Raw genomic sequence first — 44992 nt, forward strand, 5'->3', positions numbered from 1 at the left:
CGGTATCGTGCTGCTGGAAGAAACACGCGCGCAGAAGACCGCCCGCATCAAGCGGGAGCTGAAGCGGGTGGGCGTGGTCCGGTTCACCGATGTCCTTGCCATGCGCCTGTGGCAGAAGCTCGCCCACCGGAGCGATGCGACATGGATGGCGGCCACGGTCCAGGCCATGCGCGTGCGCTACGGTATGGCCGGCGAAGTCCCCACCATCGAGGCGCCGAACGTCAATGACGAGGCGGTGCTCGCTTTCCTTCGCCAGGCGCGGCCCGACATCGTGCTGGCGCGCGCCAAGCAGTTGCTGAAGAAGAAGACGTTATCGGTGGCCCGCAACGGCACCTTCGTGATGCACCCTGGCATCTGCCCGGAATACCGCAACGCCCACGGCTGCTTCTGGGCGCTGGCGCGCCGCGACATGGGCAAGGTGGGCATGACCTTGCTGAAGATCGATGCCGGCGTGGATACCGGCCCGGTCTATGGGCACTACGGCTATGCGTTTGACGAGCGCGTCGAGAGCCATGTACGCATCCAGTATCGCGCCGTGCATGAAAATCTCGACGCGGTGGGAGTGAAACTCAAGGAAATCGTCGCCGGTACCGCGAAGCCGGTGGATACAAACCACCGCGCGGGTGCGGACTGGGGCCAGCCATGGCTAAGCCGCTACATTGCCTGGAAACGCGCGGCGCGGCGCGACGGTCACCGCGTGGCCCTGATGTACCACGACGTGGTGGCACCAGGTGCCAGCGACAGCAGCGGCTTCCCCGGCGCGGCCGCCGGCCGGTACAAGTTCGACGCCGACGATTTCGCCCGCCATATGAATGCGCTCGAACGCACGCGGCTGGATTTCGGCACCCTTACCCCTTACGCGCTGACCTTCGACGATGGCGGGGCCTCGGCCGCCGCGATCGGCCGGGAACTGATGCGCCGCGACATGCGCGGTCACTTCTTCATCACCACCTCGCGCATCGGTACCGCGGGCTTTGTCGATGCCCACGCGCTACGCGAACTGCATGCCGCCGGCCATGTGGTGGGCAGCCACTCGCACACCCATCCGGCGGAGATTTCCCGGCTTTCACCCGGGGCGCTGGATGCTGAGTGGCGCAGCAGCGTGCGCATACTTGAGGGCATCCTGGGATCGCCGGTGACCGTTGCCTCGATACCGGGCGGGTTCTATTCCCCTGCCGTGGCGGCATCGGCGGCATCCGCCGGTATCCGCACGCTGTTTACTTCCGAACCCACGGTGCGCACGCACCGTGTGGGCGATTGCCTGGTGATCGGCCGCTATGCGCTGTGGCGTGGCATGAGCGCCTCGGTAGCGGTGGCCCTGGCCAATGGCGACGGCCTTGCCCGCTTCCGGCAGTGGCTGCTGTGGAATACCAAGAAGCCACTGAAGCGTTTCGCCGGCCCCGTTTACCGCCTTGTTCGCCATCGCTTGATGACGGCGCGGGCCTGACGCCCTCGGCGCCTTGATCAACCTGGCGTCACTTATGGCGTAGGCGGCGCGCCGTGCGATAGGCCACGCGCATCGGCCCGACCAAAGCAAAACGTAAACGCGCCATGGGACCGCGAACCAGGTAAAGCGAGGCGCACTCGGCCTGTTCGGTGGCCAGCACGCGCTTGTACTGGTTGTCGCCATAGCCGAAGTCGATGGTCTCCCCCGGGTGGCGTGCCATGAGATCCTGCACCGATTGGAACACCAGGGCCGAGCCCACTCCCAGTGCCGCGAAAGCCTCGTCGTAACCTGTGTCGTCGAGCAGGTATCGGCCACCAAGGCGATAACCATGTACATAAGCGATGGGCCGCTCGCCCAGCAGCAACATGTGCCCGACGACACGCCCGCTGGCGGCAAGCGTGGTGAAGCATGCACGCCTGGCTGCTTCATTCCAGTCGATCGCCTGGGCATCAGCGTGCCAGCTACGGGCGTACACCTGGTTCATCAAGGCACAATATTCATCCATCTCCGCAGGCGTCGTGAATACCCGCAGCCGGGCACCATCGCCAAGCTTCTTGTACACGTTGCGCAGGCGGCGGCTCAGGTCGTTGCGCTTCTTGGCGTCCATGACAGCCAGCCAGCCGGCAGCATCGGCCTGCGGCGCGATGGTCCAGTTCACTTGCTCGAGAAGATTCGCGGCAACGCTTGTAAAGCCCCGGCGGGAGCCGGTGAGCGCCTCTACGAAGGTATTGGGGAGCGTGGTCTCCTGGATACGCAACACCGATGCGCTGGGGTCGGCGCGCAGGAGCGTCGCGATCGCAGCCTCCGCCGCCGTGCGGGCAGATGGCTCGGCTACCACCCCGCTACCGAGCAGGCGCATGACGCGCCCCCGGTACACCTTCAAGCGATGGTCGCCGAAGGCGATCCGCGCATGGTGGTCTTCCACCAGGAACGGTGCGTAGCCGAGCAGCCGGCCGCGGTCGTCGCGCGCAAGCACGATATGCGCCCGCACCCGGTCACCGCGGCTTGCCAGCTCATAAGCGAGCCAGTCAGGGTGTTGCACGGGCGAGGATGCCGCGCCAGGCATCTCCGCCAGCCGTGCCAGCTCGCCCTGCATGGTGGAAAGCTCCTGCACCGAATCCAGGACAAGGCGCGGCAAGCGTGCATCGGACGTGTAGATCATGGCAATGCCCTCGCTGGCCCCTGCAGCATTTTCAGTACCGCCATCAGCCAGCGGCCCGGTGGCCCCAGCCGCCGCGTGATCGCCCCGATCATCAGCATGTCGTCGTTGTTCCAATAGCGAACCAGCACGCTGGCCGGCACATACACCAGGGTGAATACCGCGCCCCCCACCACGAAGCCGAAGCGTCCGGGAGTGGCGTTGCCGGCCACCCAGGCCATGGCCGTGGCAAGCAGCGCCACTGCCAGCAGCCGCGACATCGCCGCCAGTGGCATGCCACCGCGCGTGGCGCGGCGCAGGTAGTACACCGCAAGCGCCAGTTCCGTCACGCGTGTGCCGGCGTAGGTGAGCACCGCACCGGCAAGGCCCAGGGGAGGAATCAACAGCAGACCCAGCAAGACATTGGCCGCCAGCGCAAGCACCGTAATGCGCACGCGGTCGGCCTGGCGGTCCACCACGGTCTGGAAAGCCGAAATGCCGTTGCCGATCAGCAACAGGCCTGCCAACACCAGGGTAGCCTCGATGGCCGGAATGGCCTGCGCATACTTCTGGCCGTATAACAGTGTCACCAGCCCCGGGGTGGTGACCACGCCGATGCCGGCGATGGCCAGGCCCACCGCCCAGTAGAAGCGCGTGGCTTCGGACAGGAACCGGGCGGCGTGTTCCTGGCCGCGCTCGCCATAGGAACGCGCCATATAAGGCAGCAAGGTGGCGGTAAGACCCACCGAGAACAGCTGCACGGCGCCGCGGGTGAGCGTCTGCGCGATGGCGAAGAATCCCACTGCCGTCGACGAGGCCAGCGCATTGAGCAGGAACACCTCGATGGTGCCTGCCTTGAGAGAGCCCAGCAATACCAGCACGGCAGTCAGGCGAAGATGCACGTTGATCCGCGTGCGCAGTGCCGGCGGCACCTGGCCCATTTCGCTTGCACGGCAGTAGCGACGATAGGCCACGCGGTTGAAGAGGTTCAACATCAGGCAGGCCACCGCGAACAAGGCCACGAAGGCGAGCAGCCCAGCGTGCAGCCAGGTGGCGGCGATGATCAGCACCACGCCGATAAGGCCCGCCAACACCGTGGCGATGGCCTCCGGCTCGAACCGCTCCTGGCCCTTGGCGATGGCCACCAGCATGGCGTAGTTGGCCTTGGCCACCACCGCCACCGCTACCAGCGCCGTCACCGGCAGCCAGAGATCGGACCATTCCGTGGGCCGGGTGATCCAGGTACCGAGAAGGAACAGACCGATCACCACGGCCGAACTGATGGTCTGCACGCGACCCAGGCGCCAGGCGATGTGGGCTGCGATCGATCGCGCGCCTGCGCCATCGGACTCGGCGATGAACTTGGTGCTGGAGGTGGTCAACGCATGGTTGCTGCAGGTGATCAACCAGCCACATAACCATATGGTGAAGGCGTAACGGCCGAAGTCCGCCGGCCCCAGCGCACGGGCGATCCAGATGCTCACCACCAGGCCCAGTGCGTATTCGATGTACGTGGACACCGAAACGATGGTGACGCTACGCAACACTTCCATCCGCCGGTTCATGGCGAGGCCCGTCGCAACGTCATCGGCGAGCCGGACAACCCGGCGCCCGCCGGCTGGCTCATCAGCCACTGGGCCACGCCGCTGCCCCGGTTGTTCCAGTTGAAGCGGCGAAGCGTATCGTTCTGCGCCGCGCACGCGGACGCGTAGGAACCGGCAATGGCACGAAAACGTTTCTCGTAGGCTGCGCCGTCCTTCGCATCGGCATCGAAGTAGCGTGCCGCGGCCACCGGCAACGCCAGCTCCACCGTGTGTGCGTCGCTGTACCAGCCTTCCGATTCCTGGATCTTCATCAGCTGTGCCTGGGTGGCATGTCCCGACGACCAGTACCAGGCGATCTGGCCACCCGGGCCTGAACATGAGTTCCGCCAGTCGTGCGGACTCACCAGCATGGCGCTGTCGATCCAGCCGTAACGCTCGAGGTAGTGCCCATAGGCGGCAATCATCGGCGGGATGCGTGGATCATTGGTGGCAAGCCAGGCGTGCCACAGACCATCGATGATGTTCTCGCTCATCCACGGCGAGGTACCGCGGACATCGGTCGCCGGATTCCAGGAGTCGTTTTCGTGCAGGTTCCAGCTATTGCGCCACGAACCGTCGTCGCCCAGGCCATCAGGATTCCTCGCCTGGTGCTCGGCCAGCCAGCCCACCCGCGCGTGTATCCGTTCCAGGTAACGCGCATCGCCGGTCAGTTCATAACCGCTGACGGTCTCGAGCAGGCCCAGCCCTGCCAGGCGCTCGGTAAAATAAGTCGATGCCCGCTCGTAAGGACCCGGTCGCGTGTTCCAGCCGCCGCTATCCCAAAGCGCCATCATGTTGCCCACGGTGGCAGCGTCATGGGCACCGTCGTCGCCAAGCAGCCCCATCGCCAGAACGATGGGTTCGAGGTAAACGTACTTCACGTCACACGGCTTGCCGCCGAGCGTCCATCCGCCCGCGCACGACGGATGGACCGCCACGCCATCGCGCTTGATGTACTTCATGTAGAAGCGGTAGCTCTCCGCGGCCGCGGCAAGGTAATCGTCGCGGCCGGTGCGCACGTAAGCCTTGAACAAGGTCGTCGGCCGGTCGAACAGCCAGGCCGTCGGATCATCCACCGGAAGCGCGCGAGCCCACTGGAACTGGCGATCGACGTAGCCGGCATAGGCCTCGCCGCTGCGCGCCGGCCGCTGCGGCCCGGCAATCAGCGAATCACACAGCCATGCGGCATCGAGGGTAGCGATCACCGCCGGCACGCGGACACCGTGTCGGCCTTCGACCAGGCCCGCGTTGTAAGGAACCGGCGCCAGCTGTTTCAGGCGTGGCTTGCCAAGGCTGAAACTGAAGTGGGTTTCGCCCTTGGCCAGGGCGCTTGAGAATTGCACGCGCACCGCGCGAAGCGACCCATCGCCACCCACCCAGCGCAAGGTGGGCTGTACGGCCGCAGGGATTTCCACCCCATCGGCATCGAGTACGCGCAACAGGTTGGCATCATGCAGCGTGCCAGGGGGAAACGGAATGCCCATCGACACCACGCGCGGCGCCGTGCTCGCAGCATCACTGTGTACGATGATGGCTTGCGATCCGGCGGCGGCCAACGGCAGCAGAAGCAGCAACACGGACAGCCAGCGAATCACCGCCGCCACCTCATGCCGCGCTGGTCAGCGGCGCTTCGCGCCGTAACAGCACCTGTTCCCACCGTAGCGCGGTGGCCACGATGACATCGAGGTTGTCATACCGCGGTTCCCAGCCCAGCCGTTGCTGGAGGCGATCGGCGCACGCGATGAGTTGCGGGATGTCACCCTTCCGGCGCGGAAGCTCGGTGACGGTAAGCGTACAGCCCGCAACGCGCTGTACCGATTCGATCACCTGGCGCACGCTGTAGCCGTGGCCATAGCCGCAGTTGAGCACCAGGCTTTCGCCATCGTTGCGCAGGTGGTCCAGGGCGTTCAGGTGTGCGGCGGCGAGGTCTTCGACGTGGATGAAGTCACGTATGCCCGTGCCATCGGGCGTGTCGTAGTCGGTACCAAAGATCGACAGGCGCTCACGCTTGCCCACCGCATGCTCACAGGCCACCTTGACCAGCAACGTGGCGTTGAGGGTTGAGTGTCCGATGCGACCTGCCGGATCACAACCGGCTACATTGAAATAACGCAGAATCACATGGCGCATGGCACCGGTGGCGCAATGGTCGCGCAACATCGTCTCGGACATCAGCTTGGAGGTACCGTACGGGTTGATCGGTGCCGTGGGGGTGTCCTCGTCGGCGATGCCATCGGCAGTGATGCCGTACACCGCCGCGGTGGATGAGAAAATGAACTTGTCCACGCCAACTTCCGCGCAGGCAGCCAGGAGGTTGCGGGTGTTGCAGGTGTTGTTGCCGTAGTAGCGCAGCGGGTCGCTTACCGAATCGGGCACCACGGTGTGGGCTGCGAAATGCATCACCGCATCGACTTGCCAATCGGTGAGCACGCGCGTCACCAGGGCCATGTCGCCGACATTGCCGACAACGAGTTCAGCCCCCACCACCGCGTCACGGAACCCGGTGGAAAGATTGTCCAGCACCACCACGCGGTCGCCGCGCCGGGTAAGCTGCTGCACTACATGGCTGCCGATATAGCCGGCGCCGCCGGTAACCAAAACTGTTTTCATCGATGCACTCCCGCGTGAGCCACCGGAAAGCTGGCACCGAGCCAGTGCTCGATGCTATCGAGCAGGCGGTGGCGATCGCCGGTCAGGATGTAGGTGTGGTCTGTTTCCCTGAGGAAACGGGTATGCATGCCAGGGTGTTTCACCAGGGGGCCGAACTGTTCGCCGAATTGCCGCTGGTGGTTGAAATAATTGCTGATGCCACCGCTGTAGATCAGGCAGAGTTTCAGGCCCCGGTCGAGCATGCTGGCCAGATCCGCTTTCACTACTGCCTGTGGCAACGGTGCCACGGAAAATACCGGTTCCGCGTTCTTTTCCGCAGGCTTAGGTCCGCCGCGCGACAACAGGCGCTTCCAGCGCGCCGGATCGACCAGGCGCGGCAGGTAGTACCGCAGTTTGTAACCGAGGGTGCGGTAGGCATAGCCATCCAGGAATACCGCCCCGGCCACCCGGGCTTCGGTGCAGGCCACCGAATGCGCGTTCTGCGCACCGGAGCACAGGCCCACAAGAACGAAGCGCGAACACCCGGCCTGCCGTTCCAGCAAGCTCATCGCATCGTCGACGTCCGCACGCACCTGCTCCACGCGGGTACGTGATTCCTGGGAAGCGCCGCTGTCGCCCAGGGTGGACAGGTCGAATCGAAGCGTAGGGTACCCGCGGGCGTTGAGCCGCCGGGTCATTTCAACATGCAGGCGGAACGGGCCGATGCGGTTGACCAGGCCCGCGTTGAGCACGATCACGCCAACGCCGTCGCTTGCCGCCGCCGGCAGGCCGGCGATGCCGACCAGGTGTCGTGCGCGGCCGAATCGGAAGGCCTGCTCCTGCATCATGCGGCCTCCCTGACGTGGCCCGTCACCGTCTGGATCAACGGATGGGACAGGATGGCCATCTCCAGCCGGGCTAGGTCGTCCCAGGGCGTGGGCGGCTGCAGGCTGCGTACCACCGCCTCGCGCACGCTAAGGCCCTGGGGAATTTCCTGACCGATCGTATCCAGTACCAGCAACGGCACGGGCGATGCCTCCAGCTTCAATTCCACCAGTTGATGCCGAAGGCGGTCCGAAACGTTGAAACCCAGCCACTGCGCCGATACGTCCGAGACCATGCGCGGCTGGCTGAACCGCTGCGCGTCCATGCCCAGCGCCGCCTGCATGGCGTCCAGCCGGGTGACGTAGGCGTGGCCATCCAGGATGGGATCCCAGGCCACGATGCCCGCCAGCTGGGCAGGCGACGATGCGGCAAGACCGATGTTGCCGCCAAGCCTTGCACCGAAAGCCACCACCCGCCCCGCTCCGCTACGGGTACGAAGTTCGTGGGCAGCCAGTACCGTATCGGCTATGCACCGGGCAAGGTCGACGTCGGCGCTGGCGCCAGCGGAATCGCCCGTGCCGTAGTAGTCGAAGCGCAGCACCGCCACGCCATCGGCCACCAGCGCCTGGGCCAGTTGGCGGTAAAGCCGGTGGCAGCGTATCTGGTCCTGGCCCAATGGCGGGCACAGCAGCACGGCCTTGCGCGGATGCCCGCCGCTGGCGTGGTACATGCCGAACAGCTCGCGCCGCGGCCCGAAGAAGAATGGCAGTTCCGCGTCGTCGTCGATCATCGCCGGTACACCACGCCAAAAAAGATCTCGGTTTCGCGATAGCTCTGGCTTGCAGCGTTGCTGTCACGCTTCTCGTGCGTCAGCGATGTCCGCCAGCTCCAATGGGGGGTAAGGGTGTGCTGGAAGTCCAGGCCGTAACGCCAGGTCTTGTCGGTACGCGACAGCGTGTCGTAGTTGAGTTTCTCGCCGGTGGCGAAGAACGACAGCGTCGCGGCAGGCCGGAGCCGGTAGCTGATCACGAAACTGCCGCCGCGACCTGTCTGGTCGAACGTACTGTCGTTGATGTACTGCAGCTTCCGGTACATCGGCGTCACCGTGAGCGACAGCCGCGTACCGCTATAGGAATAACTGCCCTGCAGCAGGCGCTCCAGGTACACCTGGGAATCCACTACCACATTGCCGGTAACCGTCCCGCCACCCAGGCTGGTCTGGCCAGGCTCGAAGGTGGTGCTGATCACCGCCGGTGACACCGGCGTCGAAAGATCCTGGGCCGCGTCGGCGAACTGATAGGCACCTGAGATACCGAAGGTGCTGCGCGTGGTCGGCTCCCAACCCAGGGCAACACGCACGAGAGGTTTTGAATCGCTGCCGCCGCGGTCGAAGTCGAGTTTGGAATAACCCAGCATCACGTCGGCGTCGAAGTGCGCCAGCTTGCTGGTGTAGCGAAGAAATCCCTCGTCGCGGCTGTAGTTGGAGCCTGCGGTGTCGCTGGAGAAGGTCACCCGCTGCGTCTCCGCGTTCAGCGAAAGCTGGTCGGTGGGACTCAGGTCGCGAAACAACCGTCCGGCCAGCACCCCGCGCGAGGAATTGAAATCATCGATCTTCGAGGCGTAGCTATTGATGTAGCGAAGCTCCACCTGGCCGCTCGTGGCTTCGCCAAAACGAAGCTTCAACGTGGGGCCTACCGTGACCACGTTGGTCTGCTGCTCGTTGTCCGGCGCATCGCTGGCGAGCGAATCCACTGGCTGGATGCCGGCATAGTCGGTAACCGTGAAGTCCAGCCGGTCCGGCAGCACCGTCCAGTTACCGGTGCCCGCCAGCTGCGTCTGCGTCTGGTCGTCGAACCCGCCCGACGCGTAGTGCCGGTACTCAAGCGTACCGGCCACATTGGCCTGGAAAGTGGATCCCTGCTGCAGGTAGGTGAAGTTGGCACCCGGGATGAACACATTCGCCGACTGCGGGTTGTCGGTGGAAAGCGCAATGTTATTGCTGTGCTCGATTCCCCCGTAAAGGGAATAATCGAACGTACCTGCGCGGACGGCAGCCGGCCCGGCGGCCAGCGCCACCACTACCGCACTCGCCACGGCCCTTCGTGCCAGCATGTCCTAAGCTCCCTTTCCCCTGCCGGCACCTGTCTAAGGTGCCTGGTTGAAAACCACGCCGGCGAGCTTGCCCGGCTCAAAGTTGGCTACGGCTGTGCTGATGGCTCCCGGGGTGTCGCGGCCGTAACCGGCCACCACCACCACGAAATCGGCAAGGTCGGCCAGGATGCGTGCATCCGGCGAGCCCTTGATCGCAGGCCCGTCCAGGAACACATAGCGGTCGTGATAGCGTGAGCGCAGCGAATCAAGCACCGTGCGCATGCGCGAGGACGAGAAATACTCACTGCTGTTTTCCCGCGCCTTGCCTGCCGGGATCAACCGCAGGCGCGGGATGCCGGTGTGGTACAGGATCCGCTCGATGCCCAGCGACGGGTGCTCCAGGTAATCGATCAGGCCACCGTGCCCCGCCTCCACGCCCAGGGCGCGGTGCTGTTCGGGATAACGCAGGTTGCAATCGAGCAGCAGGCTGGTGCGCGCTTCGTCGAAGGCAAAGGCCGCGGCAAGGTTGCGAGCCACGAAACTGCCGCCCGAGCGCGGGCTCACCGGCACCACCAGGGTGACGAAGTTCCCTTCACCGGCCAGCCCGAGCAAACGCGTTCGGATGTTCCGGAAAGCATCGGACTGCAAACGCACCGATTCTTCGCGATGGATCAGCCGGCGCTCTTCCAGTTGCAGCGGCGCCAGGGTGCCGCCCGGTTCCACCATCCTTGCGATCGAATGGCCGGTACCGCGGGAGAATTCCGGCGAGGACACCACGGTCGAGTCGTTGGACGACGCGTTCATACCCACCCCTTCAGGCGAAGCCAGAAAACCACCAGGTACACGATCGCGACACCGGCAACGATGAAACCGAGCAAGGAATTACGCACCCGGTCGCGGCGCCGGTCACGCGGGGTGGGGTAATAGGGAATGGCGGCAAGCACGGTAAGCCCGGTGCCCTGCTCCAGCTGCCACACCGAGCGTACGCGCGGGTCGAAGCGGGTCACGCCGAACAGCAGCCCGAAGGGGATGGCCAGCGACAAAGCCATGCCGGCCAGGCCGAAGTGCATGAAGCGGATGCCGGTGGGCTGCAGTGGCATCACCGCCGGGTTCTGCACCAGGAAGGTCAGGCCGCGCTGCTCGGCATCGAGGTTCATCGATACGCGTGCGCTCTCGCGGCGCTTCAGAAGATCCTGGTACACATCGCGGTTCACATTGTAGTCGCGCGTCAGTTCGGACGTGACGTTCTCGGAATTGGCGATCCGGCGGCTGCGCTCCAGTTCGTTCTGCAGCATCGACTCGCTGGCACCGATACGAGCACCGGCGGCGGCGGCCTCGCTGCGGGTGGCTGCCAACTGCATTCGCAACTGCTGGTACATCGGGTTTATCTGGGTGCCGTTTTCTACAGGGACCGGTGTACCGGCCAGCCTGGCGGCGTTGCGCCGTGCCTCTTCACCCTGGGCTTGCACACGCAGGTCCTGGATCTGGTGGCGCAGGCGGATGACGTCTGGATATGAATCGGTGTAGGTCAACAGCAAGGTATCGAGCTGCTGCTGTAACGCGGCCATTTGAATTTGCGCCACGCCCTGCGCGGTCTGCACGGCATTGACCTCCGACTCGCCCGTCATCTGGGACTGGATCGCGGCGGCTTGCGAATTCTTCTCCATCAGCATCATGCGGGTGTTTTCGATCTGGTTGCGCAGCTGGCCAATGCGGGCGTTGGTGTCCGTCTCACTGCCCGGACGCGCGTCGGCGTTGGCGTCGCGATAGGCCTTGAGCTTGTCCTCGGCGTCGGTGAGCTTCGTCCGATAGGCCTCGACCTGGCTATTGATGAAGTCGTAGGCATCGCGGCTCTCGCGCTGCTTGGAGGCCAGGCTTTCCGAGATGAACAGCTGTGCGAACTGCCGCGTCACCAGGAAGGCGCGCCGTGGATCGGAATCGAAATAGCTGATGGTGATGAGGTTGTCGCGGGCTGTCTGCAGATTCGTGCGCGACTTGATGCCCTCGATCAGCTTGTCCTGCTCGATCGGCGTCGGGTTCGTTGCCATCCAGCCGCCGGCAACGAGGATCTCCGACAGCACCTTGCGGCTGAAGATCACGTCGCGGGCGATACCGGCGCGGTTCTTGTTCCCCGTGGTGGAGGCGGCGCCTTCCATCAACGGCGTGATGATGCTGCTTTCCTGGGCAAGGATGGTCGTGCTGGCCTCGTACTTGCGCGGCCACAACAGGCCCGTGGCCAGCGCCGCCAGGGCAATGGCGGCAAAGACCACGGCAATGGCCAGCCGGCGGCGCTTCGCTTCGCTCACCAGCGCCGGCAACAGGCCGCTCAGCGGCATCAGTTCACCACTCATCGACTTCCCCTCCTCAAAACGCGCGCTGCGGCACGGTGATCACGTCACCGGGCTGTACGGGATAGTTGTTGGCAAGGTCGCCCTGCTGGAGAATTTTCTCCAGGCGAATCGCATACGAGGTGGTCGCGCCTGTTTCGCCGTGGCGATAGAGCTCCGTGCGGTCGGGCGCGGCGAACTCGGTGGTGCCGCCGGCCGCGAGCACCGCATCGAGCACAGTCATGCCCTGCCGGTAGGGAATCGAAATGGGGCTGCGCACCGCGCCGGTCACGCGGACCCGCGACAGGTACTCATGGCTGCGCAGTGCGGTAAGGATCACCGCCACCTGGGGATCGCGAATAAACGAAGACAACTTGGCGCTGATCTCCGTCGATACGTCCGCGGTGGTCTTGCCACCAGCTTCGACATCACCGATCAGGGGCACGGTGATCTTGCCGTCCGGGCGCACCGGTACGCTCACGCTAAGATCCGGGTTGTGCCACACCGTTACCTGCAGCTGGTCGTCCACGCCGATTAAATACGTGTTGACCGCTTGCGTTGCCGCATCCACCTTGGGCGGTGGCTCGGTGGAACCCCCTGTGGCACACGCGGTGAGCGCGCCTGCCAGTCCTACCGTCGCCAGGAAACGGAGCATCTTCATGAGCATCACTGCCAGTGGCCGGAACTGTTGCCACGTTAACCAGATGCCCTGGGCAAAACGATTCACTACACGGCTGGAAAGGCTCGTCCATGGCGTCTAGTACTTTGGTTGGATAGACCTCCAGCGGCGCCCGGGCCGGGGAAAGCCACGTTGCTACACTAGGGGTTCCCCTCACCCATGCCGCTGCCCATGCCTTCGCTTCGCATCAAACGCTACCTCGTCACGGGCCTGCTCACTTTCATTCCGCTATGGGTGACCTGGCTGGTGCTCTCGTTCGTGGTGAACCTGCTGGCCGGCATCGGCGCGCCGCTGGTGGTGCTTGCCATGCATGCGGTGGGCTGGGTGTCGCCCGCCACGGAGGCTGCCATCCGCGACAGCTGGTTCACCTGGCTGCTTGCGCTGGTACTTACCCTGGCCGCGCTTTACCTCGTGGGCCTGCTGGCCAGCCGCGTGGTCGGCAAGCGGCTGATCGGCGCCTTCGATGCCGTACTCAACCGCATCCCGCTGGTGCAGACGATCTATGGTGGCACCAAGAAGCTGATGTCGGTGCTGCAGAACCAGCCCGGCGGCCTGCAACGCGTGGTGCTGGTGGATTTTCCCCGCAACGGGATGAAAGTGGTGGGTTTCGTCACCCGGGTGATGGTGGAAGAACACTCAGGAAGGGAGATCGCCGCGGTGTATATCCCCACCACCCCCAACCCTACCGGCGGTTATCTTGAGCTGGTGCCGGTGGATGAGCTCACGCCTACCGACTGGACCATGGACCAGGCCATGGCCTTCATCATTTCCGGCGGTGCCGTAGCGCCGGATACCCTGCCCTCCCGCCTGCCCGTGGAAAAAAACTGATGCGTCTTGTCGCCTTCGCCTCCACCCTGCTTGCCACTGCCGCCATGGTGGCCCATGCGTCGGTCCCCGCCTCCCCGAGCAAGGGAAAATGGACCACTCCCGCCGAGGCCTCGGCTTTCCGCACCACGCCTGACTACGCCACCACGGTGGATTACCTCAAACGCCTGGTCGCCGCCGCCCCCGACCGCCTGCAATTGATGCCCTTCGGCACCACGCCCCAGGGCCGGACGATGGACGTGGTGGTGGCGAGCAATATCCCGGGCATCACCCCGGCCATCGCCCGCGAACGCCACCTGCCGGTACTGCTGGTGCAGGCGGGCATCCACCCCGGCGAGATCGAGGGCAAGGATGCCGGACTGATGCTGCTGCGCGACCTTGCCCTGGGCGGCAAGCTCGCAGGCGTCCTCGATCATGTGGTGCTGGTGTATATCCCGGTGTTCAGCGTCGACGGCCACGAACAATCGAGCCCCTACAACCGCATCAACCAGAACGGCCCCGAATCGATGGGCTTTCGCGGGCAGTCGCAATACCTCAACTTGAACCGCGACTACATCAAGGCCGACGCCCCGGAGATGGTTGCCTGGCTGAAGCTATGGAACACGTGGCTGCCTGATTTCCTGGTCGACGTGCACACCACCGATGGCGCGGACTACCAGTACGACCTCACCTGGTACACCGAGGATCCCCACAAGCTCGATCCGGGTGTCGATGCCTGGCAACGCGCCACCCTGGGCCGGGTGATGCCGGCCTTCGACCGCATGGGCCATTTGAATTCCCGCTACCTCGAATTCAAGGACGGACGGGACATCACCAAGGGCATCGAGAACTTCGGTTCCGGCCCGCGGTTCTCCACCGGCTACGCGGCGTTGCAGAACCGCCCGGCGCTGCTGATCGAAACCCACATGCTGAAATCGTACGAGGTGCGCGTGCGTGCCACCTACGACCTCCTGACCCAATTGCTGCGCGACATCGCCGCGCGCCCGGGCGACCTCACCGCCGTCACGGCGAAGGCCGATGCCGCCACCATCGCCCGCGCTTCGAACGCCGGCGCCAGCGTGCCGATCACCTTCAAGCCGGATCCGGCCGTTACCACCCGGGAGTTGAAGGGCTACGCATTCAGCCAGACCAGGAGCGACGTCTCCGGCGACATCTGGGTGCAATACGACCCAACGAAGAAAAAGACCTACCAGATCGAAGACCAGGACGGCCTGCTGCCGGATGTCAGCATCGCGCCCCCGGCCGCTTACGCCATCCCGGCCCAGTGGACCGACGCCATCACAAGGCTCCACGACCATGGCATCACCTATCGCCGGCTCACCGCGCCGCTGACCGTCGATGCCGACGGCTACCAACTGGATAACCCGGTCTGGGCCTCCAGGCCCTTCGAGGGCCGCCTGATGCTGCAGTCGTTCCACCAGGGGACCGTCAAGCGCCACGTGACCCTGCCGGCAGGCTCGGTGATCGTGCCGATGGACCAGCGTGCCGCTAACGTGGCGATTGAACTGCTTGAACCCCAGGCGCCGGATTCGCTTCTTCACTGGGGCTTCTTCGACGCCACCTTCGAGCCGAAGGAATACGGCGAGCCCCGGGTACTGGAGGCCCTGGCCCGCCAGATGATGGCCAAGGATCCTGCCCTCAAAGCTGAATTTGAGAAAAAATTGAACGACGACAAGGCGTTTGCCGCAAGCGCCCGGGCCCGGCTGTTTTTCTTCTTCGAACGCTCACCGTGGTACACCGTGCAGGGCGTGGGGGCCTATCCCGTGCTGCGGTTGCAGCAGAAGCCGGCGTTACCTTCGACACTGTAGGTACCGTGACTTTTTGCCTAGTCTCGACCGCTACCCCGGCCACGGGGTCGTTTCCACACAGAGGGACATCCATGACCAACCAGTACATCAAGCCGCTGGCGCTCGCCGTCAGCCTGGCCCTGGCAGCTACCGCCTGCGGCAAGCACGACGATGCCGCCCCCGCCAGCACGCCCGCCGCGTCGCAGAGCGCCGCCAGCGCCTCGACCGCCGCGGCCCCGGCTGCCGCGGCTTCTGCGGCAGGTCCCACTTTCAATATTGCCGACCTCGACACCTCGATCCAGGCCTGCGACGACTTCAACGGCTTCGTGAACTCCAAATGGGTCGCGGCCAACCCGATCCCGAACGACCGCACCCGTTGGGGCGCGTTCGACAAGCTGGCCGAAGCCAGCCTCAACACCCAGCACGATATCGTCGATGCCGCCGCCAAGAACGCCGACAGCGCCACTGCCGGTTCGGTGGAGCAGAAAATCGGCTGGCTGTACCACTCCGGCATGGACGAAGCGTCCGTCGACAAGGCTGGCATCGACCCGGTCAAACCGCAGCTTGAGAAGATCGACGGCCTGAAGACGCCCGCCGACCTCGTCGCCTTCATCACCGACAGCTTCTCGCACGGCGACAGCAAGGTGTTCGAGTTCGGTTCCGGCGCCGATTTCAAGAACGCCAAGATGCAGATTGGCTACGTGCAGCAGGACGGCCTTGGCCTGCCCACCAAGGATTACTACACCAAACCCGAGCACGCGGAGCTTCGCAAGCAGTACGTGGCGTACATCGCCAAGACCTTGCAGCTGGGTGGCGTATCCGAAGCCGATGCGCAGAAGCAGGCCGACTCGGTGCTGAAATTCGAAACCCAGCTGGCCGCCGCCTCGCTGGCCCCGGTGGAACTGCGCAAGCCGGAAAACCAGTACCACTTCGTCTCGGTGAAAGATGCCGACAAGATCACCCCGCACTTCAACTGGGAGAAGTTCTTCGAGGCCCAGGGCGTGAAGATCGACAAGGGCTTCTCGGTGTCGCAGCCGAAGTTCTTCGCCGAGTTCGACAAGATGCTGGCCGCAACCCCGATGGACGACTGGCAGGCCTACCTGCGCTTCCATGCCATCGATGATGCCTCGCCCTACCTGTCGAAGAATTTCCAGGACAACAAGTTCGACTTCTACGGCAAGACGCTCGCCGGCCAGCCGGAACAGAAGCCGCGCTGGAAGCGCGTGCTGGCCTCGGTGAACTCCTCCATGGGCGAGGCGCTGGGCAAGCTGTACGTCGACAAGGTGTTCAAGCCCGAAGCCAAGGCCCGCGCGCAGGAACTGGTGGACAACGTTCGCAACGCGCTGAAGGCGCGCATCCAGAACCTCGACTGGATGAGCGATACCACCAAGACCAAGGCGATCGCCAAGTGGAACACCTTCCTGCCAAAGATCGGTTATCCCGACAAGTGGCGTGAGTGGTCGGGCCTGAACGTCAAGAGCGACGACTACTACGGCAACGTGCTGGCCGCCGCGGACTTCAACTACCACTACGACATCGGCAAGATCGGCCAGCCGACCGACCGCAAGGAATGGGGCATGACCCCGCAGACGGTCAACGCCTACTACAACCCCACCGACAACACGATCAACTTCCCGGCCGCGATCCTGCAGCCGCCGTTCTTCGATGCCAACGGTGACGACGCCATCAACTACGGCGGCATCGGCGCCGTGATCGGCCACGAAGCCAGCCACGGTTTCGACGACCAGGGCAGCCAGTTCGATGGCGACGGCAACAACAAGAACTGGTGGACCAAGGAAGACCGCACCAAGTTCGACGCCCGTACCGCGAAGCTGGTGAACCAGTTCAACGAGTACGCGCCGATCAAGGACAAGCCCGACGCGCACGTCAACGGCCAGCTGACCCTGGGCGAGAACATCGCGGACCTGGGCGGCCTGAACGTCGCCTACGACGCGCTGCAGGAAGCGCTGAAGAAGAACCCGAAGGAAGCGGACGAGAAGATCGACGGCTACACCGAAGACCAGCGCTTCTTCCTCAACTGGGCCCGCGTATGGCGCGGCGATGTCCGCGAGAAGCAGGCGCTGCTGTACCTCAACGTAGACCCGCATGCCCCGGCCAAACTCCGCGCCATCGGCGCCCCGTCGAACATGGAAGCCTTTGCCAAGGCCTACCAGTGCAAGCCGGGCGACAAGATGGTCCGCGCGGCCGATAAGCAGGTGAAGATCTGGTAATCAGCCTGGCTTGATGGAAGTACAAGACCCCGCCCTGGTGGCGGGGTTTTTTTATCAGCCCGGAGAGCGAGGCTATCGCTTCATAACATGCAATAGAATGCATGCTAAAGGTCGAAGGACCTTTAATCAGCAGGATGCTGCATGTTATCTGCAGGTATTGAAACGTCTATCGCCGCGCTTCTCGCCGGCCTAGGCCAATGCCCGCGCGACCAGCGCATCCGCCTGGGGCACAGCCAGGAAGACCTGCCCAAGCTAGCCAATATCTCGACACGGTCGATCCATCATGTGGAGGCTGGCGGATCATCGACCACAGCCACTGTGGTGAAGATACTCAAAGCCATGGGCATCGCCGATGACCTGAAGGCCATCGCACCGTTCCCGTCCGCTAGCCCCATGGCTGCCCTGCGCAAGAGCAAGGGTGCTCAGCGGGTCGGCGTGCCTGGAAAAAAGAAAAGGGAAGCTTGATTCACGGCAGCGTTCAGCCAGCTGAATACCATCGAGGTGCGCATTTGGATCTCTCCGGGGCTAAAGATGCTCCCACCTTGCGGACGTTAGACGGATCAGGCGAATGAACGCGCCAGGCATTGCACCCTCGCCCGCGCGCCGCTTTCTACGCGACAGTCAATCTACGCGGGCTTGCTTCCGCCAGCCGGGCACGTTCATCCGCCTCAATAGCTCGCCGGTCCCAGTTTCATTGGAGGGGTAAGGGTGGCGGGCGAACCAGGTATAGAAGGACCGCACACGGACGGCTGGGCTTGCGCCCACCTGGTTGCCCGCCGAAAGGCGGGAAACCACGAACCCTGCAGCGGCTGCTGCAGGGTTCGGCCGTATGAACAGGGCTTCTATACCCCGACTGCCGGTGCACCGGCAGCGCATACATGATCGTAGGCCCCGCAAGGCGAATCCATACGAATCTTCTCAAAATGACGTCGACCTACACATCGGACGATGCTCAATCTCACCTGCGGCCCACCGCGTTTAGCCGTCCAATCGTGATCCACGTATGTCTTTGCACCGTTCCGGCATGCTACGTTCGTCCGACAGGGGGTCGTTGGCTGTTCGCGAGGGCTCAAACACATGTCCGTTATCCGCGTTCCGCGGCGCAAGAACTTGCGCCTGGCTGCACTCATTTCCCTGGCGGCGCTGTTCGCCGGTGGCGCATCTGCCGCCACACCGCCCGGCTTCACACTCGGCTCTCCCAACGTGGCCGTCGCCGATCCACCCGTTCCGCGGCCGAACACGGCAACGTGCACGGTGCAGTTGTTCAGTGATTTCACCTTTAGCGACTTCTCCAACCATCCTTACAACTATGCGCCGCCCGCCGGATGCAAGGGACCCTGGTCGAAGGTGGTGCTGGAAGGCGACTTCTCCGTTACCGCCGGCCGCCAGTTCGACCGCACGGCATCGCTGTGGCTTGCCGGCTCCAACATCTATTTCGGTACCACGGAAGAACCTTCCGCCACCGTGGCACCAAGCTGGCATATCGAGCGCGACGTCTCTGACTTCTCAAGCCTTCTGACCAGCGCGCAGACCGGACAAGCGGTGCTGGGCAACATCGTTGATGACACCTATACCGGCGTGATCCACGGCTCGGCGAAGCTGGTGTTCTATAAATCATCCCTGCTCGTGCCGGCAGCCCAATCGCCCGATGCTGTGTATGCGCTTTCCGATGGCGGTGCCGGAAGCCCGGTCAACCTCAACACTGGCGCAGATCTTCTGTCACGCAGCATCACCCTGCCCACCAATATCGAACGTGCCTATGTCGATGTGTTCGCACAAGGCCAGCAAGGCGATGAATTCTGGTATTCGTGCGTGCCCAACGAGGTAGCCGACGAAGCGGAGAGTTGTGGCGGCGGCGCCTACCGCGAGGCACAGGTGAGCATCGATGGCCAGGCCGCAGGTGTGGCGCCCATCTACCCGTGGATCTTCTCAGGTGGCATCGATCCCTACATGTGGCGGCCGACCACGGGCGTGCAGACGTTGAACTTCCTGCCCTACCGTGTGGACCTGACGCCCTTTGCCTCGCAGTTGAACGACGGCAAGGCACATACGCTGGCCATCGGCGTCACCGGCGCCAACAGCTATTTCTCGGTCACGGGAAACCTCTTCGTGTACCTGGACCACCATCGCAAGGTAGTGACCGGCGCGCTTACAGCCAACACGCTGGCCAGCCAGCCGCCACAGGCCACGGTCGCCAATAACCTCACCGATACCGATGGCGTGATCGGCGGCAACGTGGCCACCAGCGCGTCACGTACGTTCGAGCTTGCCGGCTACATCGACACCTCGCATGGCCGGGTAAGCACCGAGGTGAAGCAGACGGTGTCCTTCGCCAACACCCAGGCGTTCACCATCAACACCACCACCTACAACCAGGCCATCGACCAGCGAACCAGCGTGGACAGCACCACCACCACGCGCGAAGGCATCTTCGGTCTACCGGTGACTACCCGGCTCCAGGCAAGTTATCCCCTGAAGGCAGAATTCACCTACAACTTCGATGATGCCGGCAATTACGTCTCGGCACCCAGCTCGGTATCACAGGGTTTCGAGCGGCAATTCAGCAAGAAGGCCGGCGGGCTCACCCTGTACCGCACCGACACCAGCAACACCATCCATACCGGTGACACCCTCACCTTCACCGACAACGCGGTAACCGGCCACAGCGGCCAGGCAAGCACCCAGGCCTTCCGCTTCAGTGACAGCCTCGGCAGCTGCTACGCCCGTGACATCGGCACCAACAGCGGCACCCTCGCCAGCGTGGTCGACGGCAGCGGCTGCCCGCGTGGAAGGATCCTGCTGCTCTGGTTCACCCACCCGGACGGCTCGCCCGATACCTCGCGGACGGAGACGCCGTACATCTTCTAACCGGGCTTGGCCCCCTGTCATATGAGTTACCCCCAGGGCTTGGACACAGTTCCAATCTCTGGGGTCTCATGAGGAATACGACCAGATAGCGCGCGTTTCGAAACATATGTCATGCTCGCAAACTTGATGATGTGCAGGAATGGAGCGCATGCCCAGGAAGGTGGATGAAGTTCGGGCACTGGACTTCCGCCAGATCGAAACATTGGTCTTCGCCGGTGGGGGTAACCGGTGCTGGTGGCAGGCAGGTGCGCTAACGCACCTGATGGAGCAAGGCCAGCCTTTGCCGCCACAACTGGTCGGCACCAGCGCGGGCGCCGCCGTCGCCGCATCGTTTCTTGTGGACGGCACTGACACCGCGCTTGAAGCGTGCTTACGACTGTATGCCGGCAATCCAAAGATTTTCGACTGGTCCGCTCTGGCGGCATTCAAGCTGAAGTTCGCCCATCAGCAGGTATACCCGGCATGGGTCGATGCTTTCTTGAATGCTCGAACATTCACTTCCCTGCGCCGATCCTCGTCCCGCCTCACCGTGGCCCTCACGCGGCCTGCTCGATTCCTCGGGCTGGGCGGATCTGTCGCTGCGGGAACGCTTGCCTATCTCGTCGACAAGTACCTGTGGAACAGCATCCACCCACGACTCCCCGGTCTAATGGGGCTTCGGCAGGACTTCATTGTGTTCAATGAATGCGCCGACATCGACACTGCCCAGACGCTTCTCATTGCGGCAGCATCTGCGCCGCCCATCATGCGTGCACGCCCTGTGGGAAGAGGACACGCCATCGATGGTGGGTATACGGATAACGCACCGATTCCTCCACAGTCCGGCAAGGAACGGTCAACGACCTTGGTCATGCTTACGCGCCACTACCCAAAGCTTCCCCCGCTATTCACCTGGTTGGGACGAACGTATTGGCAACCAAGTCAAAGGATTCCGGTTTCAACTTGGGACTGCACGCCCAAAACGACGGTGCGGGAGGCTTATGACCTGGGTCTTCGGGATTCTGTGAGGGCTTTTTCATGGTGATCGAAGTCGGCCGGTAAACAAAGTCGGGAGTTCTGGCGAAATTCCTTCGTTTGAATGGACCTTCCAGCCGATTGCGCGCCTATGGCCGGCGGTGCCAAGCTAAGCCACGCGCCGGGCGTGGAGGGAGGGAGTCCCAGGCTTTGCACTTCGTCGACCTCAATACCCTGCTCGACCAGCCATGGGTGTTCGACGAGGACACCCGCCACCGGCTGGACGCATGGGAGGAAGGCGTGATCATCGCCAGCGCCACGGGCGAGCTGGTTTACGCCAATCCGCCCGCGGTGACGATGCACGGCACGGTACGCCTGGGCGCCGTACCGGATGACTACAGCCTGCTGCATGGCCTGTTCACCACGGAAGGCCGCCCGTTCCCTTCTCCCGACCTGCCATTGGTCCGCGCGGTACGCCACGGGGAAACCGTGCTGGAATCGCGCTGGCGCATCCGCCGGCCCGATGGCTCGGTACTGGCCGCCACGGGTTCGGCTTACCCCCTACACGACGAAGACGGCAATCGTGTCGGCGGCATCCTGCTTTGCCTCCCGATGGACTCCGTCTGACCGGGTCTACCGCATCAGCCACTCATGGCTCCAGGAAGCCATGGCCAGAACCATCAGTTACAAAAGGATGGCCGCGACGGGCGGGTTGACCTCAGCCCGTCGCACCGCGGCCCATCAGAACGCCACGGACAACCATGCCACTACGGGCTCACCGTGCCCCTTCATTCGTACAACCCATTCCGCATCGCGGTTCATGGGTGGATGCTGCTGTGGCAGAAGATTCGCACGGCTCAGGGGCCATGGGCACAGGTCAAGGCGGTACTCGGGTCTCCATGAGTATTTGCGAATGCGCATGAAGTTGCGACTCATTCGTAATTAATGATATCTTGACGGTCTGCCCGGGTTTTACCCGGGCCTTCGGAAACCGGTAAGCAGCCTGCAGGCAGTGCGCAGTGGACGCGCCGGTCTTCGATTCGACATCCAGAGCCAGACCGGCCGCGCCGGTCCAGCCAGCGAACCGAACCGACCTGCAAGGATCTTCCCCCATGCGTTCCCCCGATTTCGTGACCTCGGCGGCCTCGAGCCCCCGCCGTTTGCTTGCCACTGCCCTGGGCCTGGCCTTCGCCGTGCCGGCCACGGCCGCGGAGCCAGCCGCCGCGCCGGCGCCGGACAACACCCTGGACCCACAACGCGCGACCAAGCTTGACGAGATCGCCGTCCGCGCCAATACCGTCAATGCCGCCTCTCCCAAGCTCACCGCGCCCTTGCTCGACACGCCGCGCGCGGTGTCGGTGATCCCCAGGGCGGTGATCCAGAGCACCGCGTCCACCACCCTCACCGAGGCCCTGCGCACCGTGCCGGGCATCACCTTCGCTGCCGGCGAAGGTGGCACGGCCGTGGGTGACCGCCCGCTGATCCGAGGCTTCGATGCGGTGTCGGATATCTATGTCGACGGCGTCCGCGACACTGGCACGCAGACCCGCGAAACCTTCGACGTGGAACAGATCGATGTGATCAAGGGGCCGTCGTCGGTCTATACCGGCCGCGGCTCGGCGGGTGGCAGCATCAATATCGTGACCAAGGCCCCCAAGGCCGGGAATTTCACCGATGCCAGCCTGGGCCTGGGCACCGACAACTACAAGCGCGGCACGCTGGACGCGAACTATCTTGTTAGCGACCACATCGCAGCGCGCCTGAACGTGATGGGCCACAAGAACGACGTGCCCGGCCGCGACGAAGTCTGGGGCAAGCGCTTCGGTATCGCTCCGTCGGTGACCTTCGGCATCAACACGCCCACGCGCCTCACCCTCGACTACTACCACCTCAACACCTACGATCTCCCCGATAGCGGTATTCCGCTCGATGGCCCGTACACCACTGGCCCCTTCGCCGGGACCGGCACCGGCAAACCCGCCAACGTCGATCGCAACAACTTCTACGGCTTTGCCGACCGCGACTTCCGCAAAACGAAAGCCGATATCGGCACGGTGCGTTTCGAACACGACTTCGCCGACAGCTTCACTATCCGCAACACCACGCGCTATGGCGTTACCTCCAACGATTACATCTGGACCAATCCAGATGACAGCTCCGGCAACCTGCCTCTCGGCTACGTCTACCGCTCGGCCAAGAGCCGCATCGCCGAAACCCGTACGGGCGTGAACCAGACCGACCTGACCGGTGAATTCAACACCGGCTCGATCAAGCACAACTTCGCCACGGGTGTTGAATTCGCGCTGGAGAAATCCAGCGTCGACCAATACAACGTGGTGCAGTCGCCGGCCCCCGGGATCGCCGGACGCAACTGCGCGGCCAGCGCTCTGTTCATCAGTCAGTTCGCCTGCACGTCGCTGCACAATCCCAACCCGCACGACCCTTTCCTGGGCAGCTACGCGCCGCGCAACACGCCCACGCAGAACCGCTCGTTCACCCGCTCGGCCTATGGCTTTGACACGCTCACCTTCAACGAACAGTGGCTGCTGAATGTGGGCCTGCGCTATGACGACTTCAGTACCAGGGTATTCGTGCCCACTGGCACCACGCCGGCGGCGCGCAACCTGCGCTCGGATGTGGATTTCTGGACCTATCAGGCGGGGCTGGTATTCAAGCCTGTCGCCAGCGGCAGCATCTATGTTTCCTACGGCACCTCGGCCAATCCCTCGGGTGTGGCCACTGGCGAGGGCAGCGGCGATAACGGCAATATCAGTGTGCTGACCCAGGACCTCAAACCCCAGAAGAGCAAAAACATCGAAGTGGGTACGAAGTGGGATGTGTTCGGCGAACGCCTGAACCTTACCGCCGCAGTGTTCCGCTCGGAGATCACCAACGCGCGCGTGGCAGTGGATGCCGCAACCACGGTGCTGGCCGGTACCAAGCGCGTGGAAGGCATCGAACTCGGCGCCACGGGTCGCATCACGGAGAAGTGGAGCGTGTTCGGCGGCGTAACCCACCTGAATCCGGTGCTCGTGGACAACGGTCCGGGCGCGGCGAATATCGCCAACAACGGCCACCAGTTTCCCAATACCGCACGCAACAGCGGCAGCCTCTGGACCACCTATGCCGTGGCCCGCCGCGTCACCGTGGGCGTGGGCGCCTTCGCCCTGGACAAGCAATACGGCAACGTACAGAACACCAAGTACATCCCGGGCTATACACGCTTCGACGCGATGGCCGCCTGGCAGGTGAACGACACCCTGAACCTGCAGTTGAATGTGCAGAACCTCACCGACAAGAAGTACTACGACAAGATATTCACCACGCACTACGCCACGGTGGCGCCAGGCCGATCGGCCCTGCTCACGGCCAACATGCACTTTTGATGACCCTCGACGACGCCACCGTCGCCACGCAAATGCGCGACGCCGCGCGTGGCGGCGACGCGGCGGCACAAGCAACGCTCGGCCAGTTGTACCTCGATGGCCATGGCGTGCCGCGCGACATGGCGGAAGGTTTCTACTGGTTCCAGGAGGCCGCCCACCGCGGCGTACCGATGGCGATGAACATGGTCGGCCGCTGCCATGAGAATGGCTGGGGTACGCAGGTCGACCATGACCGCGCCGCGGCCTGGTACCGGCGCGCAGCGGACCATGGCCTGGACTGGGGCTTCTATAACCTGGCCCACGCCCATGCCAATGGCCGTGGCGCCGCGCAAGACCTGGCTCGCGCGTTTGCCCTTTTTGCCCATGCGGCGTCCATGGGCCATGCGCGTGCCATGTATTTCATGGGCCACTATCACGAGCACGGCTTGAGTGTGCCGGTGGACCTGGCCCGGGCCTATGCCCTGTACGGGAAATCGGCAGAGTCGGGCGACTATCGCGGGCGTTGTGCCTGGGCATCGGTGTTGGCCGGGCGCGGTCAGGTGGACGATGCTGCCGCCTTGCTGCGTGCCGCGATACCCGATGCACCGCCGCACTTCCTCGGGCCCCTGGCTGGCGCGCTTGATGCTTCATCCCACCCGGCATTGCACGAAATTGCCGCAGATATCCGAGGCCAAGGACACTTGTAGGCATCAGGGTAGGCAGCACGGCGAAGGTAGGGGGATAATCGTCGACCCCCGCCCACGGAATTGCCTTACCGATGTATCAGCCTGGCCAACGTTGGATCTCCACTGCCGAACCCGAGCTTGGTCTCGGTACCATCCTGCGCGTGGAAGGGCGTGGCGTACAGGTGCTGTTTGCCAAGGCGGGGGTGTTGCGTCCGTACGCGTCGGACAGCGCGCCGCTGGTGCGTGCGGAGTTTCGCGCCGGCCAGCGCGTGGCCGGCAAGGGCCTGGCTTTCCTGGTCGAGCGCGTGGAAGTGCGCGAAGGGTTGTTCGTTTACCGTGGCGAGGGCCGTGAACTGGAGGAAGGCCAGCTCGACGACGAACAAAGCGTCTCGCAGGCCGACGACCGCCTGATCGGCGGCCGCACCGACCCCGTCGATCGTTTCGACCTGCGCCTGGAAGCACTGCAACGCCACGCCGCGGCGCGGCGCTCGCCCTCGTGGGGATTGCAGTCCGCACGCATTGGCCTGGTGCCGCACCAGTTGCGCGTAGCCGGTATCGCCGCAGCCCGCCGCCCGCCGCGTGTGTTGCTGGCCGATGAAGTAGGCCTGGGCAAAACCATCGAGGCCGGCATGATCGTTGCCCGCCAGTTGGCCGCCGGCCGCAGCGGCCGTGTGCTGGTACTGGTGCCCGACACCCTGGTTTACCAATGGTTCGTCGAATTGCTGCGTCGTTTCAACCTGGCCTTCGCCATCTTCGACGAAGACCGCTGCGAAGCCATAGAGCAGTCCGGCGATGGCCGCAATCCCTTTGAAGACGAACAGCTCGTCATCGCCGACTTCGCCTTCCTCGAGCAGCATCCCAAGCGAGCCGCGCAGCTACGCGATGCCGCCTGGGATCTGGTGGTGGTGGATGAAGCCCACCATCTGGAGTGGTCGCCCGAGGGCGCAAGTCCGCGCTACGAACTGGCCCAGGCGCTGGCGGCGTCCTCCCCCGGGGTGATCCTGCTCACAGCCACTCCCGAGCAATTGGGCCGCACGGGCCACTTCGCCCGCCTGCGCCTGCTCGATCCGCAGCGCTACCACTCACTGGAGGCCTACCTCGGGGAAGCGGACGGCTTCCACGAACTGTCCGAGGTCGCCAACACGCTGGTGGAAGGATCAAAGCTATCCGACGTGCAGCGCAACTTGCTCGCCAAGCGCTTCGCCAACGATTCGCAGATGCTGGCGGCGCTGGACAACAAAGACGCCTCGCGCGAAATCCTCGCCGCCCTGATCGACCGCCACGGCACCGGCCGCGTGATGTTCCGCAACCGTCGTGCCGGTATCGGCGGTTTTCCCTCACGCAAACCTGAAATCGAGGTACTCGAGGCCGACGGGCTGGACGAGACGCGAAAGCAGGCGTTGCTGGCCGAATTCCGGGCCGATGCGCAGCAACCGCCCGGCCCTCTCGAACCAGACTACGCCGACGATCCCCGCCTGGCGGCGCTGGTGCGCCTGCTCGAGACCCATCCGGACGACAAGTTCCTGCTGATCTGCCGCAGCCAGGCCAAGGTGGTTGCCCTGGAAGAAGCGCTGCGCACCCGGAGCGGCGTGGGCGTAGCACGCTTCCACGAAGGCTTGGGCATCGTGCAGCGCGATCGCAACGCAGCGTTCTTCGCCTCCGAGGGCGGGGCACGGCTGCTGCTGTGCTCGGAAATCGGCTCGGAAGGCCGGAACTTCCAGTTCGCCCACCGGTTGGTGCTATGGGACCTTCCGCTGGATCCGGACCTGCTCGAACAGCGCATTGGACGCCTGGATCGCATCGGCCAGAAGCACGACATCATCATCCACGTGCCGGTGGTGGCGGACAGCGCGCAACACGTGCTGGCCCGCTGGTATGACGAAGGGCTCGATGCCTTCCGATCCAGCCCCGCCGATGGCCGTGAATTGCTGCGCCGGTTTGGCAGCGACCTGTCCCGCCTGGCCGACGAGCATGCGCGGGGCGTGGACAACCGCGACCAGGAGCTCGATGCGCTGATCATGGAAACGCGCGGCGTCCACGCGGAGCTCTCGGCGCTGATCCAGTCCGGTCGCGATCATCTGCTGGAACTGGCTTCAAGCCGAGACCTGCACGCGGACGACCTTGCCGGCGCCTTCGCCGCGGACGATGACGATGCCGGCCGTGACGCCTTCATCCATCGGTTGTTCGAGCACTTCGGTGTGCACTCGGAGGAACTGGCCCGCGACATCACCCTGCTCGACCCGCAATACCTTTCCACTGACGGCCTGCCCGGCTTCGAGGACGGCCCGGTATCGATTACCGGCTCACGGGAGCTGGCCCTGGCCCGCGAGGAACTGCCGCTGCTACGCCTTGACCACCCGATGGTGGCCTCGGCCGTCGACCTGATGGTCGGTGGCGAGACCGGCAACGCCGCTTTCATGGTGGACGACGTATTGCCCGCGCGCACCGCGTTGCTGCAGGCGGTGTATGTGGTGGAATGCGTGGCCGACTGCAAGCTCGATGCCGAGCGATTCCTGCCCGCCACGCCGATTGTCTACACGGTGGATACCCGCCTGGCTGAGCGGACCAACTTCGCGCCGAGCGATGTCGGCATGCGCCGCGCCGCCGACCGCAACATCGAGGTGCTGCGCTACCGGAAGTTCCTTGGCAAGCTGGTGCCGCCGATGCTGGAAAAGGCCGAGGCTCTGGCAAAGGCACAGGCGGACGGCCTGATGGCAGCGGCGGTCGAGGCCGCGCGCACGGAGCTCGATGGTGAAGTCGGGCGCCTTGCCGCCCTACGCGCGGTGAACCCGTCGATCAGCGAGGCTGAGATTACCGCCGTTAGCGCCGAACGCGATGCCCTGCTCGCCGCCCTGCCCGCGGCACGCATGCGGCTGGACGCCGTGCGCTTCGTGGTGAGCGGCGATTTCCTGGCGCTTAAATAGTCGTTGCCATCCCGCCTGACTTGCGCACGATCAGCATGGCCATCTCCAGCGCCTGCTCGTAATTCAGGCGCGGATCCACCATCGACTTGTACGCGCGCTCCAGGCCGATTTCATCGAGCCCGCGCGCACCGCCGGTGCACTCGGTGACGTCCTCGCCGGTAAGCTCCAGGTGCACGCCACCCAGGCGCGTGCCGGCGGCCGCGTGGATGTCGAAGGCCTGGTCCAGCTCACCGCTGATGTTGGCGAAGCGACGCGTCTTGTAGCCGTTGCTGGTGGACTCGGTATTGCCGTGCATCGGATCGGCCACCCACAGCACGCGGCGTCCTTCGGACTTCACCGCATCGAGCAGCGGCGGTAGTCCCTCGGCAATGCCTGTGTTGCCCATGCGGTGGATCAGGGTGAGGCGGCCGGGCTCGTCGGTCGGATTGAGTACATCTACCAGGCGCATGAGTTGGTCGGGCTTCACTGACGGACCGATCTTTACCGCAATCGGGTTTCGGATGCCGCGGAAGTATTCGGTGTGCGCGCCATCGAGCGCTGCGGTGCGCATGCCGATCCAGGGGAAGTGCGTGGACATGTTGAACCAGCCCCACTGGCGCGGCACCTGGCGGGTGAGCGCCTGTTCGTAGTGCAGCAGCAGGGCTTCATGCGAGGTGTAGAAATCAACCCGCTGGTAGCTGTTGATCGACTGGCCGGCGAGGGTCTCCATGAAGCGCAGGGAATCGCCGATGCTTGCCACCATGCGGCGGTATTCGGCGGCCAGCGGAGAATGTTCCACCCAGGCCAGGTCCCAGTATTCGGGATGGTGAAGGTCGGCAAAGCCGCCGTCGATCAGCGCGCGGACGAAGTTCATCGTCATCGCCGAGCGGGCATGGGCCTTGATCAGGCGGCGCGGATCGGCCCGGCGGGCGGCGGGGGTGAAGTCCGGGCTGTTGATGAGGTCGCCGCGGAAGGCCGGCAGGGTGACGCCATCGCGGGTTTCGGTATCTGCCGAACGAGGCTTGGCGTACTGCCCGGCGAAGCGGCCCACGCGCAGCACCGGGCGCTTCAATCCGTGCACCAGTACCAGGCTCATCTGCAGCAGCACCTTGAGCCGGTTGGAGATGATCGGGCTGGTGCAGTCAGCGAAACTCTCGGCACAATCGCCACCCTGCAACAGGAAGCGTTTGCCTTCCTGCGCCTCGGCCAGGCGCTCCTTGAGGGTGAGTACTTCCCATGAGGTGACCAGCGGTGGCAGCTGCCCCAGTTCGGCCAGCGCGTCACGAAGTTCAGCTGCGTCTTCATAGGCCGGCTGTTGGAGCGCAGTGCGCTCCGCCCAGGATTCCGGGGCCCATTGGGCGGCTTCGTTCACGGGATGCAGTTTCATAAGCGGCTGGCCTGTAGCGGACGTATCGTGTTGCGGTTGCGGCGGGTACTGGGCAGTACGGCCCAGATGGAAAGCACGACGAACCAAAGGAGGGTCCATGCCGGCATCGGCAGGCCCAGGATGGGTTCGATCTTGGCGCATTCACCCGAACCGGTGAAGGCGAGCTTGAACATCTTGAGCAGTGGGAATGTATCCCACAGGTAAGCCAGCCCAGGCCCACAGGAGGGCACTTCAGAAGCTGGCAGGCTCTGCAGCCAGAGGTGGCGCGCGGCCACGACGATACCGGCAAGGCCGCCCAATACCGCGAGCGTCGCGTACACCTTGCGGCCACCGCCTGCAGGACCATGCAAGGCCCCGATCAGGAAGAACAAGCCCATGAAGCACACGGCGACGCGCTGGAAGATGCATAACGGACATGGATCGAGGTTCATCACGTACTGCGCATACAGGGCGAAGCCCATCAAGCCGGCACAAACGACAAAACCGATGGCGTAACGGGAGCGAAAGGACCAGGCAAGGGGGTTCATAGGGTCATGATGCAGTGCGGGATAGCCACGTTACGCGCAAGGGCGCGATGAGGGAAGGCCCATCTTCAAGCGTTACAAATGAAACAATCGCCGTAAAGCAAAAGCCCCGGCAGGTTTCCCGGCCGGGGCTTTGCGTTTGAAGAACGCGTTTCAGGCGTTATTCGGCGTCGACAGCCTCGACCTGCGGGCGATCGACCAGTTCCACATACGCCATCGGCGCATTGTCACCCGGGCGGAAGCCGCACTTGAGAATGCGCAGATAACCACCTGCGCGTTCGCGATAACGGGGACCAAGTTCGACGAAGAGCTTACCGACGGCCTGCTTGTCGCGCAGACGCGCGAAAGCAAGACGACGATTGGCAACGCCATCGTTCTTGGCCAGGGTGATCAGCGGTTCAGCGACGCGACGCAGTTCCTTGGCCTTGGGCAAGGTCGTGCGGATCAGCTCGTGCTTTACCAGCGAGGAGGCCATGTTACGGAACATGGCTTCACGATGGCTGCTCGTGCGATTGAGTTTGCGTCCGGATTTTTGGTGGCGCATGGTCTTGTTCCAGTTCTAAAGAGGGCTAAGCGGGCTTAGCCCAGCTGCATGCCGTGCGAGAGGCCCGGCGGCGGCCAGTTTTCCAGTTTCATGCCGAGGGCGAGTCCACGACCGCCCAGCACGTCCTTGATTTCGGTAAGCGACTTCTTGCCCAGGTTCGGGGTCTTGAGCAGCTCCACTTCGGTCTTCTGAACCAGATCGCCGATGTAGTAGATGCTCTCGGCCTTCAGGCAGTTGGCCGAACGAACGGTGAGCTCGAGGTCGTCGATCGGACGCAGCAGCAGCGGATCGAAACCGCCCTTCTCCGCCTTGCTGGTGTCGCTTTCACGGCGCGAGAAATCGCCGAACACGCCCAGCTGGTCGTTGATGATCTCAGCGGCCTTGCGGACCGCGTCTTCGGCGCCGATGGTGCCGTTGGTCTCGATGTCCAGCACGAGCTTATCGAGGTTGGTGCGCTGCTCAACGCGAGCGGCGTCCACTTCGTAGGCAACGCGCAGGACCGGTGCGAACGACGCATCCAGCTGCAGGCGGCCGATCGGACGGGTGTCATCGTCCGGGTGCTGGCGCGCGCTGGCCGGCTGGTAGCCGACGCCACGACGCACCTTCAGGCGCATGTTGAGGGCGACATCCTTGGTCAGGTGGCAGATCACATGCTCGGGGTTGACGATCTCCACCGAGTGATCGACGGCGATGTCGCCGGCGGTGACCACGCCCTTGCCCTTCTTCGACAGCGTGAGGGTGACCTCATCGCCGCTATGCTGGCGGATCGCCACGTCCTTCAGGTTCAGCAGGACTTCGATCACGTCCTCCTGCAGACCCTCGAGCGTGGTGTACTCGTGCAGCACGCCGTCGATTTCAACTTCGACGATCGCGCTACCAGGGATGGACGAGAGCAGCACGCGACGCAGCGCGTTGCCCAGGGTGTGGCCGAAGCCACGCTCGAGCGGCTCGACCACGACCTTGGCGCGATTCGCACCAAGCATTTCGACGGTGAGGCCGCGGGGCCGCAGCACACTAGTTGAAGAAACTGCCATGCAAGGCTCCGGTGAATTACTTCGAGTAAAGCTCGACGATCAGCGCTTCGTTGATGTCGGCCGGCAGATCACCGCGGTCCGGCACGGACTTGAAGGTCCCCGCGAACTTCTTGGCATCCACTTCGACCCACATCGGGCGGAGGTCCATCGTGTCATACACGGTGGCCGCTTCCTGCACGCGCAGCTGCGTCCTGGCACGCTCGGTCAAGGTGACTTCGTCACCCGGGCGAACGTGGAAAGAGGGGACATTGACCTTCTTGCCGTTGACCACGATAGCCTTGTGCGAGACAAGCTGGCGGGCCTGGGCGCGGGTGACCGCGAAGCCCATACGGTAGACGACATTGTCCAGACGCTGTTCCAGCAGGCGCAGCAGGTTTTCACCCGTATTGCCCTTCTGGGTCGACGCCTTGGTGTAATAGTTCGAGAACTGGCGCTCAAGCACGCCGTAGATGCGCTTGACCTTCTGCTTCTCACGCAGCTGCACGGCGTAGTCGGACAGGCGGGCGCGCTTGTTGGCGCCATGCTGGCCGGGCTTGTTTTCCAGCTTGCACTTCGAATCCAGCGCGCGCGCCGGGCTCTTCAAACCGAGATCCGCACCTTCGCGACGGGCGAGTTTGCAGGTAGGTCCACGATAACGGGCCATAGTGGTCTCCTTAGACTCGACGCTTCTTGGGGGGACGGCAGCCGTTATGCGGAATCGGCGTGACATCGATAATGTTGAGCACCTTGTAACCCAGGGCATTCAACGAGCGGACGGCGGATTCGCGACCCGGGCCGGGGCCCTTGATGCGAACCTCGACCGTCTTCACACCGTAATCGCCGGCGGCGCGACCGGCTTTCTCGGCGGCGACCTGGGCAGCGAACGGGGTGGACTTACGCGAACCGCGGAAACCCGCGCCGCCAGCCGTCGCCCACGATAGGGCATTGCCCTGTCGGTCGGTGATGGTGACGATAGTGTTGTTGAAGGAAGCCTGCACGTGAGCCACGGCATCCGTGACAACGCGCTTGATCTTCTTCTTGGTTTTAACCGGCTTAGCCATAATGGAATCCGTTACTTCTTGATCGGGCGACGCGGACCCTTGCGGGTGCGTGCATTGGTACGCGTGCGCTGACCGCGCACCGGCAGGCCACGACGGTGGCGAAGGCCTCGGTAGCAGCCCAGGTCCATCAGGCGCTTGACGGCCATGCCAATCTCACGCCGGAGGTCGCCCTCGACGGTGTACTTGGCGATCTCGGCGCGAATCTTCTCGACTTCGCCCTCGCTAAGCGACTTGATCTGGGTGGTCGGGGTGACACCCGCGTCCACGCAGACCTGCTTGGCCCGGCTACGGCCGATGCCGTAAATGCTCTGCAAACCGACCCAGACATGCTTCTGGACCGGCAAATTGACACCCGCGATGCGCGCCATGATGTTCTATCTCCGATGCGTTTCGTGCGCGGTAAACGCGCAATTCTAACCTGAATTGAATCAAACGGAAAGCCCTGCGGCCCTAAGGCCACTGCCCTCCACGGTTTTTGGAGGCCTGCGCCGCGATCAGCTGCGGCGCAAGTTGGACTTCTTAAGCAAACTCTCATACTGGTGGCTGACCAGGTGTGCCTGCACCTGTGCAGTGAAGTCCATCACCACGACCACCACGATCAGCAGCGATGTGCCACCGAAATAGAACGGCACGTGCCACAGGTTCTGCATGAACGTCGGCACCAGGCAGACCAGCACCAGGTACAGCGCGCCCACACCGGTAAGGCGGGTCATCACGGCATCGATGTACTCCCCGGTGGCGCGACCCGGGCGGATGCCTGGGATCAGCGCGCCGGAGCGCTTGAGGTTGTCCGCGGTTTCCTGCGAGTTGAAGACGATCGCCGTGTAGAAGAAGGCGAACGCGATCACCAGCAGGGCGAACACGAGGTCGTGAACCGGCTCACCCTGGCTCAGCGCCGTGGTGAGGTACTGCAGCCAGCGGGACTGATGGGACTTGTCCAGCCAGTTGGCGGCGGTTGCCGGGAAAAGCAATAGGCTCGAAGCGAAGATCGGCGGAATGACACCCGACATGTTGATCTTCAGCGGCAGATGGGAGGTCTGGTTCATATACGCGCGCTGGCCACCCTGGCGTCGTGCGTAATTGACCGTGATCCGCCGCTGTCCCCGCTCCATGAACACCACGAAGGCAATCGTGGCCAGCATCACCACCACCACCATGATCAGGCGCAGCGGGGTGAGTTCGTTGTTCGAGGCCATGGTCAGGGTGTGCGCCACGGCGCCCGGAAGCCCCGCCACGATACCGGCAAAAATCAACAGCGAGATGCCGTTACCGATGCCGCGCTCGGTGATCTGCTCACCCAGCCACATCAGGAACATGGTGCCGGCCGTAAGGCCAACCACCGCCGACATCACGAATCCGGCGCCCGGCAGGTACACCACCGGTACACCCGAACCCTGGGCCACCTGGCCCTGGAACCCCACCGCCAGCATGAACGCCTGGAAGGCGGCCAGGCCGACGGTACCGAAACGCGTGTACATGGTCATCTTGCGACGGCCGGCCTCGCCTTCCTTGCGCAGCTGCGCCAGGGAGGGAATGACCGAGCCCATCATCTGCACCACGATCGATGCCGAGATGTAGGGCACCACGCCCAGCGCGAAGATCGAGAAGCGGGCCAGGGCGCCGCCCGAGAACATGTTGAACATGCCCATCAGACCGCCGCCCTGTTCCACCAGGCGGGTCATCGCCTCTGGATTGACGCCCGGGACCGGGATGAACGAGCCCAGGCGGAAGACGACCAGCGCACCTATCACAAAGAAGATGCGCTGACGAAGTTCCGTCAGCTTGCCCAGCGAGCCGAGCGTATTGCCCTGAGCTCCGGCCACGCGACTACTCCACGCTTCCGCCGGCAGCCTCAATGGCTGCCTTGGCGCCGGCGGTGGCAAGGAGCCCCGTCGTTTTGATCTTGCGGCCGATCTCGCCCTTGGCGACGATCTTGACCTTCTTGGCGCGGCTATCCACCAGGCCTGCTGCGTGCAGCGTGACCAGATCGAACGTGTCGCCCTTGAGGTTGGCTAGCTGGTACAGGAATACCTGCTGGGTCTCGACCTTCTTGTGCGAACGGAAGCCGACCTTGGGCAGGCGGCGCTGCAGCGGCATCTGGCCGCCTTCGAAACCGACGCGGTGGGTGTTGCCGGCGCGGGCGTGCTGGCCCTTGTGGCCACGGCCAGCCGTCTTGCCCATGCCCGAACCGATACCGCGAGCCACGCGAAGGCGGGACTTGCGGGCGCCCTTGCCGGGCTTGATGTCATTCAGACGCATGATTTACTCCTCGACCCGAACCAGGTAGTAGACCGTATTGATGAGGCCACGGACCTGGGGGGAATCCTTCAATTCGCTCACGCTGTTGAGCTTGCCCAGGCCCAGGGCCTTGACGCTCAGACGGTGGCGGCCCTGGACGCCGCGCAGGCCCTTGACCAGGCGCACGCGCACGGTGCCGGCAGCAGCGGCGGCTTCGTTCTTCTTAGCCATTACCCAGCACCTCTTCGATCGTCTTGCCACGCTTGGCGGCGATGCGCTTCGGCGATGCGACGGCCTGCAGACCCTTGATCGTCGCGCGGACGAGGTTGATCGGGTTACGCGAGCCGACGGCCTTGGCGAGCACGTCCTTCACGCCGACCACTTCGAGGACAGCGCGCATGGCGCCGCCGGCGATGACGCCGGTACCCTGGGAAGCGGGCTGCATGTAGACGCGGGCAGCACCGTGGTTAGCCTTGATGGCGTACCACAGCGTGCCCTGGTTCAGTTCAATCGTGACCATGTTGCGACGGGCGCGCTCCATAGCCTTGGAAATGGCGACCGGCACTTCGCGTGCCTTGCCATAACCAAAACCGACGCGGCCTTCGCCGTCGCCAACAACAGTCAGCGCGGTGAAGCTCATCTGGCGGCCACCCTTGACGGTCTTGGCCACGCGGTTGACGGCGATAAGCTTTTCAAGCATGCCGTCCGAATTTTCGCGATCTGTCGAGGACATCTCTTTTCCTGATAGCCCGGAATGATAGTTAGCCGGGACTTCTGTTTACGGCTCGGTCGCCGCTTGGAGTTGTAGGAGCTAAATCGGGCGACACCGGCCCCGAAAGGCCGATGTCGTTGCCTGACGCCTCTTAGAACTTGAGGCCGGCTTCACGAGCCGCATCGGCCAGAGCCTTGATGCGACCGTGGTAACGGAAACCGGAGCGATCGAACGCGACTGCTTCGATACCGGCGGCCTTGGCGCGCTCGGCAACGATGCGGCCAACGGTGGTCGCGGCTTCCATGTTCTTCGTACCCTTCAGACCCTCGGCAACCGCGGACTGCACGGTCGAGGCGGCTGCCACGACGGTACCGTTCGGTGCGAAGACCTGGGCGTAGATGTGCTGACCGGTGCGGTGCACGCTCAGGCGATGAACCGCGAGCTCACGGATGTGAGAGCGGGTCGACTTGGCGCGGCGCAGGCGGGAATCGTTCTTGTTCATCGTATTACTCCAGAAAGCGGATAGACCGATTAGGCCTTCTTGGCTTCCTTCAGGATGATCTTCTCGCCCGCGTAACGGACGCCCTTGCCCTTGTAAGGCTCCGGCGAACGGAAAGCACGGATCTTCGCCGCCGTCTGACCGACGAGCTGCTTGTCAGCGCCCTTGATCAGGATTTCGGTCTGCGTCGGGACTTCGATCGTGATGCCTTCCGGCGCCTCGAAGACGACCGGGTGCGAGAAGCCGAGCGACAGGTTGACGGCCTTGCCGGCAAGCTGTGCGCGGTAACCCACGCCGACCAGCTCGAGCTTCTTCTCGAAACCCGCGGTAACGCCCTGGACCATGTTGGCGACAACGGCGCGAGCCGTACCACCGAACTTATCGTCGGCGCCCTCGGCGAGAACGACGGTGGCGACGCCATTATCCTGCTGGAACGTAACGCCCGGCAGTTCGTGGGTCGTCAGCGTGCCCTTCGGGCCCTTGACGGAGACAGTACCGTTGGCGATCGAGATCTCGACGCCCTTCGGCAGATTGATAGGCAACTTGGCTACACGTGACATACGGGACTCCTTACGCCACCTGGCCGATGACTTCGCCGCCAAGACCCTTAGCACGGGCCTGAGCGTCGGTCAGGAGACCGGCGGAAGTCGAGATGATGGAGATGCCCAGGCCGCCGAGGACCTTCGGCAGCTCGTCCTTGCCGCGGTAGACGCGGAGACCGGAACGGCTGACACGGGAGATGGTTTCGATGGCCGGAAGGCCTTCGAAGTACTTCAGCTTGATCTCGAGGACCGGCTTGCCCGCTTCATCAGCGGAACGGGCGTCGAGGATATAACCCTCTTTCTGCAGGAGCTGCGCGAGGGCCAGCTTCATTTTCGACGACGGCATACGTACAACCGCTTTGCCAGATGCCTGGCCATTACGGATGCGCGTAAACAGATCGGCGATGGGATCAGTCATGCTCATAAGAAAACCCTTGAGAGTGCACCGATATCCGAATTACCGGAAATCTTCAAATTGTAAAGCCGACAGAAGTCGGTCTGCGTTGCGCAGACCGACGACTATAACAGCTTGCCCCGCCAATGGCGAGTTTTTTACCAGCTAGCCTTACGCAGGCCCGGCACATCGCCGCGCATGGTGGCTTCACGAAGCTTGTTGCGACCAAGGCCGAACTTGCTGTAAACGCCACGCGGGCGGCCGGTCAGGGCGCAGCGGTTACGCTGGCGCGCCGGGCTGGCATCACGCGGGAGCTTCTGCAGCTTCGTCTGGGCTTCCATCTTTTCCTCATACGAGGCAGTGGAGCTCAGGACGACCGCCTTCAGTTCGGCACGCTTGGTAGCGAACTTCTTGACGAGCTTGGTGCGCTTAACATCGCGCTGGATCATCGAGGTCTTAGCCATGTTCTACCTGTAATCAGTTGCGGAACGGGAAGCTGAAAGCTTCCAGCAGCGCCTTGGCTTCTTCGTCGGTCTTGGCGGTGGTGGTGATGGAAATATCCATACCGCGCAGCGCATCAACCTGATCGAAGTCGATTTCCGGGAAAATGATCTGTTCCTTGATGCCGAAGTTGTAGTTACCGCGGCCATCGAAAGCACGGCCCGAGACACCACGGAAGTCGCGCGTACGCGGCAGCGAGATGTTGATCAGGCGATCCAGGAATTCCCACATCTGGGCACGACGCAGCGTGACCTTGCAGCCGATCGGCCAACCGTCACGGATCTTGAACGAAGCGACCGACACGCGGGCCTTCGTCGTGATCGGCTTCTGGCCGGCGATCTTGGTCATATCGGCGACCGCGTTCTCGAGGATCTTCTTGTTACCGGCGGCTTCGCCGACGCCCATGTTGAGCGTGATCTTCGAGATGCGCGGGACTTCCATGACGTTCTGGTAACCGAAGCGCTCAGTGAGCTTCGACATTACCGACTCTTTGTAAAACGTTTCAAGGCGGGTCATGACTTCGGTTCCTTACGCGTCGACGACTTCGCCAGAACGGAACACGCGCACTTTGCGCCCGTCCTCGAGCGTCTTGGTGCCAGCGCGCTCGCCCTTGTTCGTGGCGGAGTTGAAGAGCTGTACGTTGGAGATATGGATCGAAGCTTCACGCTCGACGATACCGCCAGGCTGGTTGGCCTGGGGGTTCGGCTTGGTGTGACGCTTGACGAGGTTGACGTTCGAGACGACAACGCGCTCTCCGTCGACACGCAGCACGTCGCCGCGCTGTCCCTTGTTCTTGCCGGTGGTGACTACGACGTTGTCACCCTTGCGGATACGGTTCATGTCTGGCCTCCGCTCAGAGCACTTCAGGCGCGAGCGAGACGATCTTCATGAACTTCTCGGTGCGCAGCTCGCGGGTGACCGGCCCGAAAATACGGGTACCGATCGGCTCGAGCTTATTGTTGAGGAGGACAGCTGCGTTACCGTCGAAACGGATAACGGAGCCATCGGCGCGGCGAACACCCTTGGCGGTACGAACCACCACGGCATTGTAAACCTCGCCCTTCTTGACCTTACCGCGAGGAATGGCGTCCTTGATGGTCACCTTGATGACATCACCAACGCTGGCGTAACGGCGCTTGGAGCCGCCGAGCACCTTGATGCACATCATTTCCTTCGCGCCGCTGTTGTCAGCTGCGGAAAGCGTGCTCTGTACCTGAATCATGGCAGCTCTCCTTAGACTTCAGCGCGCGTGATGATTTCGACCACGCGGTGATGCTTGGTCTTCGACAGCGGACGGCATTCCGCGATGCGCACCAGGTCACCTTCGTTCGCACCGGTCTCGTCATGTGCGTGAAGCTTCGTGGAGCGACGGATGATCTTGCCGAGCAGCCAATGCTGCACCTGGCGCTCGATCAGCACGGTCACGGTCTGGTTCATTTTGTTGCTGATGACGCGACCCGTAAGGGTACGCGCGGTCTTCTTGATTTCGCTCATGTCCGCCGTCCTTACTTCTTAGCGCCGAGCACGAATTTCGTGCGGGCGATGTCACGCCGAACGCGGCGCAGCTGGTGCGGCTGGGTGAGCTGACCGGAGCCTTTCTGCATGCGCAGATTGAACTGCTCCTTGCGAAGGTCCAGCAGATCCTGCTTGAGCTCGTCCGCCGACTTCTGGTTGATATCTTTGCTGGCCATTACATCACCGCCCTGGAGACGAACTGAGTCTGCACGGACAGCTTGGCTGCCGCCAGGCGGAACGCTTCGCGTGCCGTCGTCTCGTCGACACCTTCGATTTCATAAAGCATGCGGCCAGGCTGGATCGGGGCGACCCAGAACTCGACGCTACCCTTACCCGCACCCATTCGAACTTCGATGGGCTTACGGGTGATCGGCTTGTCCGGGAACACGCGGATCCAGAGCTTGCCGCCACGCTTGACGAAGCGCGTGATGCAACGACGGGCCGCTTCGATCTGACGTGCGGTCAACTGACCGTGCGTCGTCGCCTTGAGGCCGTACTCGCCGAAGCTCACGAGGTTGGAGTTGAATGCAAGGCCGTCATTACGACCCTTATGCATCTTGCGGTACTTGGTACGCTTAGGTTGCAACATGGCAACACTCCTTACTTGGCCGTCCGCTCGCGGCGGTTTTCACCACCATCGCGACGCGACTGCTGAGGCTGCTGTTCTTCCTTCGACTCGGCGGTAGCTGCTGCCAGATCGAAGATCTCGCCCTTATAGACCCATACCTTGACACCGATGATGCCGTACTGGGTCTTGGCTTCGGCGGTGCCGTAGTCGATGTCCGCACGCAGGGTGTGCAGCGGAACGCGACCTTCACGGGACCACTCGGAGCGGGCGATCTCGGCGCCATTCAGACGGCCGGAGACGTTGATCTTGATGCCCAGGGCACCGAGGCGCATCGCGTTACCGACCGAGCGCTTCATGGCGCGGCGGAACATGATGCGACGCTCGAGCTGCTGAGCAATCGACTCGGCTACAAGCTGGGCGTCGAGCTCCGGCTTACGGACTTCGCTGACGTTGATGTGCGTCGGAACGCCCATCATGTCGGTGACTTCCTTACGCAGCTTCTCAATGTCCTCGCCCTTCTTGCCGATCACCACGCCCGGACGGGCGGTGTGAATCGTCACGCGGGCGGTCTTGGCCGGACGCTCGATCTGGATCTTCGAGATACCGGCAGCGGCGAGCTTCTTGCGGAGCATCTCGCGGACCTTGAGGTCAGCTGCGAGATAGACCGCATATTCGCCCTTATTGGCGTACCACTTCGAGTTCCAATCCTTGGCAATGCCGAGGCGGATACCGGTGGGATGTACTTTATGACCCATCGTGTCTTACCCCAGTCAGTTGCCAACAACCACAGTAACGTGGCTGGTGCGCTTCAGGATGCGCGAACCGCGGCCTTTGGCGCGGGCGTACATACGCTTCATCGCCGGACCTTCGTCTACGAAGATACGGACGACCTTCAGCTCGTCCACGTCGGCGCCGAGATTGTTTTCGGCGTTGGCGACGGCGGAGAGCAGCACCTTGCGAACAAGGTGAGCGGCCTTCTTGTTGGTAAAGGCGAGCACGTCGCTGGCTCGGCCCACGGGCATACCGCGGACCAGGTCAGCCACCAGGCGTGCCTTCTGCGCCGAAATGCGGGCGCTGCGCAGGATCGCTTTGGCTTCAGTGCTCATCACTTGCCCTTCTTGTCGCCGGCGTGGCCCTTGTACGTGCGGGTCACCGCGAACTCGCCGAGCTTATGCCCGACCATGTTCTCGTTGATCAACACAGGCACGTGCTGGCGGCCGTTGTGGATGGCGATGGTCAGACCGACCATCTCCGGCAGGATCATCGAACGACGCGACCAGGTCTTGATCGGACGCTTGTTATTGGCGGAAACGGCGGCTTCCACCTTTTTCACGAGGTGCAGGTCGACAAACGGACCTTTTTTTAGAGAGCGCGGCATGATCGTTTCCTAATTACTTGCGACGACGCACGATGAACTGCTGGGTGCGCTTGTTGTTACGCGTCTTGTAACCCTTGGTCGGGGTACCCCACGGGCTGACCGGGTGACGGCCGCCAGAGGTCTTGCCTTCACCACCGCCATGCGGATGGTCGACCGGGTTCATCACCACGCCGCGAACCGTCGGACGGATACCCGCCCAGCGCTTCTTACCGGCCTTGCCGAGCTTGCGCAGGCTGTGCTCCGAGTTGCCGACTTCACCAATGGTGGCGCGGCATTCAACCGGGACGCGACGCATTTCGCCGGAGCGAAGACGCAGCGTTGCATAACCCTGCTCACGAGCGACCAGCTGGACCGATGCACCGGCGGAACGCGCAATCTGCGCACCCTTGCCCGGCTTCATCTCGATGCAGTGGATCGTCGAACCGACCGGGATCGAACGAAGCGGCAGGCAGTTGCCCGGCTTGATCGGGGAGTCGGAGCCCGACACGAGACGGTCACCCACCGCCACGCCCTTCGGCGCGATGATGTAGCGGCGCTCGCCATCGGCGTAGCACAGCAGCGCGATGTGCGCGGTGCGGTTCGGGTCGTATTCAAGACGCTCGACAACGGCGGCAATGCCTTCCTTGTCGCGCTTGAAATCGATGATGCGGTATGCCTGCTTATGACCGCCGCCGCGATGACGCGTGGTGATGCGACCGTAGTGGTTGCGGCCACCCGTCTTCGACTGCGATTCGGTCAGGGGCGCGTAAGGTGCGCCCTTGTGCAGACCTTCGGTCCGCACGCTGACAGCGTCGCGGCGTCCCGGGGAGGTCGGCTTGTGAGTGATCAGTGCCATCTCAATTCAACTCCTGGCTCAGGCCTTGGCCGACACGTCGATCGTGTGACCGTCGGCGAGGCGCACGTAGGCTTTGCGCTTGCCCTGGCGGTTGCCAGTGCGAAAGCGGAACGACTTGACCTTGCCCTTTGTGTTGACGAGGTTCACGTCCACGACTTTGACGTCGAAGAGGTGTTCCACCGCTGCACGGACATCGGCCTTGGTCGCTTCAGGCGCCACGACGAAAACGTACTGGTTGTTCTCAGCAAGGCGAGCCGACTTCTCAGAGATGTGCGGCGCGCGAAGCGTATTGAGCGTGCGTTCAGTGCTCATGCGAGCCACTCCTCGACTTTCTTGACCGCGTCCACCGTCATGACGACGAAGTCGCTACCGACGAGGCTGACCGGATTCAGGGCCAGAACGTCGACGACGTGGATGTACGGAATATTGCGAGCGGACAGGTAGAGCGCTTCGGTGGCATCTTCCGACACCAGCAGCACACGACCCTTGACTTCGAGCTGGGCCAGCTTGGCGATCATGCCCTTGGTGCTCGGGGCTTCGATCGACAGCTCGGGGACAACCTTCAGGCGACCCTGGCGGGTCAGCTCGGCAACGATCGAACGGATCGCCACACGATAAGCCTTGCGGTTGACCTTCTGCTCGAAGCTACGCGGCTTCGCTGCGAACGTCCTACCACCACCGACAAAGATCGGAGCGCGGTAATCGCCGTGGCGAGCGCCGCCGCCCTTCTGCTTCTTGAACTTCTTGGTCGTACCGGACATCTGACCGCGAGACAGCTGAGCCTTCGTACCGGCACGGCCAGCCGCCTGATAGGCGGTGACAACCTGGTGCACGAGGGCCTTCTTGTACTCGCCGCCGAACACTTCGTCCGACACGGTGAGCGCCTTGGCGCCAATAACGTTGAGTTCCATGGCGTCTCTCCTCAGCCCTTGGTCGTCGGACGAATCACGACGTCACCGCCCGGCGCGCCAGGGACTGCGCCCTTGACTGCGATCAGGTGGCGCTCGGCGTCGACCTTGACAACTTCGAGACCCTGCTGGGTGCGGTTGACCGCGCCCATGTGGCCCGACATCTTCTTACCAGGAAACACGCGACCCGGCGTCTGGCGCTGACCGATCGAGCCAGGGGCGCGATGCGACAGCGAGTTACCGTGAGTAGCATCGCCCATCTTGAAATGGTGACGCTTGATGGTGCCCTGGAAACCCTTACCCTTCGACACGCCTGCGACGTCGACCGTCTGACCGACGGTGAACACGTCGTCAGCCTTGATCTCGGTGCCGATCGCGTACTTGCCTGCGTCTTCCGCGGACACGCGGAATTCCCACAGGCCGCGACCCGGCTCAACCTTGGCCTTGGCGTAGTGACCCTTTGCGGGGGCCGTCAGCAGCGACGCGCGCTTGACGCCGGTCGTAACCTGCACCGCGCTGTAGCCGTCGTTTTCTTCGGTCTTCACCTGCGTCACACGATTCGGGGTCGCTTCAATCAGCGTCACCGGAATCGAGCGGCCGTCTTCGGTGAAGAGCCGGCTCATGCCGCATTTGCGGCCAACTAGTCCGATACTCATCTTCGTATCCTTTATTCCGCTCAGCCGAGCTTGATCTGCACGTCAACGCCAGCCGCAAGATCGAGCTTCATGAGCGCGTCCACGGTTTTGTCGTTGGGGTCGATGATGTCAAGAACGCGCTTGTGAGTACGGGTTTCGTACTGGTCGCGGGCATCTTTATCGACGTGCGGCGACACCAGAATGGTGTAGCGCTCAATCTTGGTCGGCAGGGGGATCGGGCCGAGGACCGTAGCGCCGGTGCGCTTGGCCGTCTCGACGATCTCGCTGGCCGAACGATCGATCAGACGATGATCGAACGCCTTGAGCCGAATGCGAATCTTTTGGTTCGCCATAAAAACCGTGTCCTGTTATCGAAAGAACGTTCTTGTGATTCGGAATGGCTTCTCGCCACCCCGCACAACCCATTTACCTAACTACGGGTGCCGCAACGGGCCACCCTGGAACGGTAAAACCGCCCGGAATGACCCGAAAAAGTCAGGCAGACCGAGTTATCGGCCTGCCCAGACAGAAAAGTATAGAATACACAACGAATTGGGTCAACAGAGCTTCCGCCCCGTGGCCCGTTGGCACTCTATCCGGCATCCTTGCCTGCGAACTCGAAGCACATTCCGTGCACCTCATTTCGCTGTGTGTCGGCGCCTTCAGAAGGCACTCGACCGATATAACCCGACGAATATATCTGATCAGAAAGAAAAAAGGAAGTCCTTTTTTCATATGTACGCGTAGGAGCCGATTCATCGACGAAAAGGACATGTGGGAGCCGCTTCAGCGGCGATAGCCAGGTCGCTGCCCCCATCGCCGGCATAGCCGGCTCCCACAAAGAGCCAAAAAAAACGGAGGCCCTAAGGCCTCCGCTTCTTCGATACCCGGGCAGGTCGCCCTGCCCTGGCGATCGCTCTTACTTGTTGATCTTCGCCACGACGCCGGCGCCGACGGTACGACCGCCTTCACGGATGGCGAAGCGCAGACCTTCTTCCATGGCGATGGGAGCCAGCAGGCGCACCGTGATCGACACGTTGTCACCCGGCAGAACCATTTCCTTGCCTTCCGGCAGCTCGATCGTGCCCGTCACGTCCGTCGTGCGGAAGTAGAACTGGGGACGATAGCCCTGGAAGAACGGGGTGTGACGACCGCCCTCATCCTTGGACAGCACGTACACTTCGGCCGTGAAGTCGGTGTGCGGGGTGATCGAACCCGGCTTGGCCAGAACCTGGCCGCGCTCGACGTCTTCACGCTTGGTGCCGCGCAACAGAATACCGACGTTGTCACCCGCTTGGCCCTGGTCCAGCAGCTTGCGGAACATTTCCACGCCCGTGCACGTCGTCTTCACCGTCGGCTTGATACCGACGATTTCGATTTCCTCGCCGACCTTCACAATGCCGCGCTCGATACGGCCCGTGACCACCGTGCCGCGACCCG

At 63.3% G+C, this 44992-nt stretch carries 51 protein-coding genes; 11 read left to right on the plus strand and 40 right to left on the minus strand.

The window, feature by feature from the left end; translation table 11 throughout:
• On the plus strand, window positions 1-1447 hold a 1447-nt coding region (locus VGM61_RS17185; RefSeq protein ID WP_331524125.1), incomplete at its 5' end, for a polysaccharide deacetylase family protein.
• 28 nt (window positions 1448-1475) lie between these two features.
• Here the strand turns inward: VGM61_RS17185 and VGM61_RS17190 are convergent.
• Genes VGM61_RS17190 through VGM61_RS17235 form a run of 10 tightly spaced genes read right to left on the minus strand, consistent with a single transcriptional unit; the run spans window position 1476 to window position 12661 of the window.
• The gene (locus VGM61_RS17190; protein ID WP_331524126.1) at window positions 1476-2609 is read right to left on the minus strand and encodes a GNAT family N-acetyltransferase; all 1134 of its coding nucleotides are present in this window, start codon (window positions 2607-2609) and stop codon (window positions 1476-1478) included.
• Window positions 2606-4150 carry an oligosaccharide flippase family protein gene (locus VGM61_RS17195; RefSeq protein ID WP_331524127.1) on the minus strand — a complete coding sequence of 515 codons (1545 nt, stop codon included), beginning with the start codon at window positions 4148-4150 and terminating at the stop codon, window positions 2606-2608. Before VGM61_RS17195 ends, VGM61_RS17190 begins: the two co-directional genes overlap by 4 nt.
• Window positions 4147-5763, minus strand: coding sequence for a hypothetical protein (locus VGM61_RS17200; protein ID WP_331524129.1), 1617 nt, complete (start codon window positions 5761-5763; stop codon window positions 4147-4149). The genes VGM61_RS17195 and VGM61_RS17200 overlap by 4 nt, the downstream gene beginning before the upstream one ends.
• A gap of 10 nt (window positions 5764-5773) precedes the next feature.
• Window positions 5774-6778, minus strand: a complete 1005-nt coding sequence (gene galE / locus VGM61_RS17205; RefSeq protein WP_331524130.1) for a UDP-glucose 4-epimerase GalE — start codon at window positions 6776-6778, stop codon at window positions 5774-5776.
• Window positions 6775-7605 carry an alpha/beta fold hydrolase gene (locus tag VGM61_RS17210; RefSeq protein ID WP_331524131.1) on the minus strand — a complete coding sequence of 277 codons (831 nt, stop codon included), beginning with the start codon at window positions 7603-7605 and terminating at the stop codon, window positions 6775-6777. The genes galE and VGM61_RS17210 overlap by 4 nt, the downstream gene beginning before the upstream one ends.
• Window positions 7602-8372: a serine aminopeptidase domain-containing protein gene (locus tag VGM61_RS17215; RefSeq protein WP_331524132.1), complete on the minus strand. Its 771-nt coding sequence runs from the start codon at window positions 8370-8372 to the stop codon at window positions 7602-7604. Before VGM61_RS17215 ends, VGM61_RS17210 begins: the two co-directional genes overlap by 4 nt.
• The gene (locus VGM61_RS17220) at window positions 8369-9694 is read right to left on the minus strand and encodes an outer membrane beta-barrel protein (protein ID WP_331524133.1); all 1326 of its coding nucleotides are present in this window, start codon (window positions 9692-9694) and stop codon (window positions 8369-8371) included. The genes VGM61_RS17215 and VGM61_RS17220 overlap by 4 nt, the downstream gene beginning before the upstream one ends.
• 33 nt (window positions 9695-9727) lie before the next feature.
• The gene (locus VGM61_RS17225) at window positions 9728-10477 is read right to left on the minus strand and encodes a polysaccharide biosynthesis protein (protein WP_331524134.1); all 750 of its coding nucleotides are present in this window, start codon (window positions 10475-10477) and stop codon (window positions 9728-9730) included.
• Window positions 10474-12024, minus strand: a complete 1551-nt coding sequence (locus VGM61_RS17230; protein WP_331524135.1) for an XrtA system polysaccharide chain length determinant — start codon at window positions 12022-12024, stop codon at window positions 10474-10476. Before VGM61_RS17230 ends, VGM61_RS17225 begins: the two co-directional genes overlap by 4 nt.
• 13 nt (window positions 12025-12037) lie before the next feature.
• Entirely contained in the window at window positions 12038-12661 is a 624-nt protein-coding gene (locus VGM61_RS17235) for an XrtA/PEP-CTERM system exopolysaccharide export protein (protein WP_331524136.1), read from the minus strand.
• A gap of 189 nt (window positions 12662-12850) precedes the next feature.
• Here VGM61_RS17235 and VGM61_RS17240 point away from each other — a divergent pair, with 189 nt between their 5' ends.
• The 10 genes from VGM61_RS17240 to rapA all read left to right on the plus strand — a co-directional run bounded on the left by VGM61_RS17240 (window position 12851) and on the right by rapA (window position 28319).
• Window positions 12851-13507, plus strand: a complete 657-nt coding sequence (locus tag VGM61_RS17240; protein WP_331524158.1) for a DUF502 domain-containing protein — start codon at window positions 12851-12853, stop codon at window positions 13505-13507.
• Window positions 13507-15312, plus strand: coding sequence for a M14 family metallopeptidase (locus tag VGM61_RS17245; protein ID WP_331524137.1), 1806 nt, complete (start codon window positions 13507-13509; stop codon window positions 15310-15312). Before VGM61_RS17240 ends, VGM61_RS17245 begins: the two co-directional genes overlap by 1 nt.
• Window positions 15313-15383: 71 nt before the next feature.
• On the plus strand, window positions 15384-17522 hold the full coding sequence (locus tag VGM61_RS17250) for a M13 family metallopeptidase (RefSeq protein ID WP_331524138.1): 2139 nt from the start codon (window positions 15384-15386) through the stop codon (window positions 17520-17522).
• Between the two features lie 141 nt (window positions 17523-17663).
• Window positions 17664-17987: a helix-turn-helix transcriptional regulator gene (locus tag VGM61_RS17255; RefSeq protein WP_331524139.1), complete on the plus strand. Its 324-nt coding sequence runs from the start codon at window positions 17664-17666 to the stop codon at window positions 17985-17987.
• A 612-nt stretch (window positions 17988-18599) separates the two neighbouring features.
• Window positions 18600-20390: a peptide-N4-asparagine amidase gene (locus tag VGM61_RS17260; RefSeq protein ID WP_331524140.1), complete on the plus strand. Its 1791-nt coding sequence runs from the start codon at window positions 18600-18602 to the stop codon at window positions 20388-20390.
• A 148-nt stretch (window positions 20391-20538) separates the two neighbouring features.
• Window positions 20539-21414, plus strand: a complete 876-nt coding sequence (locus VGM61_RS17265) for a patatin-like phospholipase family protein (protein WP_331524141.1) — start codon at window positions 20539-20541, stop codon at window positions 21412-21414.
• A gap of 140 nt (window positions 21415-21554) precedes the next feature.
• Window positions 21555-21971 carry a PAS domain-containing protein gene (locus VGM61_RS17270; protein ID WP_331524142.1) on the plus strand — a complete coding sequence of 139 codons (417 nt, stop codon included), beginning with the start codon at window positions 21555-21557 and terminating at the stop codon, window positions 21969-21971.
• Window positions 21972-22456: 485 nt separating this feature from the next.
• The gene (locus tag VGM61_RS17275; RefSeq protein WP_331524143.1) at window positions 22457-24730 is read left to right on the plus strand and encodes a TonB-dependent receptor; all 2274 of its coding nucleotides are present in this window, start codon (window positions 22457-22459) and stop codon (window positions 24728-24730) included.
• Window positions 24730-25416 carry a tetratricopeptide repeat protein gene (locus tag VGM61_RS17280; protein WP_331524144.1) on the plus strand — a complete coding sequence of 229 codons (687 nt, stop codon included), beginning with the start codon at window positions 24730-24732 and terminating at the stop codon, window positions 25414-25416. The genes VGM61_RS17275 and VGM61_RS17280 overlap by 1 nt, the downstream gene beginning before the upstream one ends.
• A gap of 71 nt (window positions 25417-25487) precedes the next feature.
• On the plus strand, window positions 25488-28319 hold the full coding sequence (gene rapA, locus VGM61_RS17285) for an RNA polymerase-associated protein RapA (protein WP_331524145.1): 2832 nt from the start codon (window positions 25488-25490) through the stop codon (window positions 28317-28319).
• Here rapA and VGM61_RS17290 read toward each other — a convergent pair.
• The 30 genes from VGM61_RS17290 to VGM61_RS17435 form a co-directional block, all read right to left on the minus strand.
• Window positions 28312-29685 (minus strand): class II 3-deoxy-7-phosphoheptulonate synthase, encoded by a 1374-nt coding sequence (locus VGM61_RS17290; protein WP_331524146.1) that lies wholly within the window; start codon window positions 29683-29685, stop codon window positions 28312-28314. The genes rapA and VGM61_RS17290 overlap by 8 nt on opposite strands.
• Window positions 29682-30212 carry a disulfide bond formation protein B gene (locus tag VGM61_RS17295; protein WP_331524147.1) on the minus strand — a complete coding sequence of 177 codons (531 nt, stop codon included), beginning with the start codon at window positions 30210-30212 and terminating at the stop codon, window positions 29682-29684. The genes VGM61_RS17290 and VGM61_RS17295 overlap by 4 nt, the downstream gene beginning before the upstream one ends.
• A 157-nt stretch (window positions 30213-30369) precedes the next feature.
• Window positions 30370-30753: a 50S ribosomal protein L17 gene (gene rplQ, locus VGM61_RS17300; RefSeq protein ID WP_324350501.1), complete on the minus strand. Its 384-nt coding sequence runs from the start codon at window positions 30751-30753 to the stop codon at window positions 30370-30372.
• A 35-nt stretch (window positions 30754-30788) separates the two neighbouring features.
• Complete coding sequence (locus VGM61_RS17305; protein WP_331524148.1) at window positions 30789-31787, minus strand: DNA-directed RNA polymerase subunit alpha; 999 nt, start codon at window positions 31785-31787, stop codon at window positions 30789-30791.
• 16 nt (window positions 31788-31803) lie between these two features.
• Window positions 31804-32430: a 30S ribosomal protein S4 gene (rpsD, locus tag VGM61_RS17310; RefSeq protein WP_331524149.1), complete on the minus strand. Its 627-nt coding sequence runs from the start codon at window positions 32428-32430 to the stop codon at window positions 31804-31806.
• A 10-nt stretch (window positions 32431-32440) separates the two neighbouring features.
• Window positions 32441-32827 carry a 30S ribosomal protein S11 gene (gene rpsK, locus VGM61_RS17315; protein ID WP_007513384.1) on the minus strand — a complete coding sequence of 129 codons (387 nt, stop codon included), beginning with the start codon at window positions 32825-32827 and terminating at the stop codon, window positions 32441-32443.
• Between the two features lie 11 nt (window positions 32828-32838).
• A complete protein-coding gene (gene rpsM / locus VGM61_RS17320) occupies window positions 32839-33195 on the minus strand; it encodes a 30S ribosomal protein S13 (RefSeq protein WP_331524150.1) in 357 nt (118 codons plus the stop codon).
• Between the two features lie 126 nt (window positions 33196-33321).
• Window positions 33322-34650 (minus strand): preprotein translocase subunit SecY, encoded by a 1329-nt coding sequence (gene secY, locus VGM61_RS17325; RefSeq protein ID WP_331524151.1) that lies wholly within the window; start codon window positions 34648-34650, stop codon window positions 33322-33324.
• A 4-nt stretch (window positions 34651-34654) separates the two neighbouring features.
• The gene (gene rplO / locus VGM61_RS17330; protein ID WP_331524152.1) at window positions 34655-35086 is read right to left on the minus strand and encodes a 50S ribosomal protein L15; all 432 of its coding nucleotides are present in this window, start codon (window positions 35084-35086) and stop codon (window positions 34655-34657) included.
• 3 nt (window positions 35087-35089) lie between these two features.
• Window positions 35090-35296, minus strand: a complete 207-nt coding sequence (gene rpmD, locus VGM61_RS17335) for a 50S ribosomal protein L30 (RefSeq protein WP_331524153.1) — start codon at window positions 35294-35296, stop codon at window positions 35090-35092.
• Window positions 35289-35798: a 30S ribosomal protein S5 gene (gene rpsE, locus VGM61_RS17340; protein WP_046967240.1), complete on the minus strand. Its 510-nt coding sequence runs from the start codon at window positions 35796-35798 to the stop codon at window positions 35289-35291. Before rpsE ends, rpmD begins: the two co-directional genes overlap by 8 nt.
• A 130-nt stretch (window positions 35799-35928) precedes the next feature.
• A complete protein-coding gene (rplR, locus tag VGM61_RS17345; RefSeq protein WP_063570889.1) occupies window positions 35929-36279 on the minus strand; it encodes a 50S ribosomal protein L18 in 351 nt (116 codons plus the stop codon).
• A 29-nt stretch (window positions 36280-36308) separates the two neighbouring features.
• Window positions 36309-36836: a 50S ribosomal protein L6 gene (gene rplF / locus VGM61_RS17350; protein WP_063570888.1), complete on the minus strand. Its 528-nt coding sequence runs from the start codon at window positions 36834-36836 to the stop codon at window positions 36309-36311.
• Window positions 36837-36846: 10 nt separating this feature from the next.
• Entirely contained in the window at window positions 36847-37242 is a 396-nt protein-coding gene (rpsH, locus tag VGM61_RS17355) for a 30S ribosomal protein S8 (protein ID WP_063570887.1), read from the minus strand.
• Between the two features lie 128 nt (window positions 37243-37370).
• Window positions 37371-37676, minus strand: a complete 306-nt coding sequence (gene rpsN / locus VGM61_RS17360) for a 30S ribosomal protein S14 (protein WP_063570886.1) — start codon at window positions 37674-37676, stop codon at window positions 37371-37373.
• Between the two features lie 13 nt (window positions 37677-37689).
• Window positions 37690-38229, minus strand: a complete 540-nt coding sequence (gene rplE / locus VGM61_RS17365) for a 50S ribosomal protein L5 (RefSeq protein WP_046967245.1) — start codon at window positions 38227-38229, stop codon at window positions 37690-37692.
• A gap of 12 nt (window positions 38230-38241) precedes the next feature.
• Window positions 38242-38553, minus strand: a complete 312-nt coding sequence (gene rplX, locus VGM61_RS17370) for a 50S ribosomal protein L24 (RefSeq protein ID WP_063570885.1) — start codon at window positions 38551-38553, stop codon at window positions 38242-38244.
• A 13-nt stretch (window positions 38554-38566) separates the two neighbouring features.
• Entirely contained in the window at window positions 38567-38935 is a 369-nt protein-coding gene (gene rplN / locus VGM61_RS17375; RefSeq protein ID WP_063570884.1) for a 50S ribosomal protein L14, read from the minus strand.
• Between the two features lie 11 nt (window positions 38936-38946).
• Window positions 38947-39207 (minus strand): 30S ribosomal protein S17, encoded by a 261-nt coding sequence (rpsQ, locus tag VGM61_RS17380; RefSeq protein ID WP_063570883.1) that lies wholly within the window; start codon window positions 39205-39207, stop codon window positions 38947-38949.
• Window positions 39208-39218: 11 nt separating this feature from the next.
• Complete coding sequence (gene rpmC, locus VGM61_RS17385) at window positions 39219-39404, minus strand: 50S ribosomal protein L29 (protein WP_046967249.1); 186 nt, start codon at window positions 39402-39404, stop codon at window positions 39219-39221.
• Complete coding sequence (gene rplP, locus VGM61_RS17390) at window positions 39404-39817, minus strand: 50S ribosomal protein L16 (protein WP_046967250.1); 414 nt, start codon at window positions 39815-39817, stop codon at window positions 39404-39406. Before rplP ends, rpmC begins: the two co-directional genes overlap by 1 nt.
• A gap of 11 nt (window positions 39818-39828) precedes the next feature.
• Window positions 39829-40551 carry a 30S ribosomal protein S3 gene (gene rpsC, locus VGM61_RS17395; protein ID WP_063570882.1) on the minus strand — a complete coding sequence of 241 codons (723 nt, stop codon included), beginning with the start codon at window positions 40549-40551 and terminating at the stop codon, window positions 39829-39831.
• Window positions 40552-40566: 15 nt separating this feature from the next.
• On the minus strand, window positions 40567-40902 hold the full coding sequence (rplV, locus tag VGM61_RS17400) for a 50S ribosomal protein L22 (protein ID WP_046967252.1): 336 nt from the start codon (window positions 40900-40902) through the stop codon (window positions 40567-40569).
• The gene (rpsS, locus tag VGM61_RS17405; RefSeq protein ID WP_029213892.1) at window positions 40902-41174 is read right to left on the minus strand and encodes a 30S ribosomal protein S19; all 273 of its coding nucleotides are present in this window, start codon (window positions 41172-41174) and stop codon (window positions 40902-40904) included. The genes rplV and rpsS overlap by 1 nt, the downstream gene beginning before the upstream one ends.
• A gap of 13 nt (window positions 41175-41187) precedes the next feature.
• The gene (gene rplB / locus VGM61_RS17410) at window positions 41188-42009 is read right to left on the minus strand and encodes a 50S ribosomal protein L2 (protein WP_046967253.1); all 822 of its coding nucleotides are present in this window, start codon (window positions 42007-42009) and stop codon (window positions 41188-41190) included.
• Between the two features lie 18 nt (window positions 42010-42027).
• Window positions 42028-42321 (minus strand): 50S ribosomal protein L23, encoded by a 294-nt coding sequence (gene rplW / locus VGM61_RS17415; RefSeq protein ID WP_046967254.1) that lies wholly within the window; start codon window positions 42319-42321, stop codon window positions 42028-42030.
• Window positions 42318-42920 carry a 50S ribosomal protein L4 gene (gene rplD, locus VGM61_RS17420; protein ID WP_107912698.1) on the minus strand — a complete coding sequence of 201 codons (603 nt, stop codon included), beginning with the start codon at window positions 42918-42920 and terminating at the stop codon, window positions 42318-42320. The genes rplW and rplD overlap by 4 nt, the downstream gene beginning before the upstream one ends.
• An 11-nt stretch (window positions 42921-42931) precedes the next feature.
• Window positions 42932-43573, minus strand: coding sequence for a 50S ribosomal protein L3 (gene rplC, locus VGM61_RS17425; RefSeq protein ID WP_107912699.1), 642 nt, complete (start codon window positions 43571-43573; stop codon window positions 42932-42934).
• A gap of 20 nt (window positions 43574-43593) precedes the next feature.
• On the minus strand, window positions 43594-43905 hold the full coding sequence (rpsJ, locus tag VGM61_RS17430; RefSeq protein ID WP_036140140.1) for a 30S ribosomal protein S10: 312 nt from the start codon (window positions 43903-43905) through the stop codon (window positions 43594-43596).
• 566 nt (window positions 43906-44471) lie between these two features.
• On the minus strand, window positions 44472-44992 hold a 521-nt coding region (locus VGM61_RS17435; RefSeq protein WP_331524157.1), incomplete at its 5' end, for an EF-Tu/IF-2/RF-3 family GTPase.

Origin of the sequence: Pinirhizobacter sp., assembly GCF_036499745.1 — a bacterium.
In the GTDB taxonomy this organism is placed as follows: domain Bacteria; phylum Pseudomonadota; class Gammaproteobacteria; order Xanthomonadales; family Rhodanobacteraceae; genus Pinirhizobacter.

Excerpts from the sequence above, each read along its gene's own strand:
- rplF (WP_063570888.1), bottom strand. The coding sequence starts at position 36,836 with ATGTCACGTGTAGCCAAGTTGCCTATCAATCTGCCGAAGGGCGTCGAG.
- VGM61_RS17250 (WP_331524138.1), top strand. The coding sequence starts at position 15,384 with ATGACCAACCAGTACATCAAGCCGCTGGCGCTCGCCGTCAGCCTGGCC.
- rplW (WP_046967254.1), bottom strand. The coding sequence starts at position 42,321 with ATGAGCACTGAACGCACGCTCAATACGCTTCGCGCGCCGCACATCTCT.
- VGM61_RS17265 (WP_331524141.1), top strand. The coding sequence starts at position 20,539 with ATGCCCAGGAAGGTGGATGAAGTTCGGGCACTGGACTTCCGCCAGATC.
- VGM61_RS17215 (WP_331524132.1), bottom strand. The coding sequence starts at position 8,372 with ATGATCGACGACGACGCGGAACTGCCATTCTTCTTCGGGCCGCGGCGC.
- rpmC (WP_046967249.1), bottom strand. The coding sequence starts at position 39,404 with ATGGCCAGCAAAGATATCAACCAGAAGTCGGCGGACGAGCTCAAGCAG.
- rplO (WP_331524152.1), bottom strand. The coding sequence starts at position 35,086 with ATGCGTCTGAATGACATCAAGCCCGGCAAGGGCGCCCGCAAGTCCCGC.
- VGM61_RS17280 (WP_331524144.1), top strand. The coding sequence starts at position 24,730 with ATGACCCTCGACGACGCCACCGTCGCCACGCAAATGCGCGACGCCGCG.
- VGM61_RS17225 (WP_331524134.1), bottom strand. The coding sequence starts at position 10,477 with ATGAACGCGTCGTCCAACGACTCGACCGTGGTGTCCTCGCCGGAATTC.
- VGM61_RS17220 (WP_331524133.1), bottom strand. The coding sequence starts at position 9,694 with ATGCTGGCACGAAGGGCCGTGGCGAGTGCGGTAGTGGTGGCGCTGGCC.
- rplN (WP_063570884.1), bottom strand. The coding sequence starts at position 38,935 with ATGATTCAGGTACAGAGCACGCTTTCCGCAGCTGACAACAGCGGCGCG.
- rpsK (WP_007513384.1), bottom strand. The coding sequence starts at position 32,827 with ATGGCTAAGCCGGTTAAAACCAAGAAGAAGATCAAGCGCGTTGTCACG.
- rplP (WP_046967250.1), bottom strand. The coding sequence starts at position 39,817 with ATGTTGCAACCTAAGCGTACCAAGTACCGCAAGATGCATAAGGGTCGT.
- rplC (WP_107912699.1), bottom strand. The coding sequence starts at position 43,573 with ATGAGTATCGGACTAGTTGGCCGCAAATGCGGCATGAGCCGGCTCTTC.
- rplE (WP_046967245.1), bottom strand. The coding sequence starts at position 38,229 with ATGACCCGCCTTGAAACGTTTTACAAAGAGTCGGTAATGTCGAAGCTC.
- rpsH (WP_063570887.1), bottom strand. The coding sequence starts at position 37,242 with ATGAGCATGACTGATCCCATCGCCGATCTGTTTACGCGCATCCGTAAT.
- rpsD (WP_331524149.1), bottom strand. The coding sequence starts at position 32,430 with ATGGCCCGTTATCGTGGACCTACCTGCAAACTCGCCCGTCGCGAAGGT.
- rpsQ (WP_063570883.1), bottom strand. The coding sequence starts at position 39,207 with ATGAGCGAAATCAAGAAGACCGCGCGTACCCTTACGGGTCGCGTCATC.
- rplR (WP_063570889.1), bottom strand. The coding sequence starts at position 36,279 with ATGAACAAGAACGATTCCCGCCTGCGCCGCGCCAAGTCGACCCGCTCT.
- rplB (WP_046967253.1), bottom strand. The coding sequence starts at position 42,009 with ATGGCACTGATCACTCACAAGCCGACCTCCCCGGGACGCCGCGACGCT.
- VGM61_RS17230 (WP_331524135.1), bottom strand. The coding sequence starts at position 12,024 with ATGAGTGGTGAACTGATGCCGCTGAGCGGCCTGTTGCCGGCGCTGGTG.
- rpmD (WP_331524153.1), bottom strand. The coding sequence starts at position 35,296 with ATGGCTAAGAAGAACGAAGCCGCCGCTGCTGCCGGCACCGTGCGCGTG.
- rpsJ (WP_036140140.1), bottom strand. The coding sequence starts at position 43,905 with ATGGCGAACCAAAAGATTCGCATTCGGCTCAAGGCGTTCGATCATCGT.
- VGM61_RS17235 (WP_331524136.1), bottom strand. The coding sequence starts at position 12,661 with ATGAAGATGCTCCGTTTCCTGGCGACGGTAGGACTGGCAGGCGCGCTC.
- rpsS (WP_029213892.1), bottom strand. The coding sequence starts at position 41,174 with ATGCCGCGCTCTCTAAAAAAAGGTCCGTTTGTCGACCTGCACCTCGTG.
- rapA (WP_331524145.1), top strand. The coding sequence starts at position 25,488 with ATGTATCAGCCTGGCCAACGTTGGATCTCCACTGCCGAACCCGAGCTT.
- rplQ (WP_324350501.1), bottom strand. The coding sequence starts at position 30,753 with ATGCGCCACCAAAAATCCGGACGCAAACTCAATCGCACGAGCAGCCAT.
- VGM61_RS17290 (WP_331524146.1), bottom strand. The coding sequence starts at position 29,685 with ATGAAACTGCATCCCGTGAACGAAGCCGCCCAATGGGCCCCGGAATCC.
- VGM61_RS17295 (WP_331524147.1), bottom strand. The coding sequence starts at position 30,212 with ATGAACCCCCTTGCCTGGTCCTTTCGCTCCCGTTACGCCATCGGTTTT.
- rplD (WP_107912698.1), bottom strand. The coding sequence starts at position 42,920 with ATGGAACTCAACGTTATTGGCGCCAAGGCGCTCACCGTGTCGGACGAA.
- VGM61_RS17210 (WP_331524131.1), bottom strand. The coding sequence starts at position 7,605 with ATGATGCAGGAGCAGGCCTTCCGATTCGGCCGCGCACGACACCTGGTC.
- rpsE (WP_046967240.1), bottom strand. The coding sequence starts at position 35,798 with ATGTCCTCGACAGATCGCGAAAATTCGGACGGCATGCTTGAAAAGCTT.
- VGM61_RS17190 (WP_331524126.1), bottom strand. The coding sequence starts at position 2,609 with ATGATCTACACGTCCGATGCACGCTTGCCGCGCCTTGTCCTGGATTCG.
- VGM61_RS17275 (WP_331524143.1), top strand. The coding sequence starts at position 22,457 with ATGCGTTCCCCCGATTTCGTGACCTCGGCGGCCTCGAGCCCCCGCCGT.
- galE (WP_331524130.1), bottom strand. The coding sequence starts at position 6,778 with ATGAAAACAGTTTTGGTTACCGGCGGCGCCGGCTATATCGGCAGCCAT.
- rpsC (WP_063570882.1), bottom strand. The coding sequence starts at position 40,551 with ATGGGTCATAAAGTACATCCCACCGGTATCCGCCTCGGCATTGCCAAG.
- VGM61_RS17245 (WP_331524137.1), top strand. The coding sequence starts at position 13,507 with ATGCGTCTTGTCGCCTTCGCCTCCACCCTGCTTGCCACTGCCGCCATG.
- rplV (WP_046967252.1), bottom strand. The coding sequence starts at position 40,902 with ATGAGCACTGAAGCCAAAGCGATCCTGCGCAGCGCCCGCATTTCGGCG.
- VGM61_RS17255 (WP_331524139.1), top strand. The coding sequence starts at position 17,664 with ATGTTATCTGCAGGTATTGAAACGTCTATCGCCGCGCTTCTCGCCGGC.
- VGM61_RS17260 (WP_331524140.1), top strand. The coding sequence starts at position 18,600 with ATGTCCGTTATCCGCGTTCCGCGGCGCAAGAACTTGCGCCTGGCTGCA.
- rpsM (WP_331524150.1), bottom strand. The coding sequence starts at position 33,195 with ATGGCGCGCATCGCGGGTGTCAATTTGCCGGTCCAGAAGCATGTCTGG.
- rpsN (WP_063570886.1), bottom strand. The coding sequence starts at position 37,676 with ATGGCTAAGACCTCGATGATCCAGCGCGATGTTAAGCGCACCAAGCTC.
- VGM61_RS17195 (WP_331524127.1), bottom strand. The coding sequence starts at position 4,150 with ATGAACCGGCGGATGGAAGTGTTGCGTAGCGTCACCATCGTTTCGGTG.
- VGM61_RS17305 (WP_331524148.1), bottom strand. The coding sequence starts at position 31,787 with ATGGCAGTTTCTTCAACTAGTGTGCTGCGGCCCCGCGGCCTCACCGTC.
- rplX (WP_063570885.1), bottom strand. The coding sequence starts at position 38,553 with ATGAACCGTATCCGCAAGGGTGACAACGTCGTAGTCACCACCGGCAAG.
- VGM61_RS17240 (WP_331524158.1), top strand. The coding sequence starts at position 12,851 with ATGCCTTCGCTTCGCATCAAACGCTACCTCGTCACGGGCCTGCTCACT.